Here is a 54,620-nt window from a genome sequence, read left to right on the forward strand (position 1 = left end):
TACGGCATGCGTGCAGCGTAGCGGGGGCGGGGCAGATACCTACCGACGGGTATTTATGCCGACGCGACGACTGATTTCGCGAGGATCGGGGTAATTCATCGGGTACGTCCGAAATCGGGTCGGCACCCGACCGCCGGCACGACTGCCGGCGGCACCCGAGCCGGGCGCAGAAATTGCGGGGAGGCGGTTCCGACAAAGGGGATGAAAAAGGCAGGTCGGGGACACACCCGGGGCGTACGAGATCACCTGGTACTAGGGTGGGCGACATGCTAGCCGAGAAGGCCATGGGCGGGGTTTCCGAACTAGCCGCCGAAGCCATTGCGCAACGAACGGGAGTGCAGCAGCACCGGATTGCCGTGGTGCTGGGGTCCGGCTGGCAGGAAGCTGCCGCCGAGATCGGCGAACCGGCCGCCTCCATTCCGATGGCCGAGGTGCCGGGATTCGGATCGCCCACCGCCCAGGGGCACCAGGGCACCATTCATTCCGTCACGGTCGGTGACGCGCCGGTGCTGCTGCTCATGGGCCGCCAGCATCTCTACGAGGGCCACGCGCCCGGCCAGGTCGTGCACAATGTGCGCACCGCACTGGCCGCCGGCGCGCAGACCGTGCTGCTCACCAATGCCGCGGGCGGGATTCGTGACGGGCTGTCGGTCGGCGAGGCGGTACTCATCTCCGACCACATCAACCTGACCGGGCGCACCCCCATCGAGGGCGCGAACTTCGTCGACCTGGTCGACGCCTGGGATCCCGAATTGCGGGCGCTGGCAAAGGAAATCGAGCCCGGCCTGACCGAGGGCGTGTACGCGGGCCTGACCGGGCCGCAGTACGAGACCCCCGCCGAGATCCGCATGCTGCGCACCATGGGCGCGGACCTGGTCGGCATGTCCACCGTGCTGGAGGCCATCGCCTGCCGCGAGGGCGGGGCCAAGGTGCTCGGCATCTCGCTGGTCACCAACCTGGCCGCCGGGGTCACCGGCGCGCACCTCTCGCACGCCGAGGTGCTGGCCGAAGGCCACGCCGCCGCACCGCGATTGGGCAAACTGCTGCGCGGCGTGCTGGAACGCCTCTAGGCGCGCGGGGATGCTGCGCTTCGGAACCGCCGGGCTGCGCGGTCCGCTCCAGGACGGCCCGGACGGCATGAACGTGGACACCGTCTCGCGGGCTTCCGCCGGGATCGCCGCCTGGCTGCGCGACCGCTGCCTGGGCGGCGGACTGGTGATCGTGGGTCGCGACGCCCGGCACGGCTCCGCCGAATTCGCCGCCGCGACGGCGGAAGTCTTTGCGGCGGCCGGTTTCTCGGTGCTGACACTCCCCCGCCCGCTGCCCACACCGGTGGTGGCCTTCGCGGTCCGCGAACTGAAAGCCGTTGCCGGAGTACAGATAACCGCCTCCCACAACCCCGCCACCGACAACGGCTACAAGGTCTACCTCGACGGCGGCTCCCAGCTCATCCCACCGGCCGACGCCGAGATCGAGCGCTGCATCGACGCCGTCACCGGGCATATCCCCCGCACCGCACCTGCGGCCCCGGACCCGAGCATTCTCGGACTACCCGCGGGCACTCCCGCCGAAGAGTTGGGCGAGGAGATCGTCCGCCGCTATCTGGCCCGAGTCACCCTGCTGCCCAGCCTGATCGGCGGCGAGGCCGCGACCCGGCGGCGCAGTGAGATTCGAATCGCGCTGACCGCCATGCACGGGGTCGGCGGGGAGTTGGCGGTGGCCGCGCTCCGGGGTGCGGGGTTCGGCGACGTGCTGGTGGTCACCGAGCAATTCGCGCCGGATCCGGATTTTCCGACGGTCGCGTTTCCGAATCCCGAGGAGCCGGGCGCGGCTGATCTGCTGCTGGGGCTGGCCGAACGACTGGACGCGGATATCGCCATCGCGCTCGATCCGGATGCGGATCGGTGCGCGCTCGGGGTGCGGGGACCGCACGGGTGGCGGATGCTGCGGGGCGACGAAACCGGGGTGCTGCTGGGCGATTTCGTGCTGCGGACGGCCGCGCCGGACTCCCTGGTGGCCACGACCATCGTGTCGTCGCGGCTGTTGAGCAAGCTGGCTCCGGCGCGCGGGGCACGGTACGCGGAGACGCTGACCGGGTTCAAGTGGCTGGCCCGCGCGGGTGCGGGCCTGGTGTACGCGTACGAGGAGGCGATCGGCCACTGCGTGGACCCGGCCGCGGTGCGCGACAAGGACGGTATCTCCGCGGCGGTCGTCGCGGCGGATCTGGTGGCACAGGTGAAGGCGGAAGGGCGAACGCTGTTCGACGTCCTCGACGACTTCGCGGTCGAATTCGGTGTGCACGCCGGGGATCAGGTGTCGCTGCGACTGCCGGATGTGAGCGAGGCTGCGGCCGTGGTGGCCCGGCTGCGTGAGATGCCACCGACCGAGATCGCCGGGGAAGCGGTGAGCTGCACCGATATGGCGCGGCTGCGCGGGCAGATGCGTACCGACGCACTGGTTTTCGAGGGCCCGACACTACGCGTGGTGATCCGGCCGTCCGGTACCGAGCCGAAGCTCAAGTGCTATCTGGAGACGGTCGTGCCCGTGGCCGATCGGGACGGTCTCGCCGAAGCCAAGGCCGCTGCGGCGCAGCGGCTCTCCGAGATCCGGATGTTCTGCGAGAAGCTCTGAGCCCGGAAGCGGTTCAGCGCGGGCCGAATTGGCGATCGCCGGCGTCGCCGAGACCGGGGACGATATAGGCGTCGGAGTTGAGGCCGCGGTCCACCGAGGCGGTGACCAGGCGCACGGGATGACCCGACTTCTCCAGGGCGGCAATGCCTTCCGGCGCGGCGACCACGCACAGCACGGTGATGTCGTGAGCATTGCGGGTAGCCAGCAGGTCCAGGGTGTAGACCATGGAGCCGCCGGTGGCGAGCATGGGGTCGAGCACCATGACCGGGGTGCCGGACAGATCGTCGGGTAGCGACTCCATGTACGGGGTCGGCTGATGCGTCTCCTCGTCGCGGGCCAGGCCCACGAACCCGATCCGGGCGTCCGGGATCAGGTTCTCCGCGGTCTCCACCATGCCCAGCCCCGCGCGCAGCACCGGAACCAGCAATGGCGGAGCATTCAGCCGCGTCCCCTCCGCCGCGGCCACCGGCGTGACGATCGGGAATCGCTCCACCGAGGCGTCTCGCATGGCCTCATAGACCAGAATCCCGGTCAGGTCCCGGAGCGCGGCCCGGAATGTCGGATTGGTCGTCCGGGCATCTCGCATGGTGGTCAGCAAAGCGGCAGCGAGCGGATGGTCCACGACGAGTGTGCGCATACGAAAACCATAGGTCAGCACCGCCGTCCGCGATCCCCGCCCACCGGAATTCTTCCGCCCCGGGAACCGCCCGGCCCCGCCCCGCGTCCAACCCCGTGCAGCACACATCCATCCCGCGACCCGCATGAAGGGGGCATTCATGCACCGCCTCTCGATCCATCCCGACGGCCTCACCTCCTACGCGACGACCACCACCGTCCTCGGCGCAGATCTCGCGGCCGCCGCCGCGCATGCCGCCACCGCCGCCCCCGAACTACTCGTGCCCGCCTTCGGCCTCATCGGCGCCGACTTCCTCACCGCCTACGCCGCGGCGCACGGCACCCACGTGACCACTCTCGACGAGGTCTCGACGGCCCTCGCCGCCATGAGCGCCGCCACCGCCACCGCCACGGCCGCCTACACCGGCCACGACAGCGCGTACGCCGCGACGCTGGGCGCCGCCGGCGCGGAGTCGAGCGCGTGACAGCCGCACCCGAGATCCGCTGGGCGGCAAGGCAGCGCGGCGGGGTGGATCGAAAAGGATTGCGGTGCGGGAGGACTCGGGCGGGAGTGGGCGGATGAGCGGGGAGCCGGCGGTCGGGGCGCTGGCGGAGCCGATCGTCGAGTTGCTGCGCAGCTTCGGGTCCGGGTCCGGCGGGGCCGCCGAGGTGCTGCGGGAGACGTCGGCTGCTGTGGAGCGGGTTCGCACCGAGAGCCGGGCGAGTGTCGACCGGATGTCCGACGCGTGGCGGGGGCGGGCCGGTGATGCGGCGGTGGACGAGGCGCTGCGGGTGCAGACCTCGGCCGCCATGGCGTCCGAGCGGGGGCGGGCCATGGCGGCGATCGTGGAGCGGGCGGATGCGGAGGTCGCCGCCGGGCGGCGGGAGGTGGAGGAGATTCTGCGTTCGTTCACGGTGGAGGTCGAGGCGATGGGTGCGGCCGGGTTCACCGCGGGTGGGGTCGCGGCCCTGGTGGAGTCGGCGATCGATCACATCGGGCAGGCCATGCGGGTGGTCGAGCGGGTGCGGGCCGAACTGGCTTCGGAGACTGCGCTCATGGCGGAGTTGGCGCTACCCGTCCCGGCGCCCGGCCAGGTGACACCCGAGTCGTCCGGACCGGGCGATGCGATGGTCGTACCGGCGGCGAGCGTGCCGGTGGACAGTGTGGCGCCGCAGGCCGGGGCGAGCCTCGCGGCCGCCGGGGGCGCGGTCGCGGCGGCCGGGGACACGCTGCTCGGGTCCGGGCTCTCGCCGGGCGGCCCGCACACCGGCCCGGCGTCGGTGACGACGCCGAAGACGCCCGATCGCGGCCATGATTCGACGGTTACGCGGCCGCAAGGGGGTGGGGTGCGGGTGACGCTGCCGGATGGGAGCACCGTCGAAGCGCCGAATCAGCAGGCGGCGGATGCGGTTCGGAATGCGTTGAGTGCGGTGGGGACACCGTATGTGTGGGGTGGGGAGACGCCCGGGGCAGGGATGGATTGCAGCGGTCTGACCCAGTGGGCCTATGCGCAGGCGGGTGTCTCGCTGCCGCGGCTGGCGCAGGAGCAGGGGTACGGGCACCAGCGGGTCGGTCCAGGGGACTTGATGCCCGGTGATCTTGCGGTGTGGGACGGCCACGTTGCGATGGTGATCGGGAACGGGCAATTGGTGGAGGCGGGCGATCCGGTTCGGATCGGGCCGATCCGGACCGAGAACAGCGGGATGCGGTTCCTCGGTTTCTACCGGCCCACCGCCTAGGTACTACCGGTCCACAGCTATGGCATTCGGGCCACGAACAGGCGTTTCGAAGGGAGACAGGATGACGCGACCACAGGTTCCGGCGGTGACCGTCGCCGCGGCCACCAATGGATCCGGCACGGTGTCGGTGCGCGCCACCGATCAGGGCATGCCGGTGGAGATCCGGTTCGAGCGCGCTGAATACCGGTACGGCGCACCGGCTCTCGCCGCCGAGATGCTGCGGCTCACCCGGTGCTCGGCGATCGTGGCCCGGGCGCGGCGGCGCGAACAGCTGGCCGAGGCCGGCGTCCCGGAGGCGATGCTGGACCGGCTGGGCCTGCCCACCCGGCAGGCCGCGGTGGACGAGCTGGACCGGCTCGACGACGCCGATGCCGGACAGACCAGTTGGCTGCGGAACCGATGAGCGCCGAAATGGACGCACTGGTCAAGGGCGTCGACGACAAGCTGGAAGCACTCGAGGCCACGCTGCGCGGGCTGTCCCGGATAAGTGGCCGCTGCACGTCCGAGGACGGTGCGGTGACCGCCGAGGTCGATGGCGACGGCGCGCTGACCGGGCTGTGGCTGGCCGAGTCGGTGACCTCGCGCGCTCCCGCCGAGGTGTCGCGGCTGATCCTCTGGACGTGCCAGCGGGCGGCCGCCGAGGCGACCGCGCGGCGCTCCCGAATCATTGCCCGATTGAACGACTCACTGTCCGGCGGAGACGCCTCCAGAAATGTTGGGGGGCGGCCCGGATAGTGCCTGACGCGGCGACTGGATAGGCTTCCGGTCATGGCTTCTGGAGACATCGTCCCGATCGCGCTCGGCCTGACCAAAGGCGATCTTGTCACCCTCTGGGCACCCCGCTGGCGAGACGGTGACGATGAGTGGCAGGCGTTCCTCGGTCACGAGGAAGACCTGTACGGATTCGAGTCCGTCGCGGAGCTGGCCGCGTTCATTCGCACCAACTCCGACAACGATCTGGTGGATCATCCGGCCTGGAAGATCATCGCCGGATTGTCGGCGGCCGAACTGGAGCCGGAGGAGCAGTACGTCTTCGATCTGGTCGGCGTGCCCGAACTGGCCGCGGACGACCCCGATCCGGAGGTGGTCTCCGAGCTCGAGGAGACCCTCGAGATGGTCCGCAATATCGGCGACGTGTGCGAACTCGACACCGTCACCAAGTTCTTCGGCTCGCACCCGGTGCTGGGCGCACTGGCCGGCGGCGTCGGCGCTTTCGCCGGGCGCGAGGGCGAGGAACTGTGGGACCAGATCGGCGCGGCCATCGCCAAGGATTGGGAAGCGGTCATCGACGCCATCGACTCGGTGGTGACGATTCCGGAGGTGGACGCCGACGCGGTCTCGGTCGCCGAGGCGGAACTGCTTGCGGCGCAGGAGAACATCGTCGACGCCGAGGACGCGGCCGAGAGCGATGACGACGAGATCGAGGCCGTCGACCTGGACGAGGACGACGAAGAGGACGAGGAGCTCTCGTTCTGGCACGAGGTCGGCATCGACCCGGTCAAGATCGTCACCTCCGACGGCACCGTCTTCACCCTGCGCTGTTACGTCGACGACGAGCCCATCTTCCTGGGCAAGGACGGCACCATCACGGTCTTCGGTTCCGAGCGCGCCCTGGCCCGCTACCTGGCCGACGACCACGACCACGACCTGGCCCGGGTGAGCACCTACGGCGAGGTGCAGACCGCCGCCGTGGACGGCTCCCTCGATGTCGAGGTCGACGAGGAGAACGTCTACGTCCTGCCCGGCCTGTCCGAGGATCTGGCGGCCGGCCCCAAGTCCGTGGACACCGACCAGCTCGACCTGGCCGTCGAATTGTTCACCGACGCAGCCGATTACGCCGAGGACGACTCGGTCGAAGCGGCCCTGGCCGTGTCCACCCCGCTGGGCTGGTACGTCTCCTACCTGCTCAACCCCGACCCGACCCGGATGGCCCCGAATCCGCCGTTCGCGGCGGAAGCGGATGCCTGGAAGGTCCTGGAGTCGGCCTTCGAGGGACGCCTGCAGAAGGGCTGATCGGAGCTGCGATTCGGGCCGCACCTCCGGGTGCGGCCCGAATTGCTTTGCGGGACAACCTATTCCGGCAACACTGTGGTATCCCTATCCCAGCAGCACCGCGTAGCCCGGCTTGATCACCTCGTCGATCAGGCGCAGGCGGTCCGGGAACGGGATGAACGCCGACTTCATGGCATTGATGGTGAAGCGTTCCAGATCGCTCCAGCCGTAGCCGAAGGTCTCCGACAGCTTGAGCATCTCCTTGCTCATGGTCGTGTCGCTCATCAACCGGTTGTCGGTATTGACCGTCACGCGGAAGCGCAGGCGGGCCAGCAGATCGAAGGGGTGCTTGTCGAGCGAGGGCACCGCGCCGGTCTGCACATTGGAGGACGGACACAGTTCGAGCGGGATTCGCATGTCCCGCACATAGTTCGCGACCACGCCGAGCTCGGGACCGTCGGCCGAATCGGTGATGTCGTCGGTGATGCGCACACCGTGGCCGAGGCGCTCACAGCCGCAGAACGCGACGGCCTCGTGAATGGACGGCAGCCCGAAGGCCTCGCCCGCGTGAATCGTGAAGTGCGCCAGGTTGGCCCGCATGTAATCGAAGGCGTCCAGGTGGCGGCTGGGCGGATAGCCCGCCTCCGCGCCCGCGATATCGAAGCCGCCGACGCCGCGGTCGCGCCAGCGCACGGTGAGCTCGGCGATCTCGCGAGAGCGGGCCGCGTGCCGCATGGCGGTGAGCAGGCAGACCACGGTGATCGGGGTGCCGGCGGCCGCTGCCAGGGCCTCGCCCTCGCGGAATCCGGCGATGGTGTGCTCGACCACCTCGTCGAGGGTGAGCCCGGCCTCGAGGTGCTGCTCGGGCGCGAACCGCACCTCGGCGTAGACGACGCCGTCGGCGGCGAGATCCTCGGCACATTCGCGGGCCACCCGGCGCAGGCCCTCCGGGGTCTGCATGACGGCGACGGTATGCGCGAAGGTCTCCAGATAGCGCTCGAGCGAGCCGCTGTCGGCCGCGTCCCGGAACCAGTCCGCCAGCGCGGCGGCATCGCCTGCCGGTAACTGGTCATAGCCGCAGGCGCGAGCCAGCTCCAGCACGGTCGCGGGCCGCAACCCGCCATCGAGGTGATCGTGCAGGACCGCCTTCGGAGCCTGGCGGATCGAAGCAAGAGTGAGGGGCATCGGTCCAGTCATGTAGCAACGTTAGCCGCATTCCCGTGCCGCGGCAGGACGGTTGACCGGACTCACCCCACAGTTCGGCATGTCGTTGCCGTCACGTTGCTGACCAGTACGAATCCTTCACCTATCGGGCACCGGCGAGCACCTAGCGGGAGCAGGCGACGCCGGTCCCGTCCGGATCGAGCAGCACCGAATACCCGGGCTGGCCCAGGTAGATCGGGCCCCCGCCCTGCGCCCACACCTGTTCACAGCTGGTGTAGACGGGTGACGGTTTGGCCTTCTTCTCGGTCGAGGGCGGCGTGACATCGCCACGCGAGAGCGAGTTCGGCTGATGGTCTCCGGAGGAATCGGATGGAATATTGTCCGCGGGCGAGGCCTGCGCGACCGGCGTCGGCGACCACGCGGCGGGCAGCACCGCGCCCAGCGGCGCGACGAGGCCGAACACGCCCAGCGCGGCCGCCGCCGCGGCCCGGCCTCGGAAATCGGTTCTGTGCTTCACAATTCCAGGCTAGGCCGGGTCAGGCGGTGATGCGGCCCAGAATCAGCGGCTGCTGGTCCACCGCCTCGGTCTCGGAGATCGTGTACGCGCCGCGCAGGATCTCGAGCGCGACCGGGAACGCCTCCGGAGTATCGGTGTGCAGGGTCAGCAGCGGCTGCCCCGGAACAATGGAATCGCCTGGCTTGGCATGCATTTCGATACCCGCCCCGGCCTGCACCGGGTCACCCTGCCGGGCCCGGCCCGCGCCCAGCCGCCACGCGGCCAGCCCGACATCGAGGGCGTCGAGGCGGGTCAACGTGCCCCCGCCGTCGGCGCGCAGGGTTTCGGTGTGGCGGGCCTGCGGCAGCGGCGCGTCCGGGTCGCCGCCCTGGGCGCGCACGATGTCTCGCCACTGGTCCATGGCCCGGCCGTCGGCGAGGGCGTCGGCCGGGTCGATGTCGGTGATGCCGGCCTGCGCCAGCATCTCCCGTGCCAGAGCGAGGGTGAGGTCGACGACATCGGCGGGGCCGCCGCCCGCCAGCACGTCCAGGGATTCGCAGACCTCCAGGGCGTTTCCGGCGGTATGGCCGAGCGGGGTGTCCATGGCGGTGAGCAGCGCCACCGTCCGCACGCCCGCGTCGGTGCCGAGTTCGACCATGGCGGTGGCGAGTTCGCGCGCCTGGTCCAGCTGTTTCAGGAAGGCCCCGCGCCCGACCTTCACGTCCAGCACCAGTGCCCCGGTGCCCTCGGCGATCTTCTTGCTCATGATGGAGCTGGCGATCAGGGGGATGGATTCCACGGTCCCGGTCACATCACGCAGCGCGTAGAGCCGTTTGTCGGCGGGCGCGAGGTCGGCCCCGGCGGCGCACACCACGGCACCGACGGCGGGATCCGACAGCAGCTTCCGCATGCGGTCCACCGGAATGTCGGCCTGCCAGCCGGGAATGGCCTCCAGCTTGTCGAGAGTGCCTCCGGTGTGGCCCAATCCGCGCCCGGACAGCTGGGGCACGGCGGCCCCGCACGCCGCGACCAGCGGCGACAGCGGCAGCGTGATCTTGTCCCCCACCCCGCCGGTGGAGTGCTTGTCGACGGTCGGGCGGCCCAGATCGGTGAAGTCCAATCGCTTCCCGGTGTCGATCATGGCCCGGGTCCAGCGCGCGGTCTCGCGCCGCGTCATGCCGCGCCACACGATGGCCATGGCCAGCGCCGACATCTGCTCGTCGGCCACCTCTCCGCGCGTGAACGCGTCCACCACCCAATCGATCTGCGCGTCGGTGAGTTCACCGCCGTCACGCTTGGCCCGAATCACGTCCACCGCCGAGTGCACACTCACACCCTCCACCCTGGCATGCGCCCGGCCCGATGTGCACGGATTCCCGGGCGCGCCACGGCGATCAGCGGTTATAGCCCTCGAGCACCGAGGGTCAGAGTTGTCCGGCGGCGAGGTCGCCGGGGCCGAAGGAGTCCGGCAGCAAGGCGTTCAGGGTGACAGGGCCGCCGTGGTGATCGACCAGCAACTCGCCGCCGCCGTGTTCGAGCAGGATCTGCCGGCAGCGTCCGCAGGGCATGAGCACGGCGCCCCGGGAGTCACAGACCGAGACCGCCCGGAGTCGCCCGCCTCCGGTTGAAATCAAGTTACCGACCAGTACACATTCGGCGCAGAGGCCCAAACCGTATGAGATATTTTCCACATTGCAGCCGCTCACCACGCGATCATCGGCGGTGAGAGCCGCGGCCCCGACGGGGAATCGAGAGTAAGGGGCATAAGCCTCTTGCATGACTTCAAAAGCCTTGCCACGCAGGGTCTTCCAGTCAATATCCGACATTTCGGACCATCCTCCCATGGACGTGGCAGCACCCGCGTGATAGGCGTTCCGCCTGGTCGCAAAAATCAGGAAAGGCAAACCTAACTCACAACAATTTGGCCCAACGAGCGGCACGCCGAATTAGTTCCCCTTCACAGCTGGGTTTAGAGTTCACGACAGATCGGTTCAGGTACCCGAAGCGGGCCTGCAGCACTGCCACCGGACGTTTGATTCCGCTCGTGAGCAGGTGGTTTCGACAGTCCGAAGGCTCCGCGCCGGATTCTGACCGGGTCCATCAACGACGTTGGAGGCACCGCACTCTATGACCACGCTAGAAGCTCCGGCCAAGCCGAAGCGGACCCTGTACCGAGGCGACCCCGGCATGTGGTCCTGGGCTCTGCACCGCATCACCGGCGTGACGATCTTCTTCTTCCTGTTCGTCCACGTCCTCGATACCGCGTTGGTGCGAGTCAGCCCGGACACCTACGACCACGCGATCGAGACCTACAAGAACCCCGTCGTCGCCCTGATGGAGATGGCTCTCGTTGTTTGCGTGCTGTTCCATGCGTTCAACGGCATCCGCATCATCCTGGTCGACTTCTGGTCACAGGGCCCGCGTTATCAGCGGCAGATGCTCTGGGTCGTGCTGGCGATCTGGATCGTCGTCGCCGGCGCCGGCGTCGGCCGCCAGTTCTTCTACCTGCTGACGAATTGAGAGCCGACATGACCGCACCCGTTCTCGGCAAGTCTTACGACCGCCCCGCCTCCCTCGACGCTCCGCGCGCCCCCCGTCGCGTCGGCGGCAACAACTTCGAGAAGTACGCCTGGCTGTTCATGCGTGCCTCCGGCCTGCTGCTGGTCGTGCTGGTCATCGGCCACATGACGATCATGCTGATGCTCGACGGCGGCGTGCACCGCCTGAACTTCGCGTTCGTCGCCGGCCGCTGGGCCTCGCCGTTCTGGCAGATCTGGGACCTCGCCATGCTGTGGCTGGCCCAGCTACACGGCGGCAACGGCCTGCGCACCGTCATCGACGACTACGCGCGCAAGGACTCCACCCGCTTCTGGCTGAAGACGCTGCTGGTCGTGTCCATGATCCTGGTCATGGTCACCGGCACCTACGTGATCTTCACCTTCGACCCCAATATCAGTTAGGAACAGGCCACCTCGATGAGTGAATCCCGACCGATTCAGGAGCACCGCTACGACGTCGTGATCGTCGGTGCCGGTGGCGCTGGAATGCGTGCGGCGATCGAGGCCGGTCCTCGGGTCCGCACCGCCGTACTGACCAAGCTCTACCCGACCCGCTCGCACACCGGTGCGGCGCAGGGCGGTATGTGCGCCGCGCTCGCGAATGTCGAAGAGGACAACTGGGAGTGGCACACCTTCGACACCGTCAAGGGTGGTGACTACCTGGTCGACCAGGACGCCGCGGAGATCATGGCCAAGGAGGCCATCGACGCCGTGCTCGACCTGGAGAAGATGGGTCTGCCGTTCAACCGCACGCCCGAGGGCAAGATCGACCAGCGTCGCTTCGGCGGCCACACCCGTGACCACGGCAAGGCGCCGGTGCGCCGCGCGTGCTACGCCGCCGACCGCACGGGCCACATGATCCTGCAGACGCTCTACCAGAACTGCGTCAAGCACGACGTGGAGTTCTACAACGAGTTCTACGTGCTGGACCTGATCCTCACCGACACCGACCGTGGCCCCGTCGCCACCGGCGTGGTCGCCTACGAGCTGGCCACCGGTGAGCTGCACGTGTTCCACGCCAAGGCGATCATCTTCGCCACCGGTGGTTCGGGCCGCATGTACAAGACCACCTCCAATGCCCACACCCTCACCGGTGACGGCATGGCGATCGTGTTCCGCAAGGGACTTCCGCTGGAGGACATGGAGTTCCACCAGTTCCACCCGACAGGCCTCGCGGGCCTGGGCATCCTGATCTCGGAGGCCGTGCGTGGTGAGGGCGGCATTCTCCGTAATGCCTCCGGTGAGCGCTTCATGGAGCGCTACGCGCCGACCATCAAGGACCTGGCCCCGCGTGACATCGTCGCGCGCTCCATGGTGCTCGAGGTCCGAGAAGGCCGCGGCGCCGGCCCGAACAAGGACTACGTGCTCATCGACGTGACCCACCTCGGTGAGGACGTGCTCGAGGAGAAGCTGCCCGACATCACCGAGTTCGCCCGCACCTACCTGGGCGTGGACCCGGTCAAGGAGCCGGTGCCGGTCATGCCGACCTGTCACTACGTGATGGGTGGCATCCCGACCCGCATCCGCGGCGAGGTGCTGCGCAACAACACCGACATCGTTCCCGGCCTGTACGCCGCGGGCGAGTGCGCGTGTGTGTCCGTGCACGGCGCCAATCGTCTGGGCACCAACTCGCTGCTGGACATCAACGTGTTCGGCCGGCGCGCGGGTATCGCCGCCGCCGAGTACGCCGCGCGTGCCGAGTTCGTGGACATGCCGGAGGACCCCGCGCAGATGGTGCAGGACTGGCTGGCCGGCCTGCTCAGCGACCACGGCAACGAGCGCGTCGCCGACATCCGCACCGAGCTGCAGAACTCCATGGACGACAAGGCCGGTGTGTACCGCACCGAGGAGAGCCTCAAGTCCATGCTCGAGGAGATCCAGGTCTTCAAGGAGCGCTACTCGCGGATCACCGTGCAGGACAAGGGCCGTCGCTACAACAGCGATCTGCTCGAGGCCGTCGAGCTGGGCTTCCTGCTGGAGCTGGCCGAGGTGACCGTGGCAGGTGCGGTGAACCGCAAGGAGTCCCGCGGCGGCCACGCGCGCGAGGACTACCCGGACCGCGACGACGTCAACTTCATGCGGCACACCATGGCCTACAAGACCAGCCCGGAGCTCATCTCCGACATCCGCCTGGACTACAAGCCGGTGGTGCAGACCCGCTACGAGCCGATGGAGCGTAAGTACTGATGACTGCTGTCGCTGAAACGCCGCAGAAGCCGGCTCCGGTGCCGGACGGGTCGACCATGATCACGGTCAAGATCGCCCGCTTCAACCCGGAGGACGGGAAGGGCCAGCACTGGGACGAGTTCAAGGTTCCGGTGCTGCCGACCGACCGGTTCCTGAACGTGCTGATCTACATCAAGTCCTACCTGGACGGCACGCTCACCTTCCGCCGCTCCTGCGCGCACGGCGTGTGTGGCTCGGATGCCATGCGGATCAACGGCGTCAACCGCCTGGCGTGCAAGATCCTCATGAAGGACATGCTGCCCAAGGGCGGCAAGGAGCTGACGGTCACCGTCGAGCCGATCCGCGGCCTGCCCGTGGAGAAGGACCTCGTGGTGGACATGGAGCCGTTCTTCGACGCCTTCAAGGCCGTCAAGCCGTACCTGATCACCCGTGGCAACGAGCCGACGTTCGAGCGCATCCAGTCCCAGCACGACCGCGCCCGCTTCGACGACACCACCAAGTGCATCCTGTGCGCCTGCTGCACCACCTCCTGCCCCGTGTACTGGAGCGACGGCAGCTACTTCGGCCCGGCCGCGATCGTGAACGCGCACCGCTTCATCTTCGACAGCCGTGACGAGGGCGCCCGCGAGCGCCTCGACATCCTCAACGATGTCGAGGGTGTGTGGCGCTGCCGCACCACCTTCAACTGCACCGACGCCTGCCCCCGTGGCATCGAGGTCACGAAGGCGATCCAGGAGGTCAAGCGCGCCCTCCTGTTCACGCGGTGAGGATTACCCACTCCCCGGACCCTCAGGGGTGAACCCCTGAAACCCCGGAGTCCGGGGCGAAACTCGAAGGCCGCCCGCATCTTCCGATGCGGGCGGCCTTTCCTGTGAGACGAAGGACACGGGAACCGGGGTGGCGGGGTCGGGCGTTTTCCTTGCGAAGGCACCAAGTCCGGTCGCGGCCGGGCGCGCACGTAGAGGAACGTCCTGTGATCTGCTTCTTCGACCCGGCTCACGGCCCGGCCGCCATGCAAGTGACGTGGCAGCCGCAGTGGGGGGTAGCCCGTACCGTCGAGGTCTGCCAATTCTGTGCGCAGCGTATCCAGACCACGCAGCCGCCGTTCTATCAGCCGATGCAGCAGGGTTATCCGCAGCCGGGGTATCCGCCGCAGCCCGGCTATCCGCCGCCCGGTTACCCCGCACAGCCGGGATATCCGCCGCAACCCGGGTATCCGCCCCAGCCGGGGTATGCCCCGCAGCCGGGGTACGCTCCCCCGCCGCCGCGCCAGGGCCACAGCACCGGCGCCATGATCGGGGCGGGTGCGGCCGGTCTGGTGGGCGGCATGCTGATCGGCGAGATGATGTCCGACGATGACGAGCGCGACGAAGAGCGCGCCTATGAACGCGGATTCGACGACGCCGGCCGTGGCGACTACAACGGCGACGACTACAACAACGACGACGGCTTCTTCTGATCCATCGGCCGCAGCCGTCCGAAATATCGAGGCCGCCCGCATCTTACGGATGCGGGCGGCCTTGTCCTGTTGCGGGCCAGCGCCGTTCGCGTGCGGTGCCGCGCTGCCTACACCGTGGTCTGATCCTGGAAGCGCGCCAGCGACTCCCACGACCAGGTCAGGCTGCCATCGGCGAGGTCGGCGAGAACGCCTTCCAGCCAGTGCGATTCGGCGGCGATGAGCGCCCGCTGGTATTCGTCCTCGAGCATGGTGATGCGCGGCAGCCCGAACTGCCCGGCCTGCGCCATGCCCGCGTCGATCGCCTCCAGGTCGGCACGCCGGGCGACGGCCCGCTTCTCGAGTTCGGCGCGTGCGGCGGCGGGGGTGAGCAACATCAGAAACGACAGTGCCGCAGGGAATTCCGGGAATTCGTTGCGTGGCGTGCTGACCATCTCGTTGATCCAGGCGATGCACGAGGTCCGGCCCGCGTCGGTGATCTCGTAGACGGTGCGCTCCGGGTACTGCTGATCGCGCCCCGTCTCGCGCACGGCCACCAGCCCGGCCTCCTGCAGGCGCGCGATCGTCTTGTAGAGCTGCGCGCGCTGCCCCACGTTCACGACCTTGTCCTTGCCCCACTCCTTGATGCGGCGCTGGATGGCGTAGGGGTGCATCGGCTCCAGGTGCAGGATGCCGAGCACCGCCATGGCCAGGGGCGACCGCTTGAACTGCGTGGCCTGCGTCGATGCTGTCATGCCGTCCATTCTACTAGGTGCCCAAAAACTAGTTTCGAAGAACTAGTTGCAAAGTAACTAGTTTATGTGCCACTATTGAGGAGCAGGCGAACCCGACCAGCACCACCACCTCCGAGAGGACAGGGCCATGAACGCCATCGACACCACCAACTCCGGCGCCGACACCGTCAAGATCCACACCGACCACGCCACCACCAAGCACCTGGGCGACTGGACCCACTCCTCCTCGTTCGAGGTGAAGGCCCGCTACGGCAGCGTCGTCATCGACCTGCGCTCGCCCTGGATCGAGGGCGAGCAGGAGATCGTGGTGCACGCCGACCTCGACCACGCCATGGTCAAGCTGCTGGTCCCCGAGGACGCGGTCATCGACCAGACCGAGCTGGCCTGGACCGGTCGCGGCCGGGTCAAGGACATGGCCCGCCCGCAGGACGCCGCCGGCCGCGTCATCCGGCTCACCGGTTCCAGCACCAAGAGCGAGTTCCGCATCCACCGCGGCGGTATCGCGGTGCTGTCGGCCCTGTTCAGCCGCGAGTTCTTCGAGGACGCCAAGCAGGCGCACCGTGAGGGCCGCACCCCGACCCTGCTCGACCCGGCCAACGCGCCGCGCTGATCACCGCCTCCCGGCGGGCCCGGCTGCAAACGGGCCCGCCGGGAGACCGGCCGAGCCGCCGCGTCGGATACGGGTACGAATGCCTACCTGACAGCGGCTCGCCACTCGTCGTTCCTCGACACCGAACCCGCCCAGCTGGTCAATCTGACCAGCTGGGCGGCTTTTCGTTGTCTAGATCACATGCCGGTGCTTGCATCGAAGTATGTTCACCGAGGCTCAGCTGTACTCGCCGGTCACAAAGGGGACCGACGGCGATGTGACAGTGCACTTGAGCGACGAGCATCCGGGTGTGCACGACCCCGTGTACCGGGCCCGCCGCAATGCGATCGCCGCCATGGCGCTGGAGTACCGGCCCGGGGCACAGGTGCCGCGCATCGACTACACCGCGGAGGAGCAGCAGGTCTGGCGGATCGTCTCCGCCGAACTGGTACGCAAGCGGGAGCGCTACGCGTGCGCGGAGGTGATCACGGCCGCCGAGCGCCTCGGGCTGCCCTCGGACCATATTCCGCAACTCGACGAGGTGACCGCGAAGCTGGTGCCGCTCACCGGATTCCAGTACGCGCCGGCCGCCGGACTGGTGCCGCTGCGGGAGTTCTTCGGCTCGTTCGCCGACCGGATCTTCCACTCCACCCAGTACATTCGCCACCACTCCGCGCCGCTCTACACCCCGGAGCCGGACGCCGTGCACGAAATCCTCGGGCACGCCAATCAATTGGCCAGCCCGCGCTTCGCGGCCGTGTACGAGACGGTCGGCGCGGCGGTGGCCCGGCTGGAGACCGAGCGGGCTCTGAAGTTCCTGGCCGACGTGTTCTGGTTCTCGATGGAATTCGGGGTGCTGCGCGAGCACGGCGAAGTACGTTGCTACGGTGCGGGACTGCTGTCCTCGTTCGGCGAGATCGAGGAATTCCGCCAGGCCGAGCTGCGACCGCTGGACATTCACGCCATGGGGACCATCACCTACGACATCACCCACTACCAGCCGATTCTGTACTGCGCCGAATCCGTCGGCGAGATCGAGGATGTGGTCGGCGGGTTCTTCGAGACCATGACCGATGAGACGGTGGAGCGGCTCACGGCGGTGAAACCGGCCTAGAGCGGCATACCCGCCTCGAGGAAGTCGATGACGCGCATGATCTGCTCCGGGGTGAACGGCGCCTCGCCGATGAACGCGATCATCGCTCCACTGAGCGCACCCGCGAAGGCCCGCACCTCGAAATCCACTGCGGCACGGCCGGTTCGCCGCGCGATGATCTCGACGATCAGTTCGATGCTGCGCTCGAACTCCCGGGCCACCGCTCCCCGGAGCTCCGGAATCGAGTAGAGCAATTCCACCCGCTGCTGTTCGAAGGCGAATTCCTCGGGCGACAGGGACGCGAAGGAATCGAGGGTGGCCTGCTTGAACGCGGCCAGCATGGACAGTTCCTTCGGCTGCTTCTCGATGGCCGCGATCATGATCGGGTCCAGATCGTCGGCCAGCGCCACCTGCTCCTTGGAGGGGAAGTACCGGAAGAAGGTGCTGGGCGAGATGTCGGCGGCCGCGGCGATCTGCTCGACCGTGGTCTCGTTGTAGCCCTGCTCGCGGAACAGGCGGAAGGCCTCGGTGCGAATGGCGCGGCGGGTGCGTTCCTTCTTGCGTTCACGCAGGCCGCCTCCGGCCGCGGTCTTCACCGGGGCCGGAGGCGTCGCGGAGGCAGTCTCAGCCGACATGGACCGATTGTCCCGCATCGAGATCGGTGGTCACGACCGGATCCTTGCGGCGGATCACGAAGGCGGCCAGCACCGCGGCGACCGCGCAGATGGCGGTGCACACCCACAGCATGGCGCTCATGCCGTCGACGAAGGCGCTCTGCACGTGGGCCAGCAGGGCCGGGTCGCCGAGCTTGCGGGCCACGCCGACCCCGGCGTTCACGCCGTCGGAGATGGGTGCGCGGTCGAGATCGCCCAGGCCGGAGCGGTACTGGGTGGACAGCACGGTGCCGAGGATGGCGACGCCGATGGTGCCGCCCGCCTGCCGGAGCGCCTGCAGCAGCGCGGATCCGGAACCGGCCCGCTCGGGGGTGAGGTCGTCGGTGGCCGCGCCCATGGCGGCGGGCATCACGAATCCCATCCCGAGGCCGAGTAGCACCAGCGCGGCGGCCGCGAAGCCGTATCCGCTGTCCACGGTGATGAGCGCGCCCATGCCGAGACCGGCTGCGAGCAAGGCGAATCCGGCCACCAGCACGGTGCGGACACCGACCTTCGGCAGCAGCTTGTCCACCACCCGGGAGCCGGCGGCCAGGCCCGCGATGAGCGGCAGCAGGCGCAGGCCGCTGCCGAGCGTGTCGGCTCCCAGCACCGCCTGGAAGTACTGCGGCATGGTGAAGAACAGGCCGAACATCGCGAAGTTCACCAGCACCATGAACACTGTGCCCCAACGGAATCCGGGCTCACCGAAGAGTCCGAGGTCGACCAGTGGGTGCGCGGTGCGACGCTGCCACAGCACGAATGCTCCACCCAGCACGACGCCCGCGGCGATGGCGGTCCAGGCCAGGGCGTCACCCCAGCCCTCCTGACCGCAGCGGATGAAACCGTAGGTGATGCCGAGCATTCCGGCCGCGGACAGCAGAGCGCCGGGCAGATCGATGCGGAAAGCGCTCTCGCTCTTGGATTCCGGGACCAGCAGGCCGACGGCGGTCGCGCCGATGATCACCAGCGGCACATTGAGCAGGAAGGCCGAGCCCCACCAGTAGTGCTGCAGCAGCCAGCCGCCCACGATCGGGCCCAGGGGCAGGCCGATGGCGGTCGAGGTGATCCAGATGGTGATGGCCCGCTGCCGTTCGCGCTGCTCGGGAAAGAGGGTGGGCAACACCGCCATGGACAGCGGCATCATGATCGCCGCGGCCAGGCCGAGGACCACGCGGCCGGCGACGAGCTGGCCGGAGGACGTGGCGAAGGCGCACGCCACCGAGGCCACACCGAACAGCAGCAGCGCGGCGAGCAGGAACTTCTTGCGCCCGTATCGGTCGCCGAGGGCTCCCGCCGGGAGCATGAAGGCGGCCAGGGCCAGGGTGTAGGCACTGCTGAACCACTGCAGCGCGGAGGTATCGGCGTGCAGGTCGACCGCGAGGGTGGGCAGGGCGACGGTGAGCACGGTGACGTCGAGGCCGATGGTCAGCATGGCGACCGCCAGGGCTCCCAGCGCCAGCCAGCGGCGCACTCCCTGAGCTTTCATGACAGTTCCAATCATTTGGGATCTTCTCGATAATGAGAGAGTCTCTCATTTCAGAGAGACTGTCAATTCTTGTCGTGTCATGGGTCGGGGCGGGCCGGGATGGGGTGAATCACCATTCCGCTGTCTGGTACTGGAGTCCCAAATGCTTGTCGCGACATGAAGTCCCCGTGCTGTTACCGTCATGCGGTCCGTTTCTGAGATCGATGACCCCCCAACGGGTCTGGACACGTGAGGCACGAAATGACCGACCAAGCAACCGAATCCGTCGAGACCCCGCTGCACCTGCAGGGTCGTGACGCCGTCATCGCCGCTGCGGCACCGGAGGATTGGCGTGAAGGCGCGCCCGACTACCACCTGAGCAAGGAAGTCATTCCGGTCGAGCGCACCACCCAGCACGCGCCGGATTCGCTGGAGCACATCGTCGAAGAGCTGGTGAAGGTCTTCGAGATGGAGGTCTCGCACAAGAAGGACCCGGCCACCTGGGTCTCGCTGGTGGCCGAGCACTACCGCGGCCGCGTCAACGGCGGAAACTGGCAGGACGCAGAAGAATTCGCGAGCATCGGGTCCTACAACATCCTGATCGGCGAGAACCCCTTCTACGACGCCGCGGGCGAGACCTTCGAGACCTCGCACAAGATCTTCCACACCGCGTTCCCGGGCGGCTTCTTCTGGGAGGTGCTCGAGGTGCTGTCCGGCCCGCCCACCGTCACCTTCAAGTGGCGCCACTGGGGTCGCTACGAGGGCGAGTACAAGGGCCACCAGCCCACCGGCGAGCTCATCGAGATGACCGGCGTCACCATCGCCAAGGTCTCCGAGGACCTGCGCATCCTCGAGCTCGAGCACTTCTACGACAACAACAAGCTGCTCGGCCCCCTGGCCCACGGCTGCCCGGTCACCCACACCGCCAACTAGCCGCTCCCCCAGGCCGACACGGTCGCGGCCGCGCCGCGGCACATCGCGCGCCGGGGTGACCGGTCGGCTATAGAGTCGGGCGCGATGAGTATCCGCAGGTATTCGCGCCGAACCGGGCACCCGGCCGCTGGTCGGCGGCGCGCCCCCCTTGTCACCGTCGCGGCCCTGGCGGCCGGTCTCACCGTGTTCGCCGGGGTCGCCGTCGGGCCGCTACCGGGTGCGGCGCAGGCCCAACCGTCCGCCACGACAACGCCGTTCACCACGCCCAATACCGACGGCTGCCCGAACAAGACGGCTCCCCCGCCGCCCATCGACACCTCCGAGGCGCCCGAGCCGGGGCAGACGGCGCCGGCGGCGCTGCCGATTCCGAATCCGCCGATCGGGGGCAAGCAGCTCGGCGGGTGCGGCGTCATCCTGCCGTCGGGGGCGGGGCCGCTGCCGGAGGGGATCTCGGCCACCGCCTGGGAGGTGGCGGATCTGGATACCGGGCGGGTCATCGCGGCCAAGGATCCGCACGGGCGCTACCGGCCCGCCTCCACCATCAAGGTGCTGCTGGCGTCGGCGGCGATCCCGGCGCTGGACCTGGACAAGACGGTGATCGGCACCCAGGACGACGCCAACGCCGACGGCACCCGGGTCGGGATCGGACCGGGTGGGCGCTACACCAACAAGCAGCTGTTCCAGGCGCTGATCATGGCGTCGGGCAATGATGCGGCGCATGCCATCTCGACCCAGCTGGGCGGGGACGACGCCACCGTCGCCACGATGAACGCGCTCGCGAAACAGTTGCAGGCGTTGGACACCCGGGCCGCCACGCCCTCGGGCCTGGACGGGCCGGGCATGAGCATCTCGGCCTACGACCTGGCGCTGCTGTTCCGGCACGCGATGACGCTGCCGCTGTTCGCGGAGCTGATCCACACCGAGCAGGTGGACTTCCCCGGCTACCCGGCCGACCCGAAAAACCCTGACGACAAGGATCATCCGGGCTTCCCGATCGGCAATGACAACCATCTGCTCTTCGAGTACGACGGCGCGATCGGCGGCAAGACCGGCTACACCGACGACGCCCGGCAGACCTTCGTCGCGGCCGCGCAGCGCAATGGCCACCGCTATGTGGTGACGCTGCTCAAGGCGGACGTGCGGCCCTTCCGGCCGTGGGAGCAGGCGGCCAAACTGCTCGACTACGCCTTCGCGCTGCCGGCCGGCGCGACCGTGGGCAGCATGCCCGACGGCAGCTCCGGGGGCGCGAATCCTTCGGTGGCACTGGCGAGTCCGCCCGCCCGGACCGATGCCGAGCCCGCCCCGGCCGCGGATTCGGGTTCCAGCTCCGACCACCACGATCTGCGGATCGCCTTGATGGCCGTCGGTGTGATCCTGGTCCTGGTGCTGCTGTTGAGCGCGCGCCGGATGAGCCGCCGCCGCTGAGCGGTCAGCGGCGGCGCAGCGTCGAAAGCAGCGTCGCCGCAAGGGCTCCCGCGCCGAACCAGGCCGCGCCCGCTCCGGCGGAGAGTCCGCCCGCGGTGATCCGGGGGCGGATGATCGCCGGGGCGGGCGGCGGGATCTCGGCGGGCACCTCGTTGTCCGCGGCCGTGGCGGCCCAGGCGGTGGCGAAGAGGATGATCCGCGCGGTGAAGTAGCTGAAGACCATCAGGCCGATGATCGGCCCGAAGACCACCCCGGCCGGGCCGTTGACCACCGATCGCAGAATGACCGAGGCCAGCTGCTTGAACGCCTCGAAGATGACCGCCGCGATCATGGCCGCGCGGGCGGCACTGCGGAAGGTGACCGGATGCAGCGGCAGGCGCGCGATGATCCAGACGAACACGGCCCAGTTCGCCACCACCGCCAGCAGCAGCGACGCCACGGTGAGCAGGACCTTCGCCCAGGCCGACTCGTGCACGTGCAGGCGGTCGAGCAGGTGGGTGATCAGGCCGCCGGAGGCCAGCACGGACAGGCCGAGGGAGACGAGGATGGCGAGGAACAGCCCGATCAGCGCCAGCAGGTCGGAGACCTTGGCGAGGAACCAGTTTCGCTGCTTACTGGGCTGATCCCACTGCTCGGAGAGCGCTGCCCGCAGGTTGCCGATCCAGCCCAGCCCGGCGTAGGCGCCGGTCAGCAGACCGATGGAGCCCACGCCCGTCCGCGACTCCACGGCCCGGTGGATCAGGTCGTTGATCTGGCTGCCCGCGTCGCCCGGAATGTTCTCGACGATCTTGTTCTGAATATCGGTGAGCCACTGCGGATTCCGCGACAGCGCGAAGCCGGCCACGGCGAAACCCACCATCAGCAGCGGAAACAGCGACAGCACCGTGAAATAGGTGATGCCCGCGGCGTAGTAGTCGCCGCGCTGACGCTGATAGCGTTCGCCCGCGCGGACCAGGTGATCCAGCCAGGGACGACGCTGGATCTGCCGCGCGATCCACGCCTTCACGTTCCCGAACACACCGCCACCTCCGCACACCCGGACGCGCGGCGGCCGGTTCAGCGGGCCAGGAAGCCCACCCGGTCGTACACCTGCGCGAGAGTCTTCCCGGCGACCTCCCGCGCCCGCTCGGCCCCCGCGGCGAGGATACGGTCGAGTTCACCCTGGTCGGACATGTATTCTTGCACCTTCGCGCGCAGCGGCGTGACGAACTCGATGAGCGCGTCGGCGGTGTCCGATTTCAGGTCGCCGTAGCCCTTGCCGGCGTAGTCCTGCTCGAGCGTCACGATCGGAGTGTCGGTCAGCGAGCTGAGGATGACCAGCAGATTGCTCACGCCCGCCTTGGTCTCCGGGTCGTAGCGGATCTCACGCTCGGTGTCGGTAACCGCGGAGCGGATCTTCTTCGCCGAGACCTTGGGATCGTCGAGCAGGTTCAGCAGGCCCGCGTCGCTGTTCGCCGACTTGCTCATCTTGGCGGTCGGATCCTGCAGGTCGTAGATCTTGGCGGTGCCGGTCACGATGTGCGGCTCGGGCACCACGAAGGTCTTCTTGTAGCGAGTGTTGAAGCGCTGCGCCAGGTTTCGGGTCAGCTCCAGGTGCTGGCGCTGGTCCTCGCCGACCGGCACCAGCTGGGCGCGGTAGAGCAGGATGTCGGCGGCCATCAGCACCGGGTAGGTGAACAGACCGACGGTGGCATTGTCCGCGCCCTGCTTGACCGACTTGTCCTTGAACTGGGTCATCCGGCTCGCCTCGCCGAACCCCGTGATGCAGTTCAGCACCCACGCCAGCTCGGCATGCTCGGGCACCTGGGACTGCACGAACAGCGTGGACTTCTTGGGGTCCAGCCCCAGCGCCAGCAGCTGCGCGGCCGAGATCTTGACCCGCGTACGCAGCTGCTTCGGGTCCTGCGGCACCGTGATGGCGTGCAGGTCCGGAATGAAATAGAAGGCGTCGTAGTCGTCCTGCAAACGCACCCAATACTGCAGCGCGCCAAGGTAGTTGCCGAGGTGGAAGGAATCGCTGGTGGGCTGGATTCCGGACAGGACCCGCTGCTTACGCTCAGCGGCGGCTTCAGGACTCGACATGGCTCGAGCTTAATTTGCCCCTCCGCTTCGCTCCGGGGCGGGTTCGCGGCCCCGAGGTCTCGTTCTTCCCGCCTCCGCTCCGCTCCCCCGCTCCAAGGCGGAGGTCTATTCCAGCCGCAGTCCAGAACGAGACGGCCGCGAACCTCTGGGTCGTCCGCCAAAGCAGCCGGTCACGCGCCGATTCGGTCCGACAAGGGGCGCGGATCGACGCCCGGCATGCTGGGGCGGCCAGAGCCGAGTAGGCGCTGTTCGCGGCGGGTGGCGAGTTTGTAGAGGGGGTAGCTGGGGCCGGTCATCGGGGCGGTCAGGGGGTTGCCGACCAGGGGTGGGGAGAGGTGGGCGGTGCGGACGGCTCGGGCCAGGCCGTGGAAGGCGACTTGTTCGCGCAGGCCCCAGTCGAGGTCGTACATCTCGCGGACGCGCTCGGGGAGGCTGCCCTGGACCAGGAGGGAGAAACCGGTGAGGGCCTGCTGGATGGGGGCCGGCAGGGGGTGGGCGACGCGCTGGCCCATGAGGTAGGAGCCGACCAGTTTGGCCTCCTCGGTGAGGTGGGGCTGGTCGGAGGCCAGGTAGCCGTCGAAGTAGTCGCGGAATTCGCGGTAGGTGTAGGGGGCGGCGCTGCGGGGCATGCCGAACAGTTCGCCCCAGCGCACGTAGTCCTGGTACAGCCCTTCCCGTTCGGTCGGGGTGAGGCGGCGGACCAGCAGATCGTGCATGACCTCGGCGGAATCGAAGGTGAAGGCCATGGTCATGAACATCAGATGCGGGTCGGCCGCGGAGTAGTGGGTGCCGGCCGGGTTGGCCGCGCCCGCATCCTCCGGCAGCACGCCGTCGACCGGGGCGTGCCGCTTACGGGTGAAGGCCCGGGCGCGATCGGCCTCTTCGCGGGTGCCCAGGGAAACGGCCTCGAACAAGCGGCCGGTGAGGGCGAGCCGGGTGTAGGGCGTGGTCCGATGCTGGGTGTTCTCGGCGGTTCCGACATAGAGCAGCGGATGCACCGCGCCGATCACCAGCGCTCGCTGGCCGTAGGTGAGTCCGACCGCACGCTTGCGCATGACCCTGCGGATCATCGAGTCGTCGGAGAAGTAGCCGCTCTGAGCCGCGCGTGCAGGCATCGTTGCCTCCCGGTGGGTGTGATGCGGGCCATCACATCTGGCAATAGAGTCCCCCAGATTCCAGATTCTGGCAAGAGCTTCTGCCAGAATCGCGGCCGTGCCAGAATCGGTTCGTGACCGGGCAACGGACCTACGGCGGCATCTCCGCGGACGAACGCCGCACCCAGCGCCGCACCGCCCTGCTCGACGCCGCCCTCGACATACTCGGCACCCAGGGCATCGACAAGCTCACCGTCTCCGCCCTGTGCACCGGCGCGGGACTCAACGAGCGCTACTACTACGAGAACTTCGACAACCGCGACGCCGTGCTGTCGGCACTGTTCGACACCATCGCCGAGGAGCTGGCGCGCGCCCTGCTCGCCGCACTGCACACCGCCCCCGACGACCCGCGCGCCAAGGCGCACGCCGCCATCACCGCGGGCATCCACGTCCTCACCGACGATCCGCGCAAGGCCCGGGTGGCCCTGGTGGTCAGCTCCGCCACCCCCGAATTACGTACCCGCACAACGCACACCATCAAGGCGTTCGCGAATATCGTGGCGGCCGAGGGCATCGACTTCTACGGCCTCACCGAGCGCGACCCCCTGCCCGTGATCGGTTTCCGCGCCACCTACCTGGTCGGCGGCCTGGTCCAGACTCTCACCGCCTGGCTCCAGGGCGACCTCCCCATGACCCGCGACGAGCTCATCGACGCCACCACCGACGTTTTCGTGCTGCTGGGCGAGGATCTGGCCCGGCAGATCCGTCGCTGAGCCGCGCGCCCCCCAGCCGCCGGAATCGTAGCCCCGCAGGGGAATCCGGGTCAGCGCACGATGGCGATCACGGCGGATACGCCCGGGTCGTCCTCGGTGGATTCGACGTAGCAGTGGGCGTCGCCGACGGCGAAGGACACCTGCGATCCGGCCTTGTCCGGAATGGATTGCGTCCAGCGGATGGCGCTGGTGTGCGCGTCGATCGCGCGGAGGGTGCGGTCGGCCAGCAGGTAGAAGGCCCCCGCGCTCGGGTATCCGCCGACATCGGCCGCGGCGCCCTGATCGGCGATGGAGATACTCCACAGCTTGGCCGCCTCGCCGCCGGGAGTCATGGCATGCAGCCTCTCGCCGTCACACAGGTAGTAGGCGTCGCCGGAACCGAAGACGACGCCGGCCGGGTAGGGCAGGGCGGGCGTGGTCCACAGCGCCGCACCGGTTTTCGGGTCCAGGCCGGAGACGATGTGGGCGCCGTCGGTGGCCAGCACGGCGCCCTGGACCAGGCCGGTGGCGATGGTGCTGGCCGACACCGCCGAGTCGCCCGCGCGGGACCAGGCGATCGCACCGGTCCCGAGGTCGAGGGCGACGAGATCGCCGCCGGTGCCCGGACTCTGGTTGTAGAGGAGCGAACCGCTGTCGGGCACCGACAGCGCCTCGGCGTCGCAGGGCACCCGCCAGCGGACGGCCTTGCTCGTCATGTCCACGGCCCAAGCCTCGCGCCCGCCCTTGTCTCGATCGGAGGCGATCAGATAGAGCACCGAGTCCCGCACACCGAAGACGCCGCCGAGCACGACCCCCTCGGGTGCGTCGAAGGACCAATTCCGTTTCCCCGACGCCAGATCCACGGCCACAGCCCGATCCCCGGCGGCATCGGGTTCGGCCCCGCAGACCACGAGGGCGTTGCTCCAGACGCAGGAATGACGGCCGATCCCCGGTGTCGTGATCGGGAACCGCCACAACTCGCGTCCGCTCCGGGCTTCGAGCCCTGTGAGCACGGCGGCGTTTTCCACCACTACCGTGCCGGCGCCGTACCGCAGTCCCCGCACCCCGTCGTCGACCTGGTATTTCCAGGCGATGCTGCCGGACGCCGCGGTCCCCGCCACCCGCCGCGGTGCGGCGCACGCGGCCGCCACCCCGGCGAGGGCGAGAATCGCCCCGTCCCGCAACACTTTTCGACGACTGATCACAACCGGACCCCACTCGCTCGACACACTGTCAGCGACTATAGGGGGAACCGCCCGCGCCCGAATACAAAACCGCCCGGCCTTTTCCAATGGATCGGGTCCACGGGATCGGGCCGGGCGGTCAGCACATCCGGGCTAGCTCGCGGCGCCGGTCTTCGGGTCGAGCTGCAGGGCCGGCTGCGCGGCGGCCTTGAAGTCGAACATGGCGTCGAGGGTGCCGGCCTTCTCGTCGAACGAGTCGTCGCCGATCCGGCCGGTCTTCCAGTTGTCCTCGATGAACTTCAGCACCGAGGCCTGGTCGGTCACGCCGTGGTCGACGAAGTTGGCCTTCGAGTAGGGCGAGACGACCAGCAGCGGCACGCGCTGGCCGTAGCCGCAACGGCCCTGGTACTTGGCCGGGTTCGCCTTGGCGTCACCGCAGACGCCGGGGCCGCTGTAGCCGTCCTGCTCGGAGGCGGAGTTCATGACCAGCTTGGGCGCCGTGTGGTCGTACCAGCCGTCGGAGTCGTCGTAGGCGATGACGACCGCGGTGTCCTTCCAATCCGGCAGTTTCTGCAGGTGGTTGATGGTCTCCACCAGGAACTGCTGCTCGTCCAGCGGATCGGAGTAGGCGGCGTGGCCGTCCTGGTAGCCGGCGGCCTTCAGGTAGCTGACGGCGGGCAGGTTGCCCTTGTCGGCGGCGGCCCAGAAGTCGGTCAGGTCGTACTGGTGGTTGGCCTGATCGTCGTGGCCGATCTTGTCGACCGAGGTCGGCGGCAGGTGGTGCGGGTTGGCCGTCGACGCGAAGTACTGGAACGGCTCGTGGTGCGGGATGTAGTCGCCCTTGGTGTCCCAGGCCTTGTCACCGGTCTTGCCGGTACCGCCCAGTGCCACACCGACATTGTGGGTGGCGCCGCAGACGGCCTTGCCGTCCTTGGTGTCGGTGGGCTTGAAGCCGCCCTGGAAGAAGCCCCAGCTGACGCCCTTCTTGTTGAGCAGGTCACCGATGGTGGTGCCGCTCATCTGGACGGTGTCGCGGTTGGAGCAGTCGTCGCCGTAGGGCTGCGGGTCGCCGACCACGGTGCCCTGGCCGTTGCCGGCGTTCTCCAGCACGGTGTCGGCGGGGAAGGGCTGGCCCGGCTTGGGCGGCTCCATCTTGGTGACGCCGTGGGTCTGGCCCGCGACCAGGTTCAGCGCGCCCACGGTGGACGGGCCGAAGGTGGAGGTCCAGGAGTTGTCGCTCATCGCGTAGTGCTGCGCGTAATTCCACAGCGCGGTCACCGAATTGCCGTCGTAGTAGCCCATGACCAGGCCCTGCGGGCCGTAGGTCGGTGGTTTGCAGGCGCTGCCCTCGGACACGTTGGTGTGCTCGACGAACTGGTCCATCTTGCCGCCGTCGAGGGCGAGCTGCTCGTCCTTGTACTCGTGGTCCTGGTCGCAGGTGATCTGCTGGTTCGGACCGCCGAGGCGCACGGGCTGCGCCTTGTTGGGGTTCTTGGTGAGCAGATCCGGCGTGAGGCCGTCCACCTTCGGCGTGTTCGGCTGCGCGGTGAACTTGGTGCCGTCGGTGTTGGCCGCGTTCGGGTAGGTGCCGAAGTAGTGATCGAAGGAGACGTTCTCCTGGAAGATCACCACCACGTGCTTGATGGGCGTCGCGGTGTCGGTGTCCGGCGCCGCCTGGTCGGACGACGACGAACACGAGGTGGCGCTCAGCGCGACCAGCGCGGCGAACGCGGCGGCGGCGCGGCTTCGTTTGCCGAAGCGGCGTACCGAGGCAGGCATGGAACCCTCCAGGTCTATCCGGATCGCGTCAGGCCGCGATCGCATAGCGGAACCATTGCAGCGTCCAGGACAGTTTTGTTCGACCGCAGGTTAACTGGAGTGGAAAGTCCGGTGAATCAAGAATTTTCGGTTTCGGGGTCGAGAGCCAGCGGTATCACGGGCAATCCGGGTGGCGTGGCGTCCTGCAGGACCACCCGGAAGGGGATGCCGCGGGCCGCCCAGATGGTCGCGCAGTCGGCCATGGCCTCGGCGAACCAGTCGCGCTCGTCGGGCTGCCGGTCGAGCATGAGCGCGGCATTGCGGATCACCACCACGTATCCCTGTGCGGCCCCGACGAATTCGTCGAGGTCGCGGAGGCATTCGTCGAAGGCGTCCTTGTTCTCCCCGAAGTAGTAGGGGAATTGGAAGGCGGCGGCGAACTCGTCGAAAACCTCGGTGACCGTGCGCATCTTGCGGCCGCGCAGTTCGCGGGCGAGGTAGTCGTCCGGAATCCGATAGCGGACGCCGGAGAATTCGGCCGCGCCGATGGGCAGCACCCCGAGCACCGGAGCGGGAGCCCGGCGCTCGGCGATATCTTCGGCGGGAGCGGAGAGGAACTGCGACAACGGCATCGGCTCGGTCATTCAGCGCATCCTCGTGAAGGTTTTGTAGTGGTCCCCCGTGTAATAGGCCGAACCGTCGCTGCCGGTGATGATGCGTTCGGCATCACGGGTCTGGCCGGGCTGCTTGGGATTCACATCCCATTCCTGATAGCTGATCGCCTTGCCGGAGACGTCCTTGCGGGGCAGGCTACCGTCCCGGTTGTTCCAGGTGTCGCCGCCGTGGGTACCGGGCGCGTTGGCGGAGCCCGGCCAGCGACCGGCGTCGATCTCGACCAGGGTCTTGTACGCCTGATCGGGCACGCCGGCCACCTTGGAAGGCGGGGCCGCCTGATCGGCCACGCCGGGAGCCGGTGTCACACCACCCGGCTTTGCGGTCGTCTTGACCACCGATGTGACAACGGATTTGGCGCTACCCGTGTTGCTCGGATGGTCGGTATTGATCCGGTTGGCGACGATAGCGGCGATCAGCGCGAGCACGGCCACCCCCAGCGTCAACCAGGCGCTCTGCTGCTTGGAGAGCTTTTTCATCGGTACTGCACCGTCACCGGCGCGTGGTCGGACCAGCGTTCGGCGTAGGTTGCGGCCTTCTCGACCACGGCCTGCTTGGCGCGGGCGGCGATCGCGCCGCGCGCCAGCTGGTAGTCGATGCGCCAGCCGGCGTCGTTGTCGAAGGCGCGGCCGCGGTAGGAGTGCCAGCTGTAGGGGCCGGGGACGCCGGGGTGCAGTTCGCGGACCACGTCGACGTAGCCGGCGGCCAGCATGGACGACACCCAGGCGCGTTCCTGCGGCAGGAAGCCCGCGTTCTTGACGTTGCCCTTCCAGTTCTTGATGTCGAGCTCGGTGTGCGCGACATTCCAGTCGCCCATGATCACGAACTCGCCCGGGTGGGCCAGCATGCGTGCGCCGATGGCGTCCAGGAAGCGGTACTTCTCGTCCTGTAGCGGGGTGTCGGCCTCGCCGGTGTGGACGTAGACGCTGGCGATGGTGAGATCCTCGAAGTCTGCCTCGACATAGCGGCCGAGCGTGGCGAATTCCTCGACGGGAGACCAGCTTCCATCCTGGAACAGGCCGACGCCGACGCGCACCGCGTCGGGCTGGTGCCGGGACAGGATCGCCACGCCCGCCCGGCCCTTCAGGCCCGGTTCCGCATGGCTGAGGAACCATCCGGCGTCCAGCGCGGGCGCTAGCGCGCTACGCGTTTGCTCATCGGTCGCCCGGGTTTCCTGCAGGCAGACGATATCGGCCTCGGTCGCGGCCAGCCACTCGAGCAATCCCTTGCCCGCCGCGGCACGCACCCCGTTCACGTTGCACGTACTGATGATTTTCGCCACTTCACGACCGTACAATGCGGCTTACCGACTCTCTTCACGGACATCGAGGTCCAGGAAGGGGTGACGACGATGACGTCAGGCACCACCCGGCCCACCGCCCCGCCCGCGCCCATCCGCGCGCTCCACACCGGCTCCGGCGAACCACTGCTCCTGCTGCACGGATTCATGCTGTCCCCGCATTGCTGGGAGCAGGTGGCGCAGCGCATGTCGAGCCATTGCGAAGTGTTCGCTCCGGCCTTCACCGGGCATGGGGCGGCCCCGAACTCGAGGGCTGGTACCTCGATGTCAGCGCCCTCGCCGACCGGGTCGAGGATCAGCTCGACGAGATGGGCTGGCGCACCTGCCATATCGCGGGCAATTCGCTCGGCGGCTGGGTCGGCTTCGAGCTGGCCCGCCGGGGCCGGGCCCGCACCCTCACCGCTATCGCGCCCGCGGGCGGCTGGCAAACCCCCTCCGCGCTGCAGCTTCGCGTCGGGCTGAAGTTCCTGTCGATGGTGCCGTTCGTGGAGATCGGCAAGCATCTGCCGGCCGCCGTCGCCTACAGCGGGTTCGTCCGGCAGGCGGTGGCGCTGCTGCTCACCAAGAACACCGAGGCGGCCTCGCGGGCGGGCATCGAGGCGGCCATCACCTCGGCCATGCACTGCAAGGCGATGCTGCCGATGCTGGTGAGCGGGCTGCGATTCCCGGCCCTCGAGCACCTGGCCACGCTGCGCACCCCGGTGCGGCTGCTCATGTGCGAGAACGACCGGATCATTCCGAATCGCCTGTACGCCCGCCGTTTCCTGGAGGAACTGCCGGAGTCGGCGGACCGCATCCTGGTCCACGATGTCGGCCACGTCCCCATGCTCGAGGCGCCCGACCGCATCGCGACCCTGATCGCCGAGCACGTCTACGCCAACCGCACCCGCTTGCGGGCCGTCTGACTGGCACCGAATCACCCACGCTCGCAGGCACGCCCAGTGTTACCTGGAACCGCGCACCCGAACTCGTTCAGTTACATAGGATTACGGCGGATCCACGTCGCCGGGTTCGCGGCCCGTCTCGTTCTGGACTGAGCGGAGCGGAGGAGCGAAGCGGGGGAGCGCAGGGAGGGAAGAACGAGGCCTCCAGGGCCGCGAACCCGCCCGGAGCGAAGCGGAGGGCAATTCGATACTGACAGGGGTGTGTGGAGAGATGACGGAACAACCGCAAGTAGACCAGTCCAAACCCAGCATCGCCCGGGTGTACGACTATCTCCTGGGCGGCAAGGACAATTACGCGCCCGACCGGGAGGTCGGGGACTTCTTCATCAAGGATCTGCCGGGTTCGGTGGATATCGCGTACGCGAATCGGAATTGCCTCGTGCGCGCCATCGGCGAGATCTCGCGCGCCGGGATCAAGCAGTTCGTCGATATCGGCAGCGGCCTGCCCACCGCCGACAATGTGCACCAGGTGGCGCAGCGGCACCAGTCCGAGCCGCATGTGGTCTATGTGGACAACGACCCCATCGTGCTGGCGCACGGCCGCGCGATCCTGGAGACGGACGAGTTCACCACCGTGATCCAGGCCGACCTGCGCGATTCCGAGGCCATCCGCCACCATCCGGAGGTGGAGCGGCTCATCGACTTCTCGCAGCCGGTGGCCGTGATCTTCAGCGCCATCCTGCACCACCTCAACAATGACGAGAAGCCCGAGCAGGTGGTCCGCTACTGGGCCGATCAGATCCCTTCCGGCAGCATGCTCTACATCTCCCACTTCCGGTCCGGCTTCAACGAGGAGACCCGGGTCGCCGAGCAGAAGCTGCAGACCACCTTCGGCCGCGGCCGCTGGCGCACCGACGAGGAGATCCTGGGTCTGTTCGGCGATCTCGAAATCCTGGAGCCGGGCCTGGTGCCCTGTTCCCTCTGGCGCCCCGAACCCACCGCCGAGGGCGTGGCCCGCATCGGCAGCGACCACCACGACCTCAGCGTCTGGGAGCAGCTGATCTCCGCCGCCCTCTCCCGCAAGCCCTGAGCGCCGAAATCCCTTGTGCCGCCCGCTGATCGCAGCACACGATCAGCGGGTGTTCAGTCGAACCACTCCGGATCGCCCGCGGCGATGAGCTCGCGGAGTACGGCCGGGTCCGCGAGTGCGTCCCGCAGCAACGCCCCGAGCGCCCGCAGCGCCGGCGCGTCCTGGCCGTACGCGACGAACGTGCCCGCCTCGGGGTCGAAGCTCACCCGCTCCCCTACCCCGGCCTCCTGGGCCGCCACCGCCGACCGCGCCACCCCGGCCCAGCCGTAACCGTTTCCGTCGTAACCGAATTCGGCGAAGACGGGTTCGGTGGCGAGCATGTGGTTGTCGGACAGCATCAGGCAGTAGTGCCCGGGTTTGTGGTCGTATTCGAAGAACACCAGTGGGGCGAAACTCTCACGATCGGTCACGCCTCGAACCCTAGCCACGGCCCCCGACAAACCGATATTGAGTGAAACACCATCATGTTGGACGTATGACCAGTAGAGTCGGGACGGCCACCCGGCCGCGCGGCAAGGGGCCGCGTCCGAAGCACTGTGGGAGATTTCGCTGAGATGAGAACTGCGCGGGTTCTGTGTTCGGTCCTGTCGGCACTGGCCATCGTGTCCAGCGGGTCTGCCGTGGCCGGGGCGGCGCCGGCCGATAGCGGCTCGGGGTCCGGAAGCGCCGGCTCGGGGTCCGGGAGTTCCAGCGGCTCGGGGTCGGGCAGTGCCAGCGGGTCCGGGACCGGGAGCGCCGGCGGTGCGCCGACCAGCGTGCCGTCGCTCGGCCCCGACTTCATGTGGGGCGTGGCCATGGCCGGATTCCAGTCCGAAGGCCATGCGCCGGACAGCAACTGGAGCCGGTACGCCAATTCCGGCAAGGCGCACGACCCGTACGGCAATTCGGTCGACTTCTACGACCGCTACGCCGAGGACATCGATCTGGCGGCCGGGATGGGCCTGAAGGTGTACCGGCTCAGCATCGAATGGGCGCGGGTGCAGCCGCAGCCGAATGCCTGGGACGAGAACGGCTTCCGCTTCTACGACCAGGTCATCCAGAAGATCCGCGCGGCGGGGATGCGGCCGATGCTGACCCTCGACCACTGGGTGATCCCCGGGTGGGAGGCGGATCGCGGGGGCTGGAAGAACCAGGGCATGGTGTCGGACTGGCTCACCAATATGCGCAAGGTGGTCGACCGATACGCGCCCGACGACCCGATGTGGGTGACCATCAACGAGCCCATGGGCTATGTCGCGCAATCGATCAAGATCGGCGACATCGGCGTGCTCGACGCGCTGCCGATGTTCGACCGGCTGGTGCAGGCGCACACCGCGATCTACGACTACATCCACTCCCGCCAGCCCGGCGCGCGGGTGACCAGCAATATCGCGCAGTACCCGATCGTGCAGAACCTGACCGACCTGCTGTTCGCCGACCGCATCCGCGGCAAGCTCGACTTCATCGGCGTCGACTTCTATTACGGCGCCTCCCTGACACACCTGCCGAGCACCGCGCTGCTGGGCGACGAGCTGTGGAAGAACGCCATCGAGCCCGAGGGCATCTACTACGACCTGCGCACCTACACCGAGAAGTTCCCGGTCTTGCCGATCTACGTGGTGGAGAACGGACTTCCCACCGACAACGCCGCCCCGCGCAGCGACGGCTACGACCGCGCCGACCACCTGCGCGACACCGTCTACTGGCTGCAGCGCGCCAAGGCCGACGGCATCGACGTGATCGGCTACAACTACTGGAGCCTCACCGACAACTACGAATGGGGCAGCTACTCACCGCGATTCGGCCTCTACACCGTCGACGCGAAAACCGACCCGACCCTCACCCGCCGCCCCACCGACGCAGTGGCCGCGTTCAAAACCATCACCGCCCAGGGCGGCGTCCCCGCCGACTACCGCCCCACCCGCAAGCCCGCCCTCTGCTCCATCATCCTGCCCCTGGAGAGCTGCCTGCGCCCTGTCTCCGTCCCGTAGGTCGCTACTTCGAACATGCGGTACACGGCGTCCGGGGCCGCCACCGGCGACTGGTGGCGGTCCCGGACTTCATGCGCGCCTAGTAGGCGAGCAGTCCCTTGGCGACGTGGGTCACCTGGATCTCGTTGCTGCCCGCGTAGATCATCAGCGACTTGGCGTCGCGGGCCAGCTGTTCGACGTGGTACTCGGACATGTAGCCGTTGCCGCCGAAGAGCTGGACGGCGTCCATGGCGACCTCGGTGGCGATCTCCGAGCAGTACAGCTTCATGGCCGAGGCCTCGGCCAGCGTCGGCGGCTTGCCGGCGCGGGAGCGTTCCAGGGCGTGGAAGACCATGTTCTGCACATTGATCCGGGCGATCTCCATCCTGGCCAGCTTGAGCTGGACCAACTGGAAGCGGCCGATCTCCTGCCCCCACAGCTTGCGCGTCTTGGCGTAATCCACACAGAGCCGGTGGCATTCGTTGACGATGCCCAGCGCCATGAAGGCCACGCCGATGCGCTCGGCGGTGAAACTCGAACGGGCGCTTTCCCGTCCGTCGCCGCCCTCGTGCTGCTCGGTCTCGCCGAGCAGCCGGTCCCGGCTCAATCGCACATTGTCGAAGAACAATTCGCCGGTGGGTGAGGCGTGCAGGCCCATCTTCTTGAACGGCTTGCCCTGGGTGAAACCCTCCATGCCCTTGTCGAGCACGAAGGTCAGCACCTTGCGTTCGCGCTTGGCCGCGATCGTCTTGGACTCGGGGGCGCCGTCGCCCTCGTCCAGCTTGGCGTAGACGATGACGGTGTCGGCGTAGGGACCGTTGGTGATGAAGGTCTTCTGCCCGTTGAGAATGTAGTCGTCACCGTCGCGGCGGACGTGGGTCTTCATCCCGCCGAAGGCGTCCGACCCGGAGTCGGGCTCCGTGATCGCCCAGGCCGCAACCTTTTTCATGGTCACGATGTCGGCGAGCCAGCGTTCCTTCTGGGCGAGGGTGCCGCGCGAGAGGATGGTCGTCGCACCGAGCCCGATGCTCACGCCCATGGCGGTGACCAACCCCATGCACACCCCGGACAGCTCGCTGACGAGCACCGCCATCAGCGATTCCTGCCCGGAGAAGGGCCCGCCGTCGCCGCCGGCCTTCGCTTTCTTCTCCGGCAGCGGCTCCCCGGCTGCGAGCGCTTCCTCCCGCTTGCGTTGCTTGGCAAGCAGTTTGGCGACCGTCTCCGAGCCCAGCGCGTCGATGCCGAAATCGGCGAACAGCTTCCGGATGATCGGATACGGCAGCATCTCGCCGCTGTCGAGGGCATCGAGGTGCGGGCGCACCTCCTTGTCGATGAAACTCCGCACCGCGCCGCGGATCAGCTCATCGGTCTCGGACCATTCGAACATCGTTGTCCGCCTTCCTGATTACGGCAGTCGACCGGCGATATCGTCGATGGACCAGGGCCCCTCGGTCTCGATGGTCTTCACGTCGTGCCAGCCCGCCAGTTCGGAGATCGCGCCACCCTGCACCGCGAACACCTTGCCGGTGATCGGACACTTCTCGGTGGCAAGATACGCCACCAGCGGCGAGATATTGGCCGGACTGAAGGCATCGAACTCGCCCTCTTCCAGACCGGCCTGCTGCGCGGCCATCATCTCGCCCATGCCCGGCGTGGCGAGGGTGAGCCGGGTGCGCGCGATCGGCGCGATGGCGTTCACGCGCACGCCGTAGCGGGCCAGCTCATCGGCCGCCACCAGGGTGAGCGCGGCGATACCGGCCTTGGCCGCACCGTAATTCGCCTGCCCCGCATTGGGGACCGTGGTACCCGACGCGGACGCGGTGTTGATCACCGCCGCGACCGGCTGATTGCCCGCCTTGAACTGCTCCTTCCAGTACCCGGCCGCGTGCCGCAGTACCGCCGCGTGCCCCTTGAGGTGCACGGCCAGCACCGCGTCCCACTGCGACTCGTCCATGCCCGCCACGAAGGCGTCGCGCAGGATGCCCGCGTTGTTCACCACGACATCCAGCCGCCCGAACTCCGACACCGCCTGCTCCACCAGGTTTTTCGCGCCCTGCCGATCGGCCACGCTGTCGGTGTTGGCGATCGCCCGCCCCCCTGCGGCGAGGATCTCGGCCACGACCTCGTGCGCCGGGCCGGTGTCCGCGCCCTCACCGGCATTGCTGCCGCCCAGGTCGTTCACCACGACCGCCGCACCCTCCCGCGCGAACAGCAGCGCGTGCTCCCGGCCGATCCCGCGGCCGGCTCCGGTGATGATGGCGACCCGTCCGTCGAGTGCACCCATGACTGTCTCCCTAAGAGTTGTCGGAAATTTCGGCCAGGCCGTCGCTGAGGACGGTGTCGTCGCCGCGGACCGTGCGGAAGGCGTAGGTGGTGACCCCGTCGGCCGAGCCGACCTTCCAGATCTGGGTCTCCAGGTCGTCGTCCGGGAAGACCATCTTGGCGAAGCGCACCGCATACCGTTGCAGCCGAGCCACATCCGAGCCCGCGACCTGGTTCAGCACTCCCCACGACGACATGGCCATGGTGCAGAGCCCGTGCGCGATGATGCCGGGCAGGCCGGCGTCCCGGGCGACCTGATCGTCCAGATGCAGCGGCACCGGATCACCGGAGGCCGGCGAATACCGGTACGTCTGATCGGCGTCGACGTGCGCGGCCACCGTGGCCAGCGGCGCCCGCTCCAGCAGCGCCGGATCGAAACGGTGCGCCGGAGGCTGCTCGCCGGCCTGCTTACCCGCGTCGACATTACGGAAGAACGCGGTCAGATACTGCTCGTTGACCGGTTCCCCGGCCTCGGAACGGCATTCGATGAGGATGGTGATGGTCGAGCCGTTGTCCTTGCCCTCGAACCCGATGGCCTTGGCCCGCGACACCAGCTTGTCGCCGGGCCGGATGGGCCGGTGGAAGTGGAAGTCCTGCTCCCCGTGCACCACCCGCCCGAAGATGTTCATCGGGGCCACCTCGATGACCGGCATCATCATGGCCTCGAAGACGGGCACGATGGCGAAGACCGGCGGAGCCGCATCGCCTTTCAGGTGCGCGGGAATGGGATCATTGGTGGCCGCGGCATATTCGGCGATCCGCTCGCGCGTAACCTCGAACGCCTCCTCGTCGGACCAGGAACCCAGCCCCGACTCGTCGAATTCGACAGCGGTGGAAGCCATCTCGTGCGCCCGCTCGCCGTCAGGCCGCTGTGGCGAGCGCATCGAGCGCGGCGAGAGTCTTGTCCAGCTGCGTGAGGCCGTCCTTCTCCACCGCCTTGCCCAACGCCCCCTTGATCAGCGCGCCCTCGAAATCACCGGACACCGAGAAGCGGCTGCCCGCGCCCTCGGGGGTGATGTCGAAGGCAAACTGCACCTTCACCCCGGCCATGCCGGTGCCGCTGAGCACCAGCCTGTTCGGGGTCTCGACGCGCTCGACCACCCACTCGATCTTGTTGGCCATGCCGAGCATCATGATCTTGGCGGTCAGCTTCGCCCCCGGCGCCAGCACGGCCGGCGGCTCCTCCATCCAGCGCTCATGGATGGAGAACCATTTGTCCCAGGTCTGCGGGTCGGAGACCACGGCCCACAGGCCGTCGGGGGTGGCGGTCAGGTCCTTGGAAGCTTCGATGTGTCCCACGGGATTACCTCTTCGTAGTCGGGGATGGAGGGTGCGGATCAGCGTTCGGCGCGCTGGTAGGCGGTGACGACGGCCGCGCCGCCGAGCCCGATATTGTGCTGCAGGGCGGCGGTGACGTTGCCGACCTGCCGCTTGCCGGCGGCGCCGCGCAGCTGCCAGGTGAGCTCACTGCACTGCGCCAAACCCGTTGCACCCAAAGGGTGTCCCTTGGAGATGAGCCCGCCGGAGGGGTTCACCACCCACTTGCCGCCGTAGGTGGTCGCGCCCGAGTCGATCAGGTGTCCGGCCTCGCCCTCCCGGGCCAGGCCGAGCGCCTCGTACAGCAGCAGTTCGTTGGCGGAGAAGCAGTCGTGCAACTCGATGACCTGGAAGTCCTCGGGGCCGAGTCCGGCCTGCGCGTACACCTGCTCCGCCGCCCGGACATTCATGTCGTAGCCGATGAGGTTCTTGGCGCTGCCGTCGAAGGTGGACTGGAAGTCGGTGGTCATGGCCTGGCCGACGATCTCGACCGCCTGCCGCGACAGGTCGTGGCGGTCCACGAATTCCTCCGAGGCCAGGACGACCGCGCCGGACCCGTCGGAGGTCGGCGAGCACTGCAGCTTGGTGAGCGGGTCGTAGATCATGCGCGAGCCCAGGATGTCGTCGAGCGTGTACTCGTCCTGGAACTGTGAATACGGGTTGTTCACAGAGTGCTTGTGGTTCTTGTACCCGATCCTGGCGAAGTGCTCGGCGGTGGTGCCGTACTTCTTCATGTGCTCGCGCCCGGCCGCGCCGAACATCCACGGGGCCACCGGGAACAGCACTTCGGAGATCTCCGCGAGCGCCATGATGTGGCGCGCCATGGGCTGTTCGCGATCGTCCCAGGTGGAGCCGAGCGAGCCCGGCTGCATCTTCTCGAAGCCCAGCGCCAGCGTGCAGTCGGTCAGCCCGCCCCGGATCGCCTGTGCCGCAAGGTAGAGCGCGGTCGAGCCGGTGGAGCAGTTGTTGTTGACATTGACCACCGGAATGCCGGTCAGGCCCAGTTCGTAGACGGCGCGCTGGCCGGAGGTGGATTCACCGTAGACGTAGCCGACATAGGCCTGTTCGATCTCGCGGTAGTCGATTCCGGCATCGGCGAGGGCCTTGGTCCCCGACTCCCGGGCCATGTCCGGGTAGTCCCAGTCACTGCCGTCCTCGTTCTTGCGCCGCCCCGGCTTCTCGAACTTCGTCATGCCGACGCCGACGACGTAGACCTTGTTCGTCATCGAACTCCTCACATAGGGGAACGAAAACAAACATACAAAGCTGTATGTAAGTAGGCAAGAGGGGGACGCGATTCTCGACATCGAGCACAAGATCGGCAGCTCCGGCGGGTACGCCCGGACATACCGCCGATGCGGTGACCCCACCCGCGCAAACATCGAAGGCCCCCGCCGCACACCGCGGCGAGGACCTTCGGGCCGAATCGATCAGCTATTCGCCGGCGATCCGGAAGTCGGGCATCCGCGCCTCGGCCGCCAGGCGCAACTGCGCCGAGGCCCGCAGCCAGCGCCGGTGCGCCCGCTCGGGATCGGGAGAAATGAAGTTGGTCACCAGGATTCCGCGCAGCGTGTCCATCGCGGTGTAGGCGAAATCGCGAACGTTCTTGCGATCCAGCTCATTCGGCACCAACTGCGCGACGGCCAGCAGCACCGCGTTGTTCACGAACGGCTCGACCTTCTCCATCTCGACCGCGAGCACCCGATCCGTGCGGCTGGCCACCCACAATTCGATGGCCGCGATGAACAGCGGGCCCTGATGCAGCTCCCACATGGCCTCCAGGGTGGCGCCGATCGGATCGTCGCCGCTGCGGACCCGCCGGATCTCCTGCATGGCCGCCTCGGTGCGCCGCTGCGCCAGATGACTGATCGCCGCGACCACCAGCTCGCTCTTGGAACCGAAATGGTGCACCTGCGCGCCCCGGGTCACACCCGCGCGCTCGGCCACCCGCGGCGTCGTCGTCCCGGCGTAGCCGTACTCGACGAGGCAGTCGATGGTGGCGTCCAGCAGTCGCGTCCGGGTCTCGCTGCTGCGCTGTTCCTGGGTGCGGCGCGGGGGTTTCGAGACGGCGGAGCTGGTCATGGGAGGATCGTACACTTACATACAATCGTGTATGTTCGCGCCGGGGTTGCGGGCCGGAGCCGGCCCGCACCGTGGCAGCGGGCGATACTACGTCTCGGAGTTGTACAGACAGGCGCTGCAGGACCAGCCGGAGTCGGTCATGACGCAGTCATTGAGCCGGATGTTCTGGTTGCCGATGGTCTGGCGACAGTTGATCGCACAGCCGTTGAGGTCACTACCGCAGGTCACCGGGTCGGCGGAGGCGACGGCGGGCACTGCCAGTCCGAGCAGCACACCTCCGGCGAGCACGGCGATTCGAACAGCACGCATGACGGATACGTCCTTTCTGCAAGAGAAGAAGGTGTCCGGTCGAGAGCGCTCGTATTCGGCCGATAACTCGACGAGATTGGCCCCGTTCGCTGTGAATTCCGCTCGAGGAAGGCTGTGAGTCTTTCATCCTGAATGTGAGGTTTACACCCGGTGTGCCGCATACATTTCCACGGCCCACGGGCGCTATCTCGATCTCACTGTTCGCCCCGGCGCAGCAGTCCGCGGGCGTCGGTCGCCGCGAGCGCCCCGGCCACGAGAAGCGGTTGAAAGAGCAGCCGCACCGCGCGTTTGGTGTCGGTGTCGAGACCGAAGGCGTCAGCGCGATTGACCAGTTGTGCGACGTTGCCGGGAAAGACCGCGACGAAGAAGGCGGCGGTCGTAGCACCGAGGAAGCCCCGTGCAGGCTGCTTCCAGGTACCGAGCAGGGCCCCGCCGAGTCCGATCTCGACGACACCGGACGTGACGACGACAAAGTCGGGATCCAGGCGCAGCCAGTGCGGGACCTGCGCCCGAAATTCCTTGCGCTGGAAGGTCAGGTGACCCGTTCCAGCCGTGAGGAGCGCGGCTCCCAGAGCCGCTTGACCGGCGGCCCGCAGCACCTTCTTCAATCCCGCGGATTTCGGTGACATTGGACAATCTCCTGCCTGAGCCCCGGACGCCGATACCGCCGGGGGTGATGGATGCAAATACGGACCAGATACATCGTGGGCGATGCTATTTCTGGCCGGCGCACCGCGTCAATGCGGCAGCACACCGCCGCGCCGCGCTGCAACCACGGTCACCCCGAACAGCAGCGTGCCGAGGACCGCGAGACCGGCGCCCACGGCGGCGGGCGCGGTGTACCCCAGCCCCGCCGCGATCACCAGGCCACCCAGCCAGGCACCTGCCGCGTTCGCGATATTCAGTGCCGCGTGGTTGAGAGCGGCGGCGAGGGTCTGGGCGTCGTGGGCCACGTCCATCAAACGGGTCTGCAGGGCGGGGGCCAGGGCCGCGCCGGATGCACCGACCAGGAAGGCGCCAACGGCCGCGGTATAGGGATTGTGCGCTGCCACAACGTATCCGGCGAGGATCACCACCATGGCCAGCAGGGAGAGGAGGATCGCGCGGTCCACGCCGCGGTCGGCGAGGATGCCGCCGGCGATATTGCCCGCGACCATGCCCAGGCCGAAGAGCATGAGAACCAGCGGAACCAGGCCGACGCGGAGGCCGGCCACACCGGTGAGAGTGGTGGTGATGTAGGTGTAGACCGCGAACATGCCGCCGAAGCCGACGGCGCCGACCAGCAGGGTGAGCAGCACCTGGGGGCGGCGCAGGGCCGTCAGTTCGGTGCGGGGGTCGGTCATGCGAATGCCGTGCAGGTCCGGCACGAAGCGGGAGATGGCGGCGACGGTCGCGATGCCGATCACGGCGACCACCACGAAAGCGTTCCGCCAGCCGAGGTGCTGGCCCAGCCAGGTGGCTGCAGGAACGCCGACGACATTGGCGGCGCTCAGGCCCAGCATAACTGCGGCAACCGCCTTGGCACGCTGCCCCACCGGCGCCAGCGAGGCCGCCGCCAATGACGCCACACCGAAGTACGCGCCGTGCGGCAGGCCCGAGACGAACCGCGCCACGGTCAGCGTCGCGAAGCCTGGCGCGATCACGCTGGCCGCATTGCCCAGCGTGAATGCCGCCATCAACGCCATCAGCAGCCGCTTGCGCGGGACCCGCGCGCACAGCGCCGCGATCACCGGCGCACCGACGACCACACCCAGGGCGTAGGCCGAAACAATGTGTCCGGCAGTCGGTTCGGAGACCTTCATCGAGCCGGCGATATCGGGCAGCAAACCCATGGTGACGAATTCTGTGGTACCGATCCCGAACCCGCCCAGGGCCAGCGCCAGCATGGCGGGCACATGCCACCGCCCACGTGGCCCCGCCTCGGGCGCGGAGCTGACAGCCTCGGGCGCGGACCCGACGGCCTCGGGTGCGGAGCCGACGGGACGGTCCATCCCGTCGAGGCTCATCTCGTCGGCGGATGCGGTGGTGGCTGCGGACACGGATTCGGGCACAACCAAGCGCAACACAGTGGCGAACGGTCCCGATACCGTCCGGTCCGGTGATTTCACTCACCGACCGGCCCGGATCATGGGCCGGCCCACGCCACGCGACCGCCGGGACGCTGGTCCCGGCGGGCGGCCCGCGCGCCCCCGGTCAGACCGTGACCGGTGCGGCGACCCGGCTGGGATCCGCCTCGCCGAGCGGCGGAATGACGGGAAAGTTGCTGCGGAACAAACTATCCGGGTCGAACCGGTCCTTGATCTCCAGCAACCGCGCCAGCGTGACCGGATCGAAGACCGCGGCCGGGGTCTCACCGGAATCCAAGTAGGTGAACGGTTTCCGGCCACTCAGGTACGGACGCAGCGCATCCAGCACAGCGTCACTGCGCTCGACGACGGCCGCCTCGACGTCCGCGGTCGGCGCGGGGCCGAGCAGCGACAGCAGGTACGGCTCGGCGATCCCGCCCGCGCAGCCCGCGTCGGCGCGCGGCCGGGTCAGCGCGCCACCCAGGTGCCGGACCTGGACCAGCGCGAGCGGCCCCACCCCGCCCTGCGGCGCGGCGGCGGCCAGCAGCGCGTCGCTCACCCGCGCGGAGAACTCGGTGAGCAGCTCACCGCGCACCCGGGCCGGGCTGGGGTCGGTCGGCTCCATGCAGACGCCGCCGACCTGCGCGGCATCCAGCGGCCGCCGGGTGTCCAGCACCGCATCCGGAATCTCGTCGAACAACCGCAGCGGACCGGTGACCGCGCCCAGCGCGACCACGTCCACGGCCACCATGGCCCGGCCGCGCAGCATCTCGGGAATCTCGGGGAACGGCGGGAATTGCAGGAGAGTCAGCCAAAGGCTCAGTCCCTCTTCGGCTTCCGCGGTGGCCTGCCGGAAGGCCGCGACGACCGCCTCGGTCCGCTCGGCGGGCCACAGGATGCGGCCGCCGAAAAGCTCGGTCGCGTCGAACAATTCGAATTCCATGCCGGTCACCAGCGCGAAATCGCCACCGCCGCCGCGCAGTGCCCAGAACAGGTCGGGCTCGGAGTCCGCGGTCACCCGGCGCTGATCGCCGTCCGCGGTCACCACCTCCAGCGCTCGCACCGCGTGCGCGGCGTAGCCGCGGCTGCGCGCGAACCAGCCGACACCGCCGCCCAGCGTGTACCCGGTCACCCCGACCACGGCGGAACTGCCGCAGGCCCCGGCCAATCCGTGCGCGGCGGCCCGCTCCAGCACCGGCTGCCAGGCCACCCCCGCCTGCACCCGTGCCACCCGCGCCGCGGCGTCGATCTCGATCCCGTCCAGCGCCCGGGTCGTCACCAGCACGGTCCGGTCCGCCGCCGTGGAGGGGCTGTGCCCGGTCGCCCGCGTGCTCAGCGGCAGTTCGGCCGCCGCCGCGAACCGCACCAGCGCCGCGGCGTCCGCCGCGTCCGCGACCTCCACCACCGCCGAAACCCGCTGCCGCACGGCGAGATTCCACGGGGTGCTCGCCTGTTCGAAACCCTCGTCGCCGGGTACCAGCACCCGGCCCCGCACCACAGTGCGCAGCTCGCCACCGATCGCCGTCATCGCTCGCTCCTCCTTCGCCGCCGCGCGTACCGCGGCCGAACCCCGTCTGTCACAGGGGTATTGACCGTCCGGTCGGGTGCGTTAACCCGTTGGCACGCGGCCATGCTGGCAAGGACCGTGTGAACGTTTCGTGATCACGGCCGGGACAACCCCGGAAACAGTTCGGGCACCCGCCCACCCACCGGTTCCGGTGGGGGCAGGTGCCCGTGTGGCGCGGTGGATGGTCCTGGCCGGGACTGTGGTCCCGGCCGCCATCTTCACCGCTTCGCGCTGTTCACGTTCGTCGGCGCGTGGGAGCTTGCGCTCCTGGGGTTTCAGGGGTGGCCCCTGAACAACCTCTTGCCCTTGGGGTTTCAGGGGCTTGCCCCTGAGAGTCCCGAGAGTGGGGAACTTCTTTTCTAGCGCAGCTCACGAGCCAGGTTGGCGTCCAGCACGCCGAGGAACTCCTCGGTGGTCAGGTAGCCCTGGTCGCCGCCGACCAGCAGCGCGAGGTCCTTGGTCATCTGGCCGGACTCGACCGTCTGGATGACGACATCCTCGAGCGTCTGGGCGAAGCCGATCACCTCGGGGGTGTTGTCCAGCTTGCCGCGGTGGGCCAGGCCACGCGTCCACGCGAAGATCGAGGCGATCGGGTTGGTGGAGGTGGGCTTGCCCTGCTGGTGCTGACGGTAGTGCCGGGTCACGGTGCCGTGCGCCGCCTCGGCCTCACAGGTGCGGCCGTCCGGGGTGAGCAGCACGGAGGTCATCAGACCCAGCGAGCCGAAGCCCTGCGCCACGGTGTCGGACTGCACGTCGCCGTCGTAGTTCTTGCAGGCCCAGACGTAGCCGCCCTCCCACTTGAGCGCGGAGGCGACCATGTCGTCGATCAGGCGGTGCTCGTAGGTGAGACCGGCCGCGTCGAACTCGTCCTTGAACTCGGTCTCGTACACCTCCTGGAAGGTGTCCTTGAACATGCCGTCGTAGGCCTTGAGGATGGTGTTCTTGGTCGACATGTACACCGGGTAGTTCTGCTGCAGGCCGTAGTTCAGCGAGGCCCGCGCGAAGTCCCGGATCGAGTCCTTGAAGTTGTACATGCCCATGATCACGCCGCCGTCTTCCGGCATGCGGACGACCTCGTGCTGGATCGGCTCGGAGCCGTCCTCCGGCGTGAAGGTCAGGGTGACGGTGCCCGCCTGGTGCACCTTGAAATCGGTGGCGCGGTACTGGTCACCGAAGGCGTGGCGGCCGATGATGATCGGCTTGGTCCAGCCCGGAACCAGACGCGGCACATTGGAGATGATGATCGGCGCGCGGAAGATGGTGCCGCCGAGGATGTTGCGGATGGTGCCGTTCGGCGACCGCCACATCTTCTTCAGACCGAACTCCGTGACGCGGGCCTCATCGGGGGTGATCGTCGCGCACTTCACACCCACGCCGTGTTTCTTGATGGCGTTGGCGGCGTCGATGGTCACCTGATCATCGGTCTTGTCGCGATACTCGATGCCGAGGTCGTAATACTCGAGGTTCACATCGAGATACGGGTTGATCAGTTTGTCCTTGATGAACTGCCAGATGATCCGGGTCATCTCGTCGCCATCGAGTTCGACGACGGTCCCTTCAACCTTGATCTTGGACATGGATCTTCGTGTCCTCCTAGGAAGGTGGTGCTCCCATTGCACGGCCGGTGAGCACCGCTTGTAGCGGACCCCAGCTGTTCAACAGACAACGTATACGCATGGCGCTCGGCACGGGACCTGTGGTGCCAAGTCCACGTACGCTGTGGCGTCAAGCAAGACAAGCGTACTGCTGCTATCGATCTCACCGCTCGGGTGGCCCCCGCTGTGCGGGATTCAGTGCGGTTACCGATAAGTAGCTTTTCGCGTGACTTTACGCACTTTCCAGGATGCGAAAACCCGCGGCCCGCGGCAACCCCAAACCCGCGGACCGCGGGATATATGTTGCCGCGACCCGCGGGTGAATAGTCGGTGGGTCAGACGCCCACGTGCACGTGCTCGGAACCTTCGAGCAGATTCTCCGGCTTGTCCCGCACCATGAACGCGATGATCGGAATGGTCACCAGGAAGAATCCCGCGCCGATCAGGAACGCGATGTCATAGGAATGAATCGCGGCCCGGGCCATCACGTGGTCGACGCCCGGATTGTTCTTCGCGAACCGCTCGGCCACCTGCACCGCGATCGTCGACAGCAGCGCGGTGCCGATCGCGCCGCCCACCTGCTGCGCGGCATTGAGCAGCGCACTCGCGACACCGGAGTCACGCTCCTCGACCTGATGCAGCGCTGTGGTCTGCATGGCCACGAACAGCCCGCCCATGCCGAGCGCGATAAGAATCACTGCCGGCAGCACGCCTCCGGCATAGCTGTCCCCGAAGCTCAGCCGCGACAGATACAGCAGCCCGGCCATGCCCAGCACCGAACCGGTGATCATCAGCGGCCGCGGCCCGATCCGCGGCAGCAACCCGCTCGCGACGCCCGCGGAGACGACGATGCCGATCGGGAAGGGCAGGAACGCCACCCCCGCCTTCAGCGCCGACCAGCCCAGCGTGATCTGGAAGTAGTAGCTCATGTTGATGAACATGGCGAACATGGCGATCGGCAGCAGCAGCGCCACCAGGAACGAGCCGCCCCGGTTGATCTCCCCCGGAATACGCAGCGGCAGTAGCGGATTCGAGGACCGCCGCTCGATGGCGACGAAGGCGGCGAGCAGCGCGACGCCCGCGATCAGCAGGGCCAGGGTGGTGCTCGCGGTCCAGCCGTCCGAGGCCGCGCGGCTGAAGCCGTAGACCACCGAGACCAGGCCGAGCGTGGCGGTCACCGCGCCGGGCAGGTCGTAGCCGCCGGTGCGCGGCGCGGGCACGTCCCGGACCACGAAGGCGAGCGCACCGAGGAAGGCGATCAGCGCGATCGGGGTGTTGACCAGCAGGCACCAGCGCCAGTTGGCGTATTCGGTGAGCGCGCCGCCCACGATCAGGCCGATGGCCGCGCCACCCGCGGACACACCCGCGAAGACGCCGAACGCGCGAGCGCGCTCTTTGGCCTCGGTGAAGGTGACCGACACCAGTGACAGCGCGGCCGGCGCGAGCAGGGCGGCGAACGCGCCCTGCAGCCCGCGCCCGGCGAAGAGTTCCGCGCCGTTCTGCGCGAGCCCGGCCAGCGCCGACGCCCCGGCGAAGCCGACCAGGCCGATCAGGAACATGCGGCGGCGGCCCAGGTAGTCGGCGAGGCGGCCGCCGAGCAGCAGCAGGCCGCCGAAGATCAGCGTGTAGGCGGTGAGCACCCATTGCCGGTCGCCGTCGCTGATGCCCAGGTCACGCTGGGCGAACGGCATGGAGATGGTGACGATGGTGGCGTCCAGCACCACCATCAGCTGGGCCATGGCGAGTACGCCCAGGGCCCACCAGCGCGCGGCTCCGCGCTGGTCCGAGCTGTGTGATCGGTCTTCGAGTGTTTCTGTCGCGGCGGTCATGTCGTCTCCTCACGGACGGTCCGGGACACCCTCGACAATCTTGACCCTCGAGGCCAATTGACGTCAAGAGAAATTTGTCGTTCTGCGACATTTGGCATAATGGGACGTGAGAAGCGCCCGAACCCTTACCATGGAGGTATGTCGGAGTTGTCAACTCACCTCGGTGTGATCGCACGTCACCGGCCGGGCCTGCGTGAGCGGAAGAAGGAACAGACCCGGGCGCGGATCATCGACGTCGCCCTGCGGCTGTGCGACGCCCAGGGCTTCGACGCCACCACCGTGGAACAGATCGCCGACGAGGCCGACGTCTCGCCGCGCACCGTGAACCGGTACTTCGACAGCAAGGAAGACATCGTCATCGCGCCCATCGCCGACTGGGCGCGGGCACACGCGGACGCGCTGCGTGAGCAGCCGAGCACGGGCAACGAGCTGAAAGCGCTGCTGGACAGCTTCCTGTCCATCGTGGACCGCGTCGTCGACCACGACGAACCGCTGCCCTTCCGCTGGTTCCAGCAGATGCAGCGCATCATCCGGTCCACCGCCGCGGTGCGGGCGTGCAGCATGGCAGCCACCGAGAACAAGACCGAGCAGACCGCGCAGGTGCTGGCCGAACGCCTCGGCACCACCGTCGCGGATCTGCGAGTTCGGCTGCTGCTCGGCACCTTCCACGCCATCATGCGGGCCGGCACCGAATCGGACTCCGATTCCGGCTTCGCCGACGAGCGTCTGATCGAGTCACCGCGCAGCATGGCGGAGGCCGTGGTCGGCGCGTATCACGAATTCGTGCGCACCTGCGCGGGGCCCGCTGTGGCCAGCCCCACTTCCGAAACAGCGGCGTCCGCCCGCTAGAATCGCGCAACAGGTCAAGAGCATCAGCGTTAAGGCCCCGGCTTGCTGATCGGCAACCCTCCAGCTGCGGTGGGGTGCTCCGGGTGCAGACCCGGCGTTCGAAGGCCGAACGCAAGCGCAACTAGGAGGTCTACCGAAATGTGTTGTTGTCGAAGCCCATTCGCCTCTCGGTAACGTCAAACTTCCGCCATTCGGCGACCTTGTTTTTGGAGCAGAACACATGAGTGACTCGACCGCGCCCGCGGCCGTCTCGGCTGACGGCACCCTGGATCCGGCCGGCTGGTCCTTCGAGACCAAGCAGATTCACGCCGGACAGGCTCCCGATCCGGCCACCGGAGCCCGCGCCCTGCCCATCTACCAGACCACCTCCTACGCCTTCCGCGACACCGATCACGCCGCCGCGCTGTTCGGGCTCGCCGAGCCGGGCAATATCTACACCCGCATCATGAACCCCACCCAGGACGCGGTGGAGCAACGCATCGCCGCGCTCGAGGGCGGTGTGGCCGCGCTGCTGCTGGCCTCCGGTCAGGCCGCGGAAACCTACGCGATCCTGAATCTGGCGCAGGCCGGCGACCACATCGTGGCCAGCCCGCACCTGTACGGCGGCACCTACAACCTGCTGCACTACTCGCTGCCCAAGCTGGGCATCGAGGTCAGCTTCGTCGAGGATCCGGACGATCTCGAGCAGTGGCGCACGGCCGTGCGGCCCAACACCAAGGCGTTCTACGGCGAGACCGTCGCCAATCCGAGCAGCTCGGTGCTCGACATCCCCGGCATCGCCGAGGTCGCGCACGCGGCGGGCGTGCCGCTGATCGTGGACAACACCGTCGCCACGCCGTACCTGATCCAGCCGCTGCGACTGGGCGCGGACATCGTCGTGCACTCGGCCACCAAATACCTGGGCGGGCACGGCTCCGCGGTCGCGGGCGTGATCGTGGACGGCGGCAACTTCGACTGGACCGTGCGGGACGCGGCGGGTGAGTCCCGCTTCCCGGGTTTCACCACCCCGGATCCCAGCTACCACGGCGCCGTGTTCGCCGATCTCGGCGCACCGGCCTACGCGCTCAAGGCGCGGGTGCAGTTGCTGCGCGATCTGGGTGCGGCGGTGTCGCCGTTCAACGCCTTCCTCATCGCGCAGGGCATCGAGACGCTGAGCCTGCGCGTCGAACGGCATGTGGCCAATGCCCAGGCCGTGGCCGAGTTCCTGACCGAGCAGCCCGGCGTCGAGAAGGTCTACTACGCAGGACTGCCCAGCTCCCCGTGGTTCGAGCGGGGCAAACAGCTGGCGCCCAAGGGTGTCGGCGCCATCGTCTCCTTCGAGCTGGCCGGCGGCGTGGACGCCGGCAAGAAGTTCGTGGAGGCGCTGGTGCTGCACAGCCATGTCGCTAACATCGGGGACGTGCGCTCGCTCGTCATCCATCCGGCCTCCACCACGCATTCCCAGCTGACGCCCGCCGAGCAACTGGCTTCCGGTGTCACACCTGGTCTGGTCCGGCTGGCCGTGGGTATCGAGGGGATCGGTGACATCCTGGCGGATCTGCGCGCCGGACTGACGGCGGCGGCAAATTGACCGTGAACATCGAATCGAACAGGTCCCGGCACGCGGCGGAGCTGCTGCTGCCGCCGCCCGACGGGACGCTCGGCAGCATTGCCATCGGGGATGTCGAGCTCGAGACCGGAGCCGTCATTCCCGATGTCACGCTGGCTGTGCAGCGGTGGGGCGAACTATCGGCGAACGCGGACAACGTGGTGCTCGTGGAGCACGCGCTGACCGGTGATTCGCACGTGGTGGGCCCCGCCGACGTGCACCACGGCCAGGCCGGCTGGTGGGACGGCATCGTGGGCCCCGGCGCGCCGGTGGACACCCACGAGTGGTGCGTCATCGCCACCAATGTGCTCGGCGGCTGTAAGGGCAGCACCGGGCCGTCCTCGCTGGCGGCGGACGGAAAGCCTTGGGGCGCACGATTTCCCGAGATCTCCATCCGCGATCAGGTGACCGCCGAGATCACGCTGTTCGACCTGCTCGGCATCGACCGCCTGGCCGCCGTGGTGGGCGGCTCCATGGGCGGCATGCGGGTGCTGGAATGGATGATCGCCCGGCCCGAGCGGGTTGGGGCGGCCCTGGTGCTGGCGGTCGGCCCGCGCGGCACCGCCGACCAGATCGGCACCCAGACCACCCAGATCGCGGCCATCACGGCCGATCCGGACTGGCAGGGTGGCAACTACCACGGCACCGGGCGCGCCCCGATGACCGGCATGGGCGTCGCCCGGCGCATCGCGCACCTGACCTATCGCACCGAGTTCGAGCTCGACCACCGCTTCGAGAACCATGCCCAGGGCGACGAGGACCCGTGGGCGGGTGGGCGTTACGCGGTGGAGAGCTATCTGGAGTACCAGGCCGACAAGCTGATCTCGCGGTTCGACCCGGCCACCTACGTGCTGCTCACCGAGGCCATGAACCGCCACGACGTGGGCCGTGGCCGCGGCGGTATCGCGGCGGCGCTGGGGTCCACGCCGGTGCCGTGCGTGGTCGGCGGGGTGGACTCGGATCGACTGTATCCGCTGCGTACCCAGCAGGAGCTGGCCGATCTGCTGCCGGGTTCCAAAGGGCTGGAGATCATCCGGTCCCGGGACGGTCACGACGGGTTCCTGACCGAGACCGAGGCGGTCGGCAAGCTCATGCTGGAGACGATGGACCTGGCCCGCGCCCAGCGCGAGTCGGACCGCTGAAACAACGCTGCCCGTCCGCTGCATCTCCGCTGCCTCACCGGAGGCGCGTTACCTCGCGTATCGTGTCCGTTTCACGCGAATTGCCGTGACGCGCTTCTGGTTTCGCGCACATGACACCTCCGTAACCGACGGCCCGGAATACGTGTGCGCAAGGCTCGGCACCCGTAATGTATTCAGGCATGACCGCCGCATTCGATGACATGGATCTACGCGATCTCGTCGATCTGCTCTCCGAGGACGAGCAGCGTGAACTTCGCCCGGCCATACTCCGTGTCCTGCACAGACTCCCGGACCAGGAAGTGTTGCGCCGCGAACTCGGCCGCCGCATAACCTCGGTCTAGCAATCCCCCAGCGCCGCGGGTTCGCGGCCACCCTCCGATCGAACATTCAGTGCCGCGACTCCGGTCGCGGCCCCGACCTCGGCGCGGTCTAGGTGACGCCGAGGCTGCTGATGGTCGCGGCCAGTGCGATGATCGCGCCGCCCAGCACCGTCAGCCAGGCGACGTCGAAACCCTTGCTGCGCACGGCGAGCAGACCGGCCCGGTCGGTCGGCAGAATCAGCCGCAGTGCCGCCGCCAGCAGCGTCCCGCCGCCGAAGAAGAAGGTGCCGCGCCGCCAGCGGTCCCAGGCCAGGAAGACCACGGCCACCACCAGCACCACCGCTACCAGCAGTATGGGCAGATTGCCCCGGACGAACTCCCCCGCACGACTGCTACGGCTCTCGGGTGCGGCATGGGCTGGAGTCACCGGACGAGCTTATCCGGCCCTCTGCGATGCTGGAGCCCGTGTTCCATCTCGTGTTCTTCGAACCTCGCATCCCCCCGAATACCGGCAATGCCATTCGGCTGGCGGCCGGCACCGGCTGCGAACTGCACCTGATCGAACCGCTCGGCTTCGACCTATCCGAGCCGAAGCTACGCCGGGCCGGGTTGGACTACCACGACCTGGCCGTCGTCACCGTGCACAAGAGTCTCGCCGCCGCGTGGGATGCCATTCGGCCCGAGCGGGTCTTCGCCTTCACCGCGACGGCCACCACCCACAGCACCGATGTCGCCTATCGCTCGGGCGATGTGCTGCTCTTCGGGCCCGAGCCGACCGGGTTGCCCGAGGAGGTGCTCGCCGATCCCCGCGTCACCGAGCAGCTGCGCATCCCGATGCTGCCGGGCCGGCGCTCGATGAATCTGTCCAATGCCGCGGCCGTCGCCGTCTACGAGGCCTGGCGGCAGCTGGGCTTTCCGGGCGCGGTCTGAGTCTCCGGGGATCAGTCGTCGATTTCGAAGCGCTTGAAGCGGGAGGTCGCGCCGCCGGTCAGGCGGACCGCGGATTTGGGGACGCCGTAGTGGGCGGCCAGCAGCTCGATGGCTGCCTTGTTGGCCTTGCCCTCCACCGCCGGGGCGCGGACGTACAGCTGCAGCGCGCCATCGTCGAGGATCTCGACCAGGGGCCCCTTCTTGCTACCGGGTTTGATGGTCGCCCGGACCACTGTCGACACGCCGCACTCCCTTCCCGCGCCCGACCCCATTGTCGCGGAGGTGGTCCGGGTCAACGGGCGGGGCCTGCGATACAGCGCACAGGCTCGAGGGCAGCGATCGAGGCGGGGACGTCGTAGTGTCGCAGGCGATGCCGCGGCGGCAGGAAGGTCGCCCGGGAAGGAAAGTTCAGATGGTCAAGCGTTTGCTGTTGCTGCTGTCGGCGGTGGCGGGGGTGATCCTGCTGGCGACGGGTACGGCTGCGGCCGGGCCGGTCACCGTTCACGACGATTCCAAGGTGCTCGATGTCACCAAGGTGACGAATGCCGCGCTGCAGCTGACGGATCCGGTACAGATCTTCACCACCGAGAAGTACTCCGACGATCGGGCCAAGTTCGACACGGAGACCCAGACCCACGTCAAGAATCCGACCGACGTGGTGCTGGCCGTCAATACCAAGACCAAGTGGCTGACCATCCGCACCGGCGCGAATTCCCACATCCGCGACACCACGCCCGCGGGGACCGCCTTCGGAAACGCGCTCGGCAGCGGCGATTACACGGGTGCGACCATCGCGGCGCTGGGCGCCTTGAAGACGGCCGCCGATCAGGCCGCGCCCACCAGCGTCAAGGCCGGCAACCCGGCGCCCGCGCACCAGCCCGCCGCCAAGCCCGAGAGCAAGAGCAGCGGCTGGGGCTGGCTGGGCCTGCTGTGCCCGATCCTGGTCATCGGCGGCATCGTCGCGGCGGTCGTCGCGTTCCTCCGCCGTCGCCGCGGCACCCCGCCGCCGCCCGCCCCGTTCGGCGGCGGTGGTTTCGGCGGTGGCTACGCCCCGGGTGGCCCGGGCTACGGCGGCCCGCCCGCGCCGCCCTACGGCGGTGGCCGTCCCGGTATGAGCCCCGGTGCTGCGGCCGGTCTCGGCGCGGTCGGCGGCGCCCTGGGCGGCGGCCTGCTCGGCTACGAACTCGGCCGGATGGAAGGCGAACACGAGCGCGACCGCGGCCCGGAATACGGCCCGCCCCCGGAATCCGGCGGCTACGGCGGTTACGACCCCGGCCCCCAGGAGTGGGGCGGAGGCGGCGGCGACTACGACTTCGGCGGCGGCAGCGATTTCGGTGGCGGCGACTCCGGTGGCGGCGGTGACTTCGGCGGCGGCGGCGATTCCGGCGGCGGCGACTTCTAGCCGTTCGCCGATTCAGGCGAAAACCCTTGGCGCGCGCTGCCTCTCACCCGAAGCGCGGGCGCGCCGTTCGATGCGACAACCGAAATATGGTGCCGGCGGCCGCGTTCAGCGGAAGTCGCGGGAACGGCCCTCGATGCGCAGGTCCATGCGCTGCAGATGGTCGGCGACGATGGTGACCGCGCCCTCGGCGTTCTGCACCCGCCCGCGGATGAGCAGGGCGGGCGCGGTGGTGGCCAGGCGGCGGTAGCGGGCCCACAGGCCGACCGAGCAGACCACGTTCACCATGCCGGTCTCGTCCTCCAGATTGAGGAAGGTGACCCCGCCCGCGGTGGCCGGACGCTGCCGGTGGGTGACCGCGCCGCCGACGAGAACCCGGGTGCCGTCGCGAATGTCGAGCAGCTGCGCGGCGGGGATGACGCCGAGCGCGTCGAGGCGCTCGCGCAGGAATTCGGTCGGATAGCTGCCGGGCGAGACGCCGGTGGCCCACACGTCGGCGGCGGCCAGCTCCAGCGCGCTCATCCCGGGCAGGGCGGGTGCGGCGGTGGCCGCGCCGGTGCCGGGCAGCCGGTCGGGCCGTTCCCCGGCGGCCGCGCCCGCCGCCCACAGCGCCTCGCGGCGGGTGCCGCCGAGACTGGTCAGCGCGCCCGCGGTGGCCAGCGCTTCGGCCTGTGGCACGCTCAGCTCCACGCGCCCGGTGAGGTCGAGAAACGTGGTGTAGGGCCCGATCTCGCGGGCGGCCACGATCTGTCCGGCCAGCTCGGTGCCGATGTGCCGGACCGCGGCCAGCCCCAGCCGGATCTCCAGGC

Annotated in this window: 59 protein-coding genes and 1 riboswitch (2 of these 60 cut by a window edge); of the genes, 26 read left to right on the forward strand and 33 right to left on the reverse strand. The window is 68.4% G+C overall.

Annotated elements, in window-relative coordinates; translation table 11 throughout:
* A protein-coding gene (locus tag ACWEQQ_RS02695; RefSeq protein ID WP_452338491.1) for an enoyl-CoA hydratase/isomerase family protein crosses the window boundary here: on the reverse strand, window positions 1–8 show its 5' portion. Its footprint begins 697 nt before the window's first position; only the first 8 of its 705 coding nucleotides appear in the window; its start codon is at window positions 6–8; the stop codon falls past the left edge of the window.
* Window positions 9–266: 258 nt separating this feature from the next.
* Here ACWEQQ_RS02695 and ACWEQQ_RS02700 point away from each other — a divergent pair, with 258 nt between their 5' ends.
* Window positions 267–1,070 (forward strand): purine-nucleoside phosphorylase, encoded by an 804-nt coding sequence (locus tag ACWEQQ_RS02700; RefSeq protein WP_379394875.1) that lies wholly within the window; start codon window positions 267–269, stop codon window positions 1,068–1,070.
* Window positions 1,071–1,080: 10 nt separating this feature from the next.
* The gene (locus tag ACWEQQ_RS02705; RefSeq protein ID WP_452346902.1) at window positions 1,081–2,631 is read left to right on the forward strand and encodes a phospho-sugar mutase; all 1,551 of its coding nucleotides are present in this window, start codon (window positions 1,081–1,083) and stop codon (window positions 2,629–2,631) included.
* 13 nt (window positions 2,632–2,644) lie between these two features.
* Here ACWEQQ_RS02705 and upp read toward each other — a convergent pair whose 3' ends face one another.
* Window positions 2,645–3,268, reverse strand: a complete 624-nt coding sequence (upp, locus tag ACWEQQ_RS02710; RefSeq protein ID WP_452346903.1) for a uracil phosphoribosyltransferase — start codon at window positions 3,266–3,268, stop codon at window positions 2,645–2,647.
* A 139-nt stretch (window positions 3,269–3,407) separates the two neighbouring features.
* Between upp and ACWEQQ_RS02715 the strand changes: the two genes are divergently transcribed.
* From ACWEQQ_RS02715 to ACWEQQ_RS02735, 5 genes are all read left to right on the forward strand, one after another.
* Window positions 3,408–3,731, forward strand: coding sequence for a type VII secretion target (locus ACWEQQ_RS02715; protein ID WP_452346904.1), 324 nt, complete (start codon window positions 3,408–3,410; stop codon window positions 3,729–3,731).
* A 94-nt stretch (window positions 3,732–3,825) separates the two neighbouring features.
* Entirely contained in the window at window positions 3,826–4,986 is a 1,161-nt protein-coding gene (locus ACWEQQ_RS02720; protein ID WP_452346905.1) for an NlpC/P60 family protein, read from the forward strand.
* Between the two features lie 61 nt (window positions 4,987–5,047).
* The gene (locus ACWEQQ_RS02725; protein ID WP_452346906.1) at window positions 5,048–5,389 is read left to right on the forward strand and encodes a hypothetical protein; all 342 of its coding nucleotides are present in this window, start codon (window positions 5,048–5,050) and stop codon (window positions 5,387–5,389) included.
* A gap of 8 nt (window positions 5,390–5,397) precedes the next feature.
* Window positions 5,398–5,721, forward strand: a complete 324-nt coding sequence (locus ACWEQQ_RS02730) for a YbaB/EbfC family nucleoid-associated protein (protein WP_452346907.1) — start codon at window positions 5,398–5,400, stop codon at window positions 5,719–5,721.
* Window positions 5,722–5,754: 33 nt separating this feature from the next.
* Window positions 5,755–6,999, forward strand: a complete 1,245-nt coding sequence (locus ACWEQQ_RS02735; protein ID WP_452346908.1) for a primosomal protein — start codon at window positions 5,755–5,757, stop codon at window positions 6,997–6,999.
* Between the two features lie 84 nt (window positions 7,000–7,083).
* Here the strand turns inward: ACWEQQ_RS02735 and ACWEQQ_RS02740 are convergent, their stop codons facing one another.
* The 4 genes from ACWEQQ_RS02740 to ACWEQQ_RS02755 form a co-directional block, all read right to left on the reverse strand.
* Entirely contained in the window at window positions 7,084–8,175 is a 1,092-nt protein-coding gene (locus ACWEQQ_RS02740) for an adenosine deaminase (RefSeq protein ID WP_452338483.1), read from the reverse strand.
* A 130-nt stretch (window positions 8,176–8,305) separates the two neighbouring features.
* Window positions 8,306–8,659 (reverse strand): excalibur calcium-binding domain-containing protein, encoded by a 354-nt coding sequence (locus ACWEQQ_RS02745; protein WP_452346909.1) that lies wholly within the window; start codon window positions 8,657–8,659, stop codon window positions 8,306–8,308.
* Window positions 8,660–8,678: 19 nt separating this feature from the next.
* Window positions 8,679–9,971 (reverse strand): thymidine phosphorylase, encoded by a 1,293-nt coding sequence (locus tag ACWEQQ_RS02750; protein WP_452346910.1) that lies wholly within the window; start codon window positions 9,969–9,971, stop codon window positions 8,679–8,681.
* 91 nt (window positions 9,972–10,062) lie between these two features.
* Window positions 10,063–10,464: a cytidine deaminase gene (locus ACWEQQ_RS02755; protein ID WP_452338480.1), complete on the reverse strand. Its 402-nt coding sequence runs from the start codon at window positions 10,462–10,464 to the stop codon at window positions 10,063–10,065.
* 301 nt (window positions 10,465–10,765) lie between these two features.
* Between ACWEQQ_RS02755 and sdhC the strand changes: the two genes are divergently transcribed.
* The 5 genes from sdhC (at window position 10,766) to ACWEQQ_RS02780 (ending at window position 14,842) form a co-directional block, all read left to right on the forward strand.
* The gene (gene sdhC / locus ACWEQQ_RS02760; RefSeq protein ID WP_452338479.1) at window positions 10,766–11,158 is read left to right on the forward strand and encodes a succinate dehydrogenase, cytochrome b556 subunit; all 393 of its coding nucleotides are present in this window, start codon (window positions 10,766–10,768) and stop codon (window positions 11,156–11,158) included.
* An 8-nt stretch (window positions 11,159–11,166) separates the two neighbouring features.
* Window positions 11,167–11,598, forward strand: a complete 432-nt coding sequence (locus ACWEQQ_RS02765) for a succinate dehydrogenase hydrophobic membrane anchor subunit (RefSeq protein ID WP_452338478.1) — start codon at window positions 11,167–11,169, stop codon at window positions 11,596–11,598.
* Window positions 11,599–11,631: 33 nt separating this feature from the next.
* The gene (sdhA, locus tag ACWEQQ_RS02770) at window positions 11,632–13,383 is read left to right on the forward strand and encodes a succinate dehydrogenase flavoprotein subunit (RefSeq protein WP_452347081.1); all 1,752 of its coding nucleotides are present in this window, start codon (window positions 11,632–11,634) and stop codon (window positions 13,381–13,383) included.
* Window positions 13,383–14,150 (forward strand): succinate dehydrogenase iron-sulfur subunit, encoded by a 768-nt coding sequence (locus ACWEQQ_RS02775; RefSeq protein ID WP_356997219.1) that lies wholly within the window; start codon window positions 13,383–13,385, stop codon window positions 14,148–14,150. Before sdhA ends, ACWEQQ_RS02775 begins: the two co-directional genes overlap by 1 nt.
* 206 nt (window positions 14,151–14,356) lie before the next feature.
* Window positions 14,357–14,842 carry a hypothetical protein gene (locus tag ACWEQQ_RS02780; protein WP_452346911.1) on the forward strand — a complete coding sequence of 162 codons (486 nt, stop codon included), beginning with the start codon at window positions 14,357–14,359 and terminating at the stop codon, window positions 14,840–14,842.
* A gap of 107 nt (window positions 14,843–14,949) precedes the next feature.
* Here the strand turns inward: ACWEQQ_RS02780 and ACWEQQ_RS02785 are convergent, their stop codons facing one another.
* On the reverse strand, window positions 14,950–15,573 hold the full coding sequence (locus ACWEQQ_RS02785; RefSeq protein ID WP_452346912.1) for a PadR family transcriptional regulator: 624 nt from the start codon (window positions 15,571–15,573) through the stop codon (window positions 14,950–14,952).
* Window positions 15,574–15,700: 127 nt separating this feature from the next.
* Here ACWEQQ_RS02785 and ACWEQQ_RS02790 point away from each other — a divergent pair, with 127 nt between their 5' ends.
* Window positions 15,701–16,183: a hypothetical protein gene (locus ACWEQQ_RS02790; protein ID WP_452338475.1), complete on the forward strand. Its 483-nt coding sequence runs from the start codon at window positions 15,701–15,703 to the stop codon at window positions 16,181–16,183.
* Between the two features lie 202 nt (window positions 16,184–16,385).
* Window positions 16,386–17,276, forward strand: a complete 891-nt coding sequence (locus tag ACWEQQ_RS02795) for a phenylalanine 4-monooxygenase (RefSeq protein WP_452338474.1) — start codon at window positions 16,386–16,388, stop codon at window positions 17,274–17,276.
* On the opposite strand, the gene ACWEQQ_RS02800 is transcribed toward ACWEQQ_RS02795, so the two are convergent.
* Window positions 17,273–17,890, reverse strand: a complete 618-nt coding sequence (locus ACWEQQ_RS02800; RefSeq protein WP_452346913.1) for an acyl-CoA-like ligand-binding transcription factor — start codon at window positions 17,888–17,890, stop codon at window positions 17,273–17,275. The two genes, ACWEQQ_RS02795 and ACWEQQ_RS02800, sit on opposite strands and share 4 nt — an antisense overlap.
* On the reverse strand, window positions 17,880–19,394 hold the full coding sequence (locus ACWEQQ_RS02805; protein WP_452346914.1) for an MFS transporter: 1,515 nt from the start codon (window positions 19,392–19,394) through the stop codon (window positions 17,880–17,882). The genes ACWEQQ_RS02800 and ACWEQQ_RS02805 overlap by 11 nt, the downstream gene beginning before the upstream one ends.
* A gap of 240 nt (window positions 19,395–19,634) precedes the next feature.
* Here ACWEQQ_RS02805 and ACWEQQ_RS02810 point away from each other — a divergent pair, with 240 nt between their 5' ends.
* Both ACWEQQ_RS02810 and ACWEQQ_RS02815 read left to right on the forward strand, forming a co-directional pair.
* A complete protein-coding gene (locus ACWEQQ_RS02810; RefSeq protein WP_364605198.1) occupies window positions 19,635–20,306 on the forward strand; it encodes a SnoaL-like polyketide cyclase in 672 nt (223 codons plus the stop codon).
* A gap of 84 nt (window positions 20,307–20,390) precedes the next feature.
* Complete coding sequence (locus ACWEQQ_RS02815; RefSeq protein ID WP_452346915.1) at window positions 20,391–21,731, forward strand: D-alanyl-D-alanine carboxypeptidase family protein; 1,341 nt, start codon at window positions 20,391–20,393, stop codon at window positions 21,729–21,731.
* A 4-nt stretch (window positions 21,732–21,735) separates the two neighbouring features.
* Here ACWEQQ_RS02815 and yhjD read toward each other — a convergent pair whose 3' ends face one another.
* The 3 genes from yhjD to ACWEQQ_RS02830 form a co-directional block, all read right to left on the reverse strand.
* Window positions 21,736–22,749, reverse strand: coding sequence for an inner membrane protein YhjD (gene yhjD, locus ACWEQQ_RS02820; protein WP_452346916.1), 1,014 nt, complete (start codon window positions 22,747–22,749; stop codon window positions 21,736–21,738).
* Window positions 22,750–22,787: 38 nt separating this feature from the next.
* On the reverse strand, window positions 22,788–23,813 hold the full coding sequence (gene trpS, locus ACWEQQ_RS02825; protein WP_364605204.1) for a tryptophan--tRNA ligase: 1,026 nt from the start codon (window positions 23,811–23,813) through the stop codon (window positions 22,788–22,790).
* Window positions 23,814–23,983: 170 nt separating this feature from the next.
* Window positions 23,984–24,928 (reverse strand): oxygenase MpaB family protein, encoded by a 945-nt coding sequence (locus ACWEQQ_RS02830; RefSeq protein ID WP_452346917.1) that lies wholly within the window; start codon window positions 24,926–24,928, stop codon window positions 23,984–23,986.
* 113 nt (window positions 24,929–25,041) lie between these two features.
* Here ACWEQQ_RS02830 and ACWEQQ_RS02835 point away from each other — a divergent pair, with 113 nt between their 5' ends.
* Window positions 25,042–25,680 (forward strand): TetR/AcrR family transcriptional regulator, encoded by a 639-nt coding sequence (locus tag ACWEQQ_RS02835; protein WP_452346918.1) that lies wholly within the window; start codon window positions 25,042–25,044, stop codon window positions 25,678–25,680.
* A gap of 50 nt (window positions 25,681–25,730) precedes the next feature.
* On the opposite strand, the gene ACWEQQ_RS02840 is transcribed toward ACWEQQ_RS02835, so the two are convergent.
* The 5 genes from ACWEQQ_RS02840 to ACWEQQ_RS02860 all read right to left on the reverse strand — a co-directional run bounded on the left by ACWEQQ_RS02840 (window position 25,731) and on the right by ACWEQQ_RS02860 (window position 30,555).
* Window positions 25,731–26,864: an outer membrane protein assembly factor BamB family protein gene (locus ACWEQQ_RS02840; protein ID WP_452346919.1), complete on the reverse strand. Its 1,134-nt coding sequence runs from the start codon at window positions 26,862–26,864 to the stop codon at window positions 25,731–25,733.
* A 132-nt stretch (window positions 26,865–26,996) separates the two neighbouring features.
* The gene (locus ACWEQQ_RS02845) at window positions 26,997–28,622 is read right to left on the reverse strand and encodes a phospholipase C (RefSeq protein ID WP_452346920.1); all 1,626 of its coding nucleotides are present in this window, start codon (window positions 28,620–28,622) and stop codon (window positions 26,997–26,999) included.
* A 116-nt stretch (window positions 28,623–28,738) separates the two neighbouring features.
* Window positions 28,739–29,245: a barstar family protein gene (locus tag ACWEQQ_RS02850; RefSeq protein WP_452338466.1), complete on the reverse strand. Its 507-nt coding sequence runs from the start codon at window positions 29,243–29,245 to the stop codon at window positions 28,739–28,741.
* The gene (locus ACWEQQ_RS02855) at window positions 29,246–29,752 is read right to left on the reverse strand and encodes a ribonuclease domain-containing protein (protein WP_452346921.1); all 507 of its coding nucleotides are present in this window, start codon (window positions 29,750–29,752) and stop codon (window positions 29,246–29,248) included.
* Window positions 29,749–30,555: an exodeoxyribonuclease III gene (locus ACWEQQ_RS02860; protein ID WP_452346922.1), complete on the reverse strand. Its 807-nt coding sequence runs from the start codon at window positions 30,553–30,555 to the stop codon at window positions 29,749–29,751. Before ACWEQQ_RS02860 ends, ACWEQQ_RS02855 begins: the two co-directional genes overlap by 4 nt.
* A gap of 215 nt (window positions 30,556–30,770) precedes the next feature.
* On the opposite strand from ACWEQQ_RS02860, the gene ACWEQQ_RS02865 reads away from it, so the two are divergent.
* Together ACWEQQ_RS02865 and ACWEQQ_RS02870 are read left to right on the forward strand one after the other, a co-directional pair.
* Window positions 30,771–31,478: an alpha/beta fold hydrolase gene (locus ACWEQQ_RS02865; protein WP_452346923.1), complete on the forward strand. Its 708-nt coding sequence runs from the start codon at window positions 30,771–30,773 to the stop codon at window positions 31,476–31,478.
* A gap of 250 nt (window positions 31,479–31,728) precedes the next feature.
* Window positions 31,729–32,547: an SAM-dependent methyltransferase gene (locus ACWEQQ_RS02870; protein ID WP_379425766.1), complete on the forward strand. Its 819-nt coding sequence runs from the start codon at window positions 31,729–31,731 to the stop codon at window positions 32,545–32,547.
* A 53-nt stretch (window positions 32,548–32,600) separates the two neighbouring features.
* On the opposite strand, the gene ACWEQQ_RS02875 is transcribed toward ACWEQQ_RS02870, so the two are convergent.
* Window positions 32,601–32,957 carry an immunity 51 family protein gene (locus ACWEQQ_RS02875; protein ID WP_452346924.1) on the reverse strand — a complete coding sequence of 119 codons (357 nt, stop codon included), beginning with the start codon at window positions 32,955–32,957 and terminating at the stop codon, window positions 32,601–32,603.
* Window positions 32,958–33,302: 345 nt separating this feature from the next.
* On the opposite strand from ACWEQQ_RS02875, the gene ACWEQQ_RS02880 reads away from it, so the two are divergent.
* Entirely contained in the window at window positions 33,303–34,517 is a 1,215-nt protein-coding gene (locus tag ACWEQQ_RS02880; protein WP_452346925.1) for a family 1 glycosylhydrolase, read from the forward strand.
* Window positions 34,518–34,596: 79 nt separating this feature from the next.
* Here the strand turns inward: ACWEQQ_RS02880 and ACWEQQ_RS02885 are convergent, their stop codons facing one another.
* From ACWEQQ_RS02885 to ACWEQQ_RS02940, 12 genes are all read right to left on the reverse strand, one after another.
* Complete coding sequence (locus ACWEQQ_RS02885) at window positions 34,597–35,883, reverse strand: acyl-CoA dehydrogenase family protein (RefSeq protein ID WP_452346926.1); 1,287 nt, start codon at window positions 35,881–35,883, stop codon at window positions 34,597–34,599.
* 18 nt (window positions 35,884–35,901) lie between these two features.
* Entirely contained in the window at window positions 35,902–36,780 is an 879-nt protein-coding gene (locus ACWEQQ_RS02890) for an SDR family oxidoreductase (protein WP_452346927.1), read from the reverse strand.
* Between the two features lie 10 nt (window positions 36,781–36,790).
* Window positions 36,791–37,660 carry a MaoC/PaaZ C-terminal domain-containing protein gene (locus tag ACWEQQ_RS02895; RefSeq protein ID WP_452346928.1) on the reverse strand — a complete coding sequence of 290 codons (870 nt, stop codon included), beginning with the start codon at window positions 37,658–37,660 and terminating at the stop codon, window positions 36,791–36,793.
* Window positions 37,661–37,679: 19 nt separating this feature from the next.
* Window positions 37,680–38,117, reverse strand: a complete 438-nt coding sequence (locus ACWEQQ_RS02900) for a type II toxin-antitoxin system Rv0910 family toxin (protein WP_452338458.1) — start codon at window positions 38,115–38,117, stop codon at window positions 37,680–37,682.
* 38 nt (window positions 38,118–38,155) lie between these two features.
* Window positions 38,156–39,361, reverse strand: coding sequence for a lipid-transfer protein (locus tag ACWEQQ_RS02905; protein ID WP_452346929.1), 1,206 nt, complete (start codon window positions 39,359–39,361; stop codon window positions 38,156–38,158).
* 208 nt (window positions 39,362–39,569) lie between these two features.
* Window positions 39,570–40,217, reverse strand: a complete 648-nt coding sequence (locus ACWEQQ_RS02910; protein WP_354830235.1) for a TetR/AcrR family transcriptional regulator — start codon at window positions 40,215–40,217, stop codon at window positions 39,570–39,572.
* Window positions 40,218–40,304: 87 nt separating this feature from the next.
* Window positions 40,305–40,526 (reverse strand): hypothetical protein, encoded by a 222-nt coding sequence (locus ACWEQQ_RS02915; RefSeq protein WP_452338455.1) that lies wholly within the window; start codon window positions 40,524–40,526, stop codon window positions 40,305–40,307.
* A 194-nt stretch (window positions 40,527–40,720) separates the two neighbouring features.
* Complete coding sequence (locus tag ACWEQQ_RS02920; RefSeq protein ID WP_452338454.1) at window positions 40,721–41,155, reverse strand: DoxX family protein; 435 nt, start codon at window positions 41,153–41,155, stop codon at window positions 40,721–40,723.
* Between the two features lie 108 nt (window positions 41,156–41,263).
* The gene (locus ACWEQQ_RS02925; RefSeq protein WP_452347082.1) at window positions 41,264–42,412 is read right to left on the reverse strand and encodes an MFS transporter; all 1,149 of its coding nucleotides are present in this window, start codon (window positions 42,410–42,412) and stop codon (window positions 41,264–41,266) included.
* A 307-nt stretch (window positions 42,413–42,719) separates the two neighbouring features.
* Entirely contained in the window at window positions 42,720–44,120 is a 1,401-nt protein-coding gene (locus tag ACWEQQ_RS02930; RefSeq protein WP_452346930.1) for an FAD-binding oxidoreductase, read from the reverse strand.
* Window positions 44,121–44,518: 398 nt separating this feature from the next.
* Window positions 44,519–45,736, reverse strand: a complete 1,218-nt coding sequence (locus ACWEQQ_RS02935) for an NADP-dependent isocitrate dehydrogenase (RefSeq protein ID WP_452338451.1) — start codon at window positions 45,734–45,736, stop codon at window positions 44,519–44,521.
* 353 nt (window positions 45,737–46,089) lie between these two features.
* Window positions 46,090–47,583, reverse strand: a complete 1,494-nt coding sequence (locus ACWEQQ_RS02940) for an MFS transporter (protein WP_452338450.1) — start codon at window positions 47,581–47,583, stop codon at window positions 46,090–46,092.
* A 138-nt stretch (window positions 47,584–47,721) separates the two neighbouring features.
* Here ACWEQQ_RS02940 and ACWEQQ_RS02945 point away from each other — a divergent pair, with 138 nt between their 5' ends.
* The 4 genes from ACWEQQ_RS02945 (at window position 47,722) to ACWEQQ_RS02960 (ending at window position 51,503) form a co-directional block, all read left to right on the forward strand.
* A complete protein-coding gene (locus tag ACWEQQ_RS02945) occupies window positions 47,722–48,432 on the forward strand; it encodes a TetR/AcrR family transcriptional regulator (RefSeq protein WP_452338449.1) in 711 nt (236 codons plus the stop codon).
* Window positions 48,433–48,444: 12 nt separating this feature from the next.
* A riboswitch (SAM riboswitch) is annotated at window positions 48,445–48,556 on the forward strand.
* A 96-nt stretch (window positions 48,557–48,652) separates the two neighbouring features.
* Window positions 48,653–50,002, forward strand: coding sequence for a bifunctional o-acetylhomoserine/o-acetylserine sulfhydrylase (locus ACWEQQ_RS02950; RefSeq protein WP_452338448.1), 1,350 nt, complete (start codon window positions 48,653–48,655; stop codon window positions 50,000–50,002).
* A gap of 41 nt (window positions 50,003–50,043) precedes the next feature.
* A complete protein-coding gene (metX, locus tag ACWEQQ_RS02955) occupies window positions 50,044–51,162 on the forward strand; it encodes a homoserine O-acetyltransferase MetX (protein ID WP_452347083.1) in 1,119 nt (372 codons plus the stop codon).
* Between the two features lie 179 nt (window positions 51,163–51,341).
* Window positions 51,342–51,503: a hypothetical protein gene (locus tag ACWEQQ_RS02960; protein WP_167659831.1), complete on the forward strand. Its 162-nt coding sequence runs from the start codon at window positions 51,342–51,344 to the stop codon at window positions 51,501–51,503.
* Between the two features lie 88 nt (window positions 51,504–51,591).
* Here ACWEQQ_RS02960 and ACWEQQ_RS02965 read toward each other — a convergent pair whose 3' ends face one another.
* Window positions 51,592–51,909: a DUF3017 domain-containing protein gene (locus ACWEQQ_RS02965; protein WP_379394784.1), complete on the reverse strand. Its 318-nt coding sequence runs from the start codon at window positions 51,907–51,909 to the stop codon at window positions 51,592–51,594.
* 26 nt (window positions 51,910–51,935) lie between these two features.
* Here ACWEQQ_RS02965 and ACWEQQ_RS02970 point away from each other — a divergent pair, with 26 nt between their 5' ends.
* The gene (locus ACWEQQ_RS02970; RefSeq protein WP_379435626.1) at window positions 51,936–52,412 is read left to right on the forward strand and encodes a tRNA (cytidine(34)-2'-O)-methyltransferase; all 477 of its coding nucleotides are present in this window, start codon (window positions 51,936–51,938) and stop codon (window positions 52,410–52,412) included.
* Window positions 52,413–52,423: 11 nt separating this feature from the next.
* Here the strand turns inward: ACWEQQ_RS02970 and ACWEQQ_RS02975 are convergent, their stop codons facing one another.
* On the reverse strand, window positions 52,424–52,654 hold the full coding sequence (locus tag ACWEQQ_RS02975) for a DUF167 domain-containing protein (protein ID WP_364605282.1): 231 nt from the start codon (window positions 52,652–52,654) through the stop codon (window positions 52,424–52,426).
* A 170-nt stretch (window positions 52,655–52,824) separates the two neighbouring features.
* Between ACWEQQ_RS02975 and ACWEQQ_RS02980 the strand changes: the two genes are divergently transcribed.
* Complete coding sequence (locus ACWEQQ_RS02980) at window positions 52,825–53,814, forward strand: hypothetical protein (RefSeq protein WP_452338447.1); 990 nt, start codon at window positions 52,825–52,827, stop codon at window positions 53,812–53,814.
* A gap of 105 nt (window positions 53,815–53,919) precedes the next feature.
* Here ACWEQQ_RS02980 and ACWEQQ_RS02985 read toward each other — a convergent pair whose 3' ends face one another.
* On the reverse strand, window positions 53,920–54,620 hold the 3' end of the coding sequence (locus ACWEQQ_RS02985) for an error-prone DNA polymerase (RefSeq protein WP_452346931.1). It continues 2,656 nt past the right edge of the window; 701 of the gene's 3,357 nt are visible here — the last part of the coding sequence; the start codon falls outside the window, past its right edge; it ends in the stop codon at window positions 53,920–53,922.

This window comes from Nocardia sp. NPDC004123 (assembly GCF_053603795.1).

Excerpts from the sequence above, each read along its gene's own strand:
- ACWEQQ_RS02700 (WP_379394875.1), top strand. The coding sequence starts at position 267 with ATGCTAGCCGAGAAGGCCATGGGCGGGGTTTCCGAACTAGCCGCCGAA.
- ACWEQQ_RS02705 (WP_452346902.1), top strand. The coding sequence starts at position 1,081 with ATGCTGCGCTTCGGAACCGCCGGGCTGCGCGGTCCGCTCCAGGACGGC.
- upp (WP_452346903.1), bottom strand. The coding sequence starts at position 3,268 with ATGCGCACACTCGTCGTGGACCATCCGCTCGCTGCCGCTTTGCTGACC.
- ACWEQQ_RS02715 (WP_452346904.1), top strand. The coding sequence starts at position 3,408 with ATGCACCGCCTCTCGATCCATCCCGACGGCCTCACCTCCTACGCGACG.
- ACWEQQ_RS02720 (WP_452346905.1), top strand. The coding sequence starts at position 3,826 with ATGAGCGGGGAGCCGGCGGTCGGGGCGCTGGCGGAGCCGATCGTCGAG.
- ACWEQQ_RS02725 (WP_452346906.1), top strand. The coding sequence starts at position 5,048 with ATGACGCGACCACAGGTTCCGGCGGTGACCGTCGCCGCGGCCACCAAT.
- ACWEQQ_RS02730 (WP_452346907.1), top strand. The coding sequence starts at position 5,398 with ATGGACGCACTGGTCAAGGGCGTCGACGACAAGCTGGAAGCACTCGAG.
- ACWEQQ_RS02735 (WP_452346908.1), top strand. The coding sequence starts at position 5,755 with ATGGCTTCTGGAGACATCGTCCCGATCGCGCTCGGCCTGACCAAAGGC.
- ACWEQQ_RS02740 (WP_452338483.1), bottom strand. The coding sequence starts at position 8,175 with ATGACTGGACCGATGCCCCTCACTCTTGCTTCGATCCGCCAGGCTCCG.
- ACWEQQ_RS02755 (WP_452338480.1), bottom strand. The coding sequence starts at position 10,464 with ATGTCGGATATTGACTGGAAGACCCTGCGTGGCAAGGCTTTTGAAGTC.
- sdhC (WP_452338479.1), top strand. The coding sequence starts at position 10,766 with ATGACCACGCTAGAAGCTCCGGCCAAGCCGAAGCGGACCCTGTACCGA.
- ACWEQQ_RS02765 (WP_452338478.1), top strand. The coding sequence starts at position 11,167 with ATGACCGCACCCGTTCTCGGCAAGTCTTACGACCGCCCCGCCTCCCTC.
- ACWEQQ_RS02775 (WP_356997219.1), top strand. The coding sequence starts at position 13,383 with ATGACTGCTGTCGCTGAAACGCCGCAGAAGCCGGCTCCGGTGCCGGAC.
- ACWEQQ_RS02785 (WP_452346912.1), bottom strand. The coding sequence starts at position 15,573 with ATGACAGCATCGACGCAGGCCACGCAGTTCAAGCGGTCGCCCCTGGCC.
- ACWEQQ_RS02790 (WP_452338475.1), top strand. The coding sequence starts at position 15,701 with ATGAACGCCATCGACACCACCAACTCCGGCGCCGACACCGTCAAGATC.
- ACWEQQ_RS02795 (WP_452338474.1), top strand. The coding sequence starts at position 16,386 with ATGTTCACCGAGGCTCAGCTGTACTCGCCGGTCACAAAGGGGACCGAC.
- ACWEQQ_RS02800 (WP_452346913.1), bottom strand. The coding sequence starts at position 17,890 with ATGTCGGCTGAGACTGCCTCCGCGACGCCTCCGGCCCCGGTGAAGACC.
- ACWEQQ_RS02805 (WP_452346914.1), bottom strand. The coding sequence starts at position 19,394 with ATGAAAGCTCAGGGAGTGCGCCGCTGGCTGGCGCTGGGAGCCCTGGCG.
- ACWEQQ_RS02810 (WP_364605198.1), top strand. The coding sequence starts at position 19,635 with ATGACCGACCAAGCAACCGAATCCGTCGAGACCCCGCTGCACCTGCAG.
- ACWEQQ_RS02815 (WP_452346915.1), top strand. The coding sequence starts at position 20,391 with ATGAGTATCCGCAGGTATTCGCGCCGAACCGGGCACCCGGCCGCTGGT.
- trpS (WP_364605204.1), bottom strand. The coding sequence starts at position 23,813 with ATGTCGAGTCCTGAAGCCGCCGCTGAGCGTAAGCAGCGGGTCCTGTCC.
- ACWEQQ_RS02830 (WP_452346917.1), bottom strand. The coding sequence starts at position 24,928 with ATGCCTGCACGCGCGGCTCAGAGCGGCTACTTCTCCGACGACTCGATG.
- ACWEQQ_RS02845 (WP_452346920.1), bottom strand. The coding sequence starts at position 28,622 with ATGCCTGCCTCGGTACGCCGCTTCGGCAAACGAAGCCGCGCCGCCGCC.
- ACWEQQ_RS02850 (WP_452338466.1), bottom strand. The coding sequence starts at position 29,245 with ATGACCGAGCCGATGCCGTTGTCGCAGTTCCTCTCCGCTCCCGCCGAA.
- ACWEQQ_RS02855 (WP_452346921.1), bottom strand. The coding sequence starts at position 29,752 with ATGAAAAAGCTCTCCAAGCAGCAGAGCGCCTGGTTGACGCTGGGGGTG.
- ACWEQQ_RS02870 (WP_379425766.1), top strand. The coding sequence starts at position 31,729 with ATGACGGAACAACCGCAAGTAGACCAGTCCAAACCCAGCATCGCCCGG.
- ACWEQQ_RS02885 (WP_452346926.1), bottom strand. The coding sequence starts at position 35,883 with ATGTTCGAATGGTCCGAGACCGATGAGCTGATCCGCGGCGCGGTGCGG.
- ACWEQQ_RS02890 (WP_452346927.1), bottom strand. The coding sequence starts at position 36,780 with ATGGGTGCACTCGACGGACGGGTCGCCATCATCACCGGAGCCGGCCGC.
- ACWEQQ_RS02895 (WP_452346928.1), bottom strand. The coding sequence starts at position 37,660 with ATGGCTTCCACCGCTGTCGAATTCGACGAGTCGGGGCTGGGTTCCTGG.
- ACWEQQ_RS02905 (WP_452346929.1), bottom strand. The coding sequence starts at position 39,361 with ATGACGAACAAGGTCTACGTCGTCGGCGTCGGCATGACGAAGTTCGAG.
- ACWEQQ_RS02910 (WP_354830235.1), bottom strand. The coding sequence starts at position 40,217 with ATGACCAGCTCCGCCGTCTCGAAACCCCCGCGCCGCACCCAGGAACAG.
- ACWEQQ_RS02915 (WP_452338455.1), bottom strand. The coding sequence starts at position 40,526 with ATGCGTGCTGTTCGAATCGCCGTGCTCGCCGGAGGTGTGCTGCTCGGA.
- ACWEQQ_RS02920 (WP_452338454.1), bottom strand. The coding sequence starts at position 41,155 with ATGTCACCGAAATCCGCGGGATTGAAGAAGGTGCTGCGGGCCGCCGGT.
- ACWEQQ_RS02925 (WP_452347082.1), bottom strand. The coding sequence starts at position 42,412 with ATGCTGGCGCTGGCCCTGGGCGGGTTCGGGATCGGTACCACAGAATTC.
- ACWEQQ_RS02930 (WP_452346930.1), bottom strand. The coding sequence starts at position 44,120 with ATGACGGCGATCGGTGGCGAGCTGCGCACTGTGGTGCGGGGCCGGGTG.
- ACWEQQ_RS02935 (WP_452338451.1), bottom strand. The coding sequence starts at position 45,736 with ATGTCCAAGATCAAGGTTGAAGGGACCGTCGTCGAACTCGATGGCGAC.
- ACWEQQ_RS02940 (WP_452338450.1), bottom strand. The coding sequence starts at position 47,583 with ATGACCGCCGCGACAGAAACACTCGAAGACCGATCACACAGCTCGGAC.
- ACWEQQ_RS02945 (WP_452338449.1), top strand. The coding sequence starts at position 47,722 with ATGTCGGAGTTGTCAACTCACCTCGGTGTGATCGCACGTCACCGGCCG.
- ACWEQQ_RS02950 (WP_452338448.1), top strand. The coding sequence starts at position 48,653 with ATGAGTGACTCGACCGCGCCCGCGGCCGTCTCGGCTGACGGCACCCTG.
- ACWEQQ_RS02960 (WP_167659831.1), top strand. The coding sequence starts at position 51,342 with ATGACCGCCGCATTCGATGACATGGATCTACGCGATCTCGTCGATCTG.
- ACWEQQ_RS02970 (WP_379435626.1), top strand. The coding sequence starts at position 51,936 with ATGCTGGAGCCCGTGTTCCATCTCGTGTTCTTCGAACCTCGCATCCCC.
- ACWEQQ_RS02980 (WP_452338447.1), top strand. The coding sequence starts at position 52,825 with ATGGTCAAGCGTTTGCTGTTGCTGCTGTCGGCGGTGGCGGGGGTGATC.